The following is a 55,532-nucleotide window of genomic DNA, read 5'->3' as shown; positions in this document are numbered from 1 at the left end:
TTTCAGCATCGACCGTGTTGTCACTGTAAAAGCGCGTCTTTAGGTGACGCTTAGCATTGGCTTAGCTGCGTCTTAGCAGCTGCCGCGAAGCTCAGGCGGCTTCGATGCGCGCGACGAGGCCGCTGCGGTCCGTGCGGTTGCGCAGCACGATGCGCAGGCCGCAGCGCTCGGCGGCCGCGCGCGCGATGGCCAGGCCCAGGCCGCTGCCGCGCACGTCGCTGCCCGGCACGCGGAAGAAGCGGTCGAACACGCGCTCCATCATCTCGGGCGGGATGCCCGGGCCGGTGTCGATCACTTCGATGGCGGGCTTGCCGTCGATGCAGGACACGTGAACGTCGACCACGCCGCCTTCGGGCGTGTAGCGCAGCGCGTTCTCGATCAGGTTGTCGATCACGCTGCGCAGGTCGCCGGGCGAGCAGTGCCACGGCGCGGACGCCGCGCCGCCGCCGGCCACGCCGAGGTCGATGCCGCGCTGGTCGGCCAGCGCGATCAGCGCGCCGATGCTCTCGCGCACCTGCGCGTTCAGGTCCATGTCGCGGCGCGCTTCGGCCGCGTCGGCCTCCTGGCGCGTCATCTTCAGCATCTGGTCCACCAGGCGCGTGGCGCGCTGCACGCCGCCTTCGAGCTGCGCGAAGCTTTGCTGGCACGACTCGGCCGGGATCTCGCGGCGCAGGTTCTCCAGCTGCAGCGACAGGGCTGTGAGCGGCGTGCGCAGCTCGTGCGCGGCGTCCTGCACGAAGCGGCGCTTGGCGTCGAAGGCGTTGCGCAGGCGCGTGAGCAGGCCGTTGAAGGAGATGACCAGCGGCTGGATCTCGTGCGGCACGCGGTCCAGCGGCAGCTCGGTGATGGTGTTGAAGTCCTGCGTCTCGGCCTTGCGGCCGATGTCGGTGACGGCCAGCGATACGGCGCGCGCCACGCCCCACAGCACGAAGATCGCCAGCGGCAGCAGGATCAGCACCGGCGCGAGCGACGCCACCGCCTGTTCCACCGCGAGGTGCTTGCGGAACACGCCGCACTGCAGGACCTGCACGCGCTTGCCGGTGCCGCTGGCCACGGTGGTGTACACGCGCCAGTCCTTGCCGTCGGCCATGACGTTGCTGAAGCCGGAGCCGGCCTGCAGCGGCGCCTGCAGCTGCGGCCAGGTGGACTTGGCCAGCGTGCCGTCCTTGTCCCAGACCTGCACGATGTACATGCCCCACTTCTCGATGCGCTCGGCCGACAGCGGCGGCGGCATCAGGTCGCCTTCGTGGCCCGAGAGCGACTGGCCCAGCTGCTCCATCTGCGTGTCCATGAACTCGTTGACCATGCGCCCATGGCTGAAGTACGAGAACGCGGCCGAGGCGAAGCCGACCACCAGGAACAGCGGCACCAGCCACAGCAGCAGCGCGCGGCGCAGCGAACACATGCGACCGTGGGGGAACACGCGCGCGTGCCAGGCCGTGTGGCCATGGCCATGCGCATGGGAAGGGGGATGCGGGTGCGCGATCGCCCCGCCATGCATCTTCATCATGGCTGGGCCTGCGGGCTGGCGGTTGCGGGAGCGGTGATGCGCCAGCCGAGGCCGCGCACGTTGCGGATGGTGTCCTGCCCGAGCTTGCGGCGCATGCCGTGGATCAGGACGTCGACCGCGTTGCTGCTCACTTCCTCGCCCCAGCCGTAGATGCGGTTTTCCAGCTGTTCGCGCGAGAGGATGGCGCCGGGCCGCTCCAGCAGCGCGTGCAACAGGGCGAACTCGCGCTGCGACAGCTGCGAGCGCTCGCCTTGCACGATGACTTCGCGCGTCGTCAGGTCCAGCTGCAGCTCCGGCGAGCCGATCAGCGAGTGCGCGGCGCCGTCGCGGCGGCGGATCACCGCGCGCATGCGGGCCAGCAGCTCGCGCAGTTCATAAGGCTTGACCAGGTAGTCGTCGGCGCCGACGTCCAGCCCGGTCACGCGCTGGTCGACGCCGTCGCGCGCCGTGAGCACCAGGATGGGGGTGTGGTCGCCCGTGCTGCGCGCGTGGCGCAGCACTTCGATGCCGTCCTTCTTGGGCAGGCCCAGGTCGAGCAGCACGCAGGCGTAGTCGCCGTCGGAAAGCGCGCTTTGCGCCAGTGAGCCGTCCTTGACCCAGTCGACCGACCAGCCTGCGGCCACCAGAGCCGGTTTCAGGCTCTGGCCGATCATCTCGTCGTCTTCGACCAGCAGGACACGCATGGCTGGATTGTCAGCGCAATCGGTAGCCCGCGTCCCAGCGGGCTTCGCGCAGCTGGTTGTGCAGCAGGACCACGCCGCCCAGGAGGACGGCGAAGAGGGCGAGGGCGCCGACGGCAACCGGCGGCGTGAGGGTCATGCCGAGCACGGCGAGGCCGGCCATGAGGGCGGCGGCAAGGCTGGCCAGCGCGAGCAGGGCCAGGGCCAGGCGGTGGTAGCGGGGCGAGTGCATCGTTTCTTCTCCTCGGCGGCGTTTCGCGGGAGTCTAGGGATGCAGACTTAGGCCCACATTAGTTTGACTTTAGAAGCGTTCGTGGGCGGCCAGGTACCGCCATTGCCCCAGGGGCAGCTGCCCCAGGAGCACCCCGCCGATGCGGATGCGCTTGAGCCCGACAACTTTCAGGCCGACCAGCTCGCACATGCGGCGGATCTGGCGCTTCTTGCCCTCGGTCAGCACGAAGCGCAGCTGCTCCGGGTTCTGCCACTCCACCTGCGCGGGCTTCAGCGGCTTGCCATCCAGGGCCAGGCCGTGGCGCAGGCGCGCCAGCTGCGCCGGCGGGAACGCCGCCTGCACGTTCGCCGCGACGTTGTCGAAGGTCACGCGCACCAGGTATTCCTTCTCGACCTCGCTGAACTCGCCGATGAGGTGGCGCGCGATGCGGCCGTCCTGCGTGAGCACCAGCAGGCCGGTCGAATCGATGTCCAGGCGCCCGGCGGGCGCGAGCCCGCGCGAGTGCGCCGGCGCGTAGCGCAATTTGCTGGGGTCGCCCAGCCAGTGCGTGCGCGCCTGCACCAGCGTCGCGGCCGGCTGGTAACCGTCCTCGGCCTGGCCGCTGACGTAGCCGATCGGCTTGTGGAGCAGCACGGTCACCTGTTGTTGCTGCTCGCCGCGGGCGCGCGGGTCGACCTCGATGCGGGCATCCGGCGCGACCTGCAGCCCCATGACCGCGGGCTTGCCGTCCACGCGCACCCAGCCGCGCGCGATCCAGTCGTCGGCCTCGCGGCGCGAGCACAGGCCCAGTTCGGCCATGCGCTTGTTCAATCGGGTGGTGTCTTCGGGCAAGATGCGGCCGGGAAAGAGGAGACGCGCATTGTGACGCGACTGACGCTCGTGCTGACCGAGTGGCCGCCCGCCGTGGGCGGCATGCAGACGCATGCGCGCCACCTGGCGCAGCACCTCGCGCACCGCGCCGATGCGGTCGAGGTGCTGACCTACCGCGTCACCGACCGCGACCTCGCGCAGCAGGCCGAGCAGTTCGACGCCGAGTGCGGCGTCACGGTGCGCCGCGTGCTCTCGCGCCTGGGCTACTGGCACAACCTCGCGACTGTCGCGCAGCACGCGCGCGATTTCCGTGCCGATGCCGTGTATGCGTCCACCGTGTTCTACGGCTTGCTGCGCGCCCGCATGCCGGTGCCGGTCGTGTGCCGCTCGGTCGGCAACGACGTGCTGCGGCCCTGGCTGGGCTACCCGTACCCGTGGTGCAGCGGGCTCGCGGCCTCACCCGCCTTGCAGCGTGCGATGCGCTGGTGGCTGGAACACGGCCAGCACCCGAACTGGGTCGACCGCGTGCTGCGCGAGGCGCGCGAGCGCGTCATGCGCGCCGCGGCCGCGGGCAACCACGCGATCCTCGCCAACAGCGACTACACGGCCGGCCTGCTGCGCACGATCGGGGTCGCGCCGGAGCGCGTGGACGTTGTCGCGGGCGGTGTCGACGCGCGGCGCTTCGACGCGGATGAGGGAAGGCGCCGGCTCGCGCGTGACGAGCTGGGCTTCGAGGCGGAGGACCGGGTGGTCCTCACGGTCTGCCGGCTCGTGGAGAAGAAGGGCGTCGAGGTGCTGCTCGATGCGGTCGCAGCGCTGCGCGCCGCCACGCCGCGCGTGCGCCTGGTGGTCGTGGGCGACGGCCGCAAGCGCGCCGCCTACGAAGCGCGCGCCGCGGCGCTGGGCCTGCGCGACGCGGTGCGTTTCGCCGGCCGCGTGCCGCACGAGGACATCCCGCGCTACTACTGGGCCAGCGACGTGTTCGCGCTGGCGAGCTACGAGAGCCGCCACGCGGGCGGGCGCGTGCGCGACGTGGAGACGATGGGGCGCGTGCTGTGCGAGGCCAACGCCGCGGGCCTGCCGCTGGTGGCCAGCGCCAGCGGCGGCATCCCGAGCGTGGTGCGCGACGGCGACAACGGACTGCTCGTCGCGCCTGGCGACGCGGGGGCCTTCGCCCACGCGATCGCGCGCGTGCTGCGGGAACCCGCGCTGGCCGCGCGGCTGTCGCGGCGCGGGCGCGAGCGCGCGCAGCACGAATTCGACTGGTCGGCGGTGCTGGGCCGCCACGAGCGCGCGATCGACGAAGCGATCCGCGCGGCCTAGGCCGCGACGGTGGCCCGCAGCGACTGCAGGTCGAGCACGCGCAGCCCGCCGTACTCCACGCGGATCGAGCCTTGCTGCTCCAGCGTCGCCAGCGCCTCGTTCACGCGCTGGCGCGACAGGCCGACGAGGTAGGCCAGCTCCTGCTGCGTGATGCGCAGGACGTCGCCCACACCGGGGAACAGCACGGGATTGAACAGCGCCGCCAGGCTGCGCGCCACGCGCAGGTCGGGGTTGTTCATGCGGTCGATCTCGCGCGCCGAGATGAACTGCGCCAGCCGCTCGTTCAGCTGGTTCATGATGAAGCGGTTGAAGCCGATCGAATGGTCGAGCAGCCAGTGGAAGGTGTCCGCCGGGATGCCCGCGACGATGCTCTTGCGCAGCGCCTGGATGTTGTACCGGTAGACCTCGCGCTTGAGCACCGTGCCCTCGCCGAACCAGCCACCGGGCGGCAGGCCGCTGAAGGTGACCGTGTGGCCGTCGTCGGTGTCGGCGCTCATCTTCAGCAGCCCCTCGATCACGCCGAACCAGTAGGTGACGGGGCGGCCGACTCGGCACACGTAGTCGCCCGGCTGCGCGTCGCTGACGCGGATGGCGGCGGCGGCGGTGCGGTATTCGTCGGGCTTGAGCACCTTCAGCCACGGCACGCCCGCGAGCTCCTCGGCCGTCGCTTCCCGGCGGCGCTGGTGCAGCGTGAGATCGGTGGCCATCGAAGGTTGGAGCGGGTAGGGCCTACTAGGACCTTCCCTAGGATTGTCGTTGCAAAGACAACTTGGCGTCAAAGTCGGTCCTACATTCGCGCCAACCCCGAGCGAAGCCCATGGAGACAACCTTTCCCCGCCTGCTCCTCGCGCATGCCGCGCAGCGCCCGAACGACGCCGCGATGCGCGAGAAGGAGTACGGCATCTGGCAGGCCTATTCGTGGTCCCGCATGGCGAAGCTGGTGGAGCACGTGGCCTGCGGCCTGCACGAGGCGGGCCTCGCGCGCGGCGAGCACATGGTGGTGATCGGCGCCAACCGCCCGCGCCTGTACGCCACCATGCTCGCGGCGCAGTCGCTCGGCGCCATCCCCATCCCGCTGTACCAGGACGCGGTGGGCGGCGAGTGCGTCTTCCCCATCAACAACGCCGACGTGCGCTTCGCCCTGGCCGAAGACCAGGAGCAGGTCGACAAGCTGCTCGAGATTCGCGCGCAATGCCCGCAGCTGGCGCACATCTACTACGACGACCCGCGCGGCCTGCGCAACTACGCCGAGCCGGGCCTCACGTCGCTCGAAGCCCTGATGGCCGCGGGCGAAGCCTACGCGGCGCGGCAGCCGGAATTCTTCCGGGCCGAAGTCGACAAGGCCGTGCCCGACGACGTGGCGGCGATGTTCTTCACGTCGGGTACCACCGGCAATCCGAAGGGCGTCGTGCATTCGCACCGCACGCTGCTCGACCGCGCGCACGCCGGTGCCCTGTTCGACAAGCTCACGCACGCAGAGGAAGTGCTCGCGTACCTGCCGCCGGCGTGGATCGGCCAGAACATCTTTTCGTACGCGCAGTGGCTCGCGTGCGGCTACGTGGTGAACTGCCCCGAATCGGCGGGCACCGTGGCGATCGACTTGAAAGAGATCGGCCCCACGTATTACTTCGCGCCGCCCCGAATCTTCGAAGGCCTGCTCACCACGGTGATGATCCGCATGGAAGACGCGGGCTGGACGAAGCGCACGATGTTCCACAAGTTCATGGACCTCGCGAAGCGCGTGGGCCCGGCGCTGCGGGACAGGAAGCCCGTCGCTTTCATGGACCGCTTGCTGTACGCGATCGGCGACGTGATGGTGTACGGGCCGCTGCGCAACAACCTCGGCTTCTCGCGCGTGCGCGTGGCGTACACGGCGGGCGAGGCGATCGGGCCGGACCTGTTCACGTTCTACCGCTCCATCGGCATCAACCTCAAGCAGCTGTATGGGTCGACGGAGACGGCCGTGTTCGTCTGCCTGCAGCCGGACGACCAGGCGAAGTCCGACACGGTCGGCGTGCCGATCAGTGGCGTCGAGCTGAAGGTGACGGACAGCGGCGAGGTGCTGGTGCGCTCGCCGGGGCTGCTCAAGGGCTACTACAAGAACCCGCAGGCGACGGCCGAAGTGCTCACGGCCGACGGTTGGTACCACACGAACGACGCAGGCTTCCTCGATGCGCAGGGGCACTTGAAGATCATCGACCGCGTGAAGGACGTGGGCCGCATCAAGGGCGGCGCGTACGACGGGGCGATGTTCGCGCCCAAGTACGTCGAGAACAAGCTGAAGTTCTTCCCGTACATCAAGGAAGTCGTGGCCTACGGCGACGGCCGCGAACTGGTGTGCGTGATGATCAACATCGACTTCGAAGCCGTGGGCAACTGGGCCGAGAAGCGCGGCCTGCCGTATGCGGGCTACACCGACCTGGCGCAGAAGCCCGAGGTCTACGCACTGATCAAGGAATGCGTCGAGAAGGTCAACGCCGACCTGTCGGCCGACGAGCGCCTCGCGGGCTCGCAGGTGAGCCGCTTCCTCATCCTGCACAAGGAGTTGGACGCCGACGACGGCGAGCTCACGCGCACCAACAAGGTCCGCCGCGGCTTCATCGCCGACAAGTACCTGGTGCTGGTCGATGCCTTGTACGGCGGCAAGAAGGAACAGTACGTCGAGACGCAGGTGAAGTTCGAGGATGGCCGCACCGGCAAGGTGGCGGCCACGTTGAAGATCGAGGACACGAAAGTGTTCCAGCCCGTGAAGGCGGCCGCATGAACATGGTGACCGAAGCAGAGATCGCCGCCGCGAAAGAGCAGGCCCTGGCCGTCTCTCCCACGACCGGCCGAAAGATCGGCGACGTGATCCTGCACGTCGACAACATCTCGCTGGCGTTCGGCGGCGTGAAGGCGCTCACCGACATCTCGTTCGACGTGCGCGAGCACGAGGTGCGCGCGATCATCGGCCCCAACGGCGCGGGCAAGAGCTCCATGCTCAACTGCATCAACGGCGTGTACCAGCCGCAGCAGGGCTCGATCACCTTCCGTGGCAAGACGTTCAAGCACATGAACCCGCGCGAAGTGGCCGAGATGGGCATCGCGCGCACGTTCCAGAACCTGGCGCTCTTCAAGGGGATGAGCGTGCTGGACAACATCATGACCGGCCGCAACCTGCGCATCAAGAGCAACCTGCTGCTGCAGGCGATCCGCATCGGCCCGGCCGAGCGCGAGGAAATCCGCCACCGCGAATTCGTCGAACACATCATCGACTTCCTGGAAATCCAGGCGTATCGCAAGACGCCCGTGGGCCAGCTGCCCTACGGCCTGCAAAAGCGCGTGGACCTGGGCCGCGCGCTGGCGATGGAGCCCAAGCTGTTGCTGCTCGACGAACCCATGGCCGGCATGAACGTCGAGGAAAAGCAGGACATGTGCCGCTTCGTGCTGGACGTGAACGACGAGTTCGGCACGACCGTGGTGCTGATCGAGCACGACATGGGCGTGGTGATGGACATCAGCGACCGCGTGGTGGTGCTGGACTACGGCAAGAAGATCGGCGACGGCGCCCCCAACGACGTGCGCGCCAACCCGGACGTCATCAAGGCCTACCTCGGAACTTCACACTGACATGGGCTTCTTCCTCGAAACACTGATGGGCGGCCTGATGACGGGCATGCTGTATTCGCTCGTGGCGCTGGGCTTCGTGCTGATCTTCAAGGCCTCGGGCGTCTTCAACTTCGCGCAGGGCGCGATGGTGCTGTTCGCGGCGCTGGCGATGGCTCGATTCGCGGAATGGCTGCCGAAGTGGCTGGGCTTCCAGAACCCGATCCTTGCCAACGTGCTGGCGTTCATCGCGGCGGGCCTGGTCATGTTCGCCGTCGCCTGGCTGATCGAGAAGCTGGTGCTGCGCCACCTCGTCAACCAGGAAGGCGCGACGCTGCTGATGGCGACGCTGGGCATCACCTACTTCCTCGACGGCGTGGGCCAGTCGATCTTCGGCAACGACATCTACAAGATCGACGTGGGCATGCCCAAGGACCCGACCATCGTGCTGGAGTCCACCTTCCAGGGCGGCGTGCTGCTGTCCAAGGAAGACATGATCGCGGCCGTCATCGCCGCAGCGCTGGTGGGCCTGCTCACGCTGTTCTTCCAGAAGACCAGCACGGGCCGCGCGCTGCGCGCGGTGGCCGACGACCACCAGGCCGCGCAGTCCATCGGCATCCCGCTCAACCGCATCTGGGTGATCGTGTGGTGCGTGGCGGGTGTCGTCGCGCTCGTCGCCGGGATCATCTGGGGATCGAAGCTCGGCGTGCAGTTCTCGCTGGCGACCGTTGCGCTGCGTGCGTTGCCTGTCGTGATTCTCGGCGGCCTCACGTCGGTGCCCGGCGCCATCATCGGCGGGCTGATCATCGGCGTGGGCGAGAAGCTCTCGGAGGTCTACATCGGCCCGATGGTCGGTGGCGGCATCGAGATCTGGTTCGCATACATGCTGGCGCTGCTCGTGCTCCTCGTCAGGCCGCAAGGCCTGTTCGGGGAGAAGATCATCGACCGCGTCTGAGGCACCGACCATGATCTACCGCGAAAACGGCCAGTTCAAGACCAGCTACCGCGCCGACCAGCAGATCTTCCCGATCCTGCAGGACCGGTGGGTGATCGCCGCCTTCATCCTCGCGTCGTTCATCCTCGTGCCGATGCTCGCGTCGGACTACATGTTCCGCGCCATCCTGATCCCCTTCGTGATCATGTCGCTCGCCGCGCTGGGGGTGAACATCCTCGTCGGCTATTGCGGGCAGATTTCGCTGGGCTCCGGCGCCTTCATGGCGGTGGGCGCCTACGGCGCCTACAACATCATCATGCGCATCGACGGCATGCCGCTGGTGCCGGCCATCCTGCTGGGCGGCCTGTGCGCGACGGTGTTCGGGATGATCTTCGGCCTGCCCAGCCTGCGCGTGAAAGGCCTGTACCTGGCGGTCGCGACGCTGGCGGCGCAGTTCTTCGCCGACTGGATGTTCCTGCGCATCAAGTGGTTCACGCTCAACACGCCCTCGGGCTCGGTGGCCATCTCCAACCTGCAGGTCTTCGGCTTCCCGATCGAGAGCGCCCACGCGAAGTACGTCTTCTGCCTGGCGTTCCTGGTGGTGATGGCGCTGCTGGCGAAGAACCTGGTGCGCAGCGCGATCGGCCGCGAGTGGATGGCCATCCGCGACATGGACGTCGCGGCGGCCGTGATCGGCATCCGCCCCATGTACGCCAAGCTCACGGCCTTCGCGGTCAGCTCCTTCATCGTCGGCGTGTCGGGCGCGCTGTGGGCCTTCGTCTACCTCGGCGCGTGGGAGCCGGCGGCCTTCTCGGTCGACATGTCCTTCCGCCTGCTGTTCATGGTGATCATCGGCGGCATGGGCTCCATCGTGGGCAGCTTCTACGGCGCGGCCTTCATCACGGTGCTGCCCATCTTCCTGAGCCAGGCGCTGCCCGCCGTGGGTGCGGCTTTCGGCGTGACGATCTCCACCGCCGGCATCACGCATGCCGAGTTCATGATCTTCGGCGCGCTCATCGTCTGGTTCCTGATCGTCGAGCCGCACGGTCTCGCGAAGCTGTGGTCCATCGGCAAGCAGAAGCTGCGCCTGTGGCCCTTCCCGCATTGATTTCACTGGTGTCGTTTCAACCTATACAAAGGAGACAGGTATGAAGTTGCTCAAGGTGGTTGTTGCCGCGGCCCTCGCGGCGTCCATAGGCTCCGTGTGGGCGCAGGCCAAGGAGCAGTTCATCCCGGTGCTGTCGTACCGCACCGGCGCGTACGCGCCCAACGGCACGCCCTGGGCCAACGGCTTCGTCGACTACCTGAAGCTGGTCAACGCGCGCGGCGGGCTCAACGGCGTGAAGCTCTCCTTCGAGGAATGCGAGACCGGCTACGACACCGCGCGCAGCGTGGAGTGCTACGAGCGCCTGAAGGGCAAGAACGGCGGCGCGTCCTTCGTGCAGCCGCTGTCCACCGGCGCGACCTTCGCCATCACCGAGAAGGCGCCCGGCGACAAGATCCCGCTGCTGAGCATCGGCTACGGCCGCAGCGAAAGCGCCGACGGCACCGTGTTCAAGTGGAACTTCCCGATCGCGGGCACCTACTGGGTCGCGGCCGACGCCATCATGCAGGCCATCGCCAAGAAGGAAGGCGGCTGGGACAAGCTCAGGGGCAAGAAGGTCACGCTCGTCTACCACGACAGCCCGTATGGCAAGGAGCCGATCCCGCTGCTGCAGGAGCGCGCCGGCATGCACGGCTTCCAGCTCTCGCTGCTGCCGGTGGCGCCCCCCGGCGTCGAGCAGAAGGCCACCTGGCTGCAGATCCGCCAGAACCGTCCCGACTACGTGCTGCTGTGGGGCTGGGGCGTGATGAACTCCACCGCCCTGAAGGAGGCCGTGGCCACCGGCTTCCCGCGCGACAAGATGTACGGCGTGTGGTGGTCGGGCGCGGAGCCGGACGTGAAGGACGTGGGCGACGGCGCCAAGGGCTACAACGCGGTGACGATGCAGCACGGCGCCGAGCCGCAGTCCAAGGTCGTGAAGGAGATCCTGGAGAAGGTGCACGGCAAGGGCCAGGGCACGGGACCGAAGGACGAGGTCGGCCAGGTGCTGTACATGCGCGGCGCGATGAGCGCGATGCTGGGCGTGGAAGGCATCCGCTCGGCGCAGGAGCGCTACGGCAAGGGCAAGGTCATGACCGGCGAACAGGTGCGCTGGGGCATGGAAAACCTGAACCTCACGCAGGCCAAGCTGGATGCGCTGGGCTTCGGCGGCGTGATGCGCCCGATCAGCACCTCGTGCGTGGACCACATGGGCGCCGCCTGGGCCCGCATCCACACCTGGGACGGCGGCAAGTGGCAGTTCACCAGCGACTGGCTGCAGGCCGACGAGCAGGTGATCAAGCCGCTGATCCGCACCACGGCCGCCAAGTACGCACAGGAAAAGAAACTCACTGCGCGTACGCCCGCGGACTGCCAGAGCTGATCCCATGAGCGGTTCGAACATCGTTCTCAACGTCAATGGCATCGAGGTCATCTACAACCATGTGATCCTCGTCCTGAAAGGCGTCTCGCTGCAGGTGGCCGACGGGCAGATCGTCGCGCTGCTGGGCGGCAACGGCGCCGGCAAGACGACGACGTTGCGGGCGGTGTCGAACCTGCTCAAGGGCGAGCGCGGCGAGGTGACCAAGGGCTCGATCGAGCTGCGCGGCGAGCGCATCGAGAACCTGACGCCCGCCGACCTGGTCCAGCGCGGCGTGGTGCAGGTGATGGAAGGCCGCCACTGCTTCGCGCACCTGACCATCGAGGAAAACCTGCTCACGGGCGCGTACACGCGCACCGACAAGGCCGAAGTGGCCCGCAACCTCGAGAAGGTCTACACCTACTTCCCGCGCCTGAAGGTGCGCCGCACCTCGCAGGCGGCGTACACCTCGGGCGGCGAGCAGCAGATGTGCGCCATCGGCCGCGCGCTGATGGCCAGCCCCTCCCTCGTGCTGCTGGACGAGCCGTCGATGGGCCTCGCGCCGCAGATCGTGGAGGAAGTGTTCGAGATCGTGAAGGACCTCAACGCGAAGGAGCGCGTGACGGTGCTGCTCGCGGAGCAGAACACCAACATGGCGCTGAAGTACGCCGACTACGGCTACATCATGGAAAGCGGCCGCGTGGTGATGGACGGGCCGGCCGCGGAGCTCGCGAACAACGAAGACGTCAAGGAGTTCTACCTGGGCGTGGGCGGCAGCGAGCGCAAGTCCTTCCGCGACGTCAAGAGCTACAAGAGGCGCAAGCGCTGGCTGGCCTAGGGGGAAGGAACATGGCCGAGTTTTTCGACGCACTCGAGACGCGCCCGCACGAGCAGCGCGAACGCGAGCTGCTCGCCGCGCTGCCGAAGCAGGTGGCGCACGCGCAGGCGAACACGTCCGCGCTGGCGGAGATCCTGAAAGGCGTGGACGCCGCGGGCGTCACCTCGCGCGCGGCACTGGCGAAGCTGCCGGTCACGCGCAAGCCCGACCTGCACGAGCGCCAGAAGGCGGGCCGGCCGCAGCACACGTTCGGCGGGTTCTCGGCGATCGGCAAGGGCCGGCGCATGCGCCGCATCTACGCATCGCCCGGGCCGATCTACGAGCCGGAAGGCGTAGCCGCTGACTACTGGCGCGCCGCGCGTGCGTTCTATGCGGCGGGTTTCCGCGAAGGGGACTTCGTCCACAACGCCTTCAGCTACCACATGACGCCGGGCGCGTTCATCATGGAGTCGGCCCTGTTCGCGGTGGGTTGCACCGTCTTCCCCGCGGGGACGGGCCAGACCGAGCAGCAACTGCAGGCGATCGCGGACCTGCGGCCCACCGGCTATGCCGGCACGCCGAGCTTCCTGCGCATCCTGGTCGAGAAGGCGAAGGAGGCGGGCTCCGACATCTCGAGCCTGCGCAAGGCAATGACCGGCGGCGAGGCGCTGCCGCCGTCGCTGCGCGACTGGTTCGCGGGGCACGGCATCGACGTGTTCCAGAGCTACGCCACGGCCGACCTGGGCCTGATCGCGTACGAGACCGCGGCGCGCGAAGGCATGGTGGTGGACGAAGGCGTGATCGTCGAGATCGTCCGCCCGGGCACCGGCGACCCGGTGGCGCAAGGTGAGGTGGGCGAGGTCGTCGTCACCACGCTCAACCCCGATTACCCGCTCATCCGCTTCGGCACCGGCGACCTCTCCGCGGTCTTGCCGGGCACCTGCCCGACCGGCCGCACCAACCAGCGCATCAAGGGCTGGCTGGGCCGCGCCGACCAGACTACCAAGATCCGCGGCATGTTCGTGCACCCGGGGCAGGTCGCGGACATCGCGCGGCGTTTCCCCGAGGTGGTCAAGGCGAGGCTGGTGGTCAGCGGCGAGATGGCCAACGACGTGATGACGCTCCAGGTCGAGGCCCGGGGCGCGCCCCAGGGCCTGCCCGAGCGCATCGGCGAAGCCATCCGTGACGTCACCAAGCTGCGAGGCGACGTGGTGCTGGTCGAGCCGGGGACGCTGCCCAACGACGGCAAGGTGATCGAGGACGCGCGCTCCTACAAGTGACGGCTGAGCGGGGAAACCCCGGGTTCCCCGCTACGTAATTCCCGCGATTTCCCCCCACGCTCCGCGCCGGACAATCCCGGCACACCCCCGTTCAAGGAGCGAACATGAAGAACATCCTCAAGCCCCTCGCCGTGCTGGCCGCCGCCTGCGCGGTGACGCTGGGCGCGCAGGCGCAGGGCTATCCCGCCAAGGACAAGCCCATCACCATCATCGTGCCCTTCGCGGCCGGCGGCCCGACCGACCGCGTCGCGCGCGACCTCGCCGAAGCCATGCGCAAGCCGCTGGGCGGCGTGAGCATCGTGGTGGACAACGCCGCCGGCGCCGGCGGCTCCATCGGCGCGAACAAGGTGGCCAAGGCCGCCGCCGACGGCTACACGCTGCTGGTGCACCACATCGGCATGGCCACGATGCCCACGCTCGTGCGCAACATCCCCTTCAAGGTCGAGACCGACTTCGAGTACCTCGGCGCGATCAACGACGTGCCGATGACGCTGATCGGCCGCCCGTCGCTCGAGGCCGGCAACTACGCGGCGCTGACGAAGTGGATCAACGCCAACAAGGGCAAGATCAACCTGGGCAACGCGGGCGTGGGCTCGGCCTCGCACCTGTGCGGCCTGCTGTTCCAGTCGGCCGTGAAGGTCGACATGACGCCCGTCCCGTACAAGGGCACCGGCCCGGCCATGACCGACCTGATCGGCGGCCAGATCGACCTGATGTGCGACCAGACCACCAACACCACGAGCCAGATCGAGGCCAAGAAGGTCAAGGCCTTCGCCGTCACGACGCCCAAGCGCCTGACCACGCCGGCGCTGAAGGACCTGCCCACGCTGAACGAAGAAGGCCTCAAGGGCTTCAACGTGACCATCTGGCACGGCCTGTACGCGCCCAAGGGCACGCCGGCGGACATCCAGAAGAAGCTCAACGACGCGCTCAAGGTCGCGCTGAAGGATCCCGACTTCGTCAAGAAGCAGGAAGGCCTGGGCGCCGTCGTCGTCGCCGACAAGCGCATGGAACCGGCCGAGCACAAGAAGTTCGTTGCCGCCGAGATCGCCAAGTGGAGCCCTATCATCAAGGCCGCTGGCGTCTACGCAGACTGACAACTCCAGACCCCCGGGTTTGCAGCCGCCTGGCGACAGGCGGCTTTTTTGCTTTTAAGGAGACGAACGTGGCCAAGAACACCCATATTTCCCGCCGCTCGGCGCTCGGTGCCATCGCGGCAGCCGCAGTCGGGGGGCCGGCATTCGCGCAAAGCGCGTGGCCGAACAAGCCGGTGCGCATCGTCGTGCCGTTCGCGGCTGCGGGCACGACCGACATCCTGGCGCGCGCCATCGCGCCGGAGCTCACGAAGGCGTTCGGGCAATCGTTCTTCGTCGAGAACCGTGCGGGCGCGGGCGGCAACGTCGGCACCGAAGTCGTGGCGCACGCGGCGCCCGACGGCTACACGCTGCTGATGGGCACCGTCGGCACGCACGCCATCAACAGCTCGCTGTACCAGAAGCTGCCGTACGACCCGGTCAAGGATTTCGTTCCCGTCACCATGGTGGCCGGCGTGCCGAACGTGATGGAGATGCCGACCGAGAAGGCGCGGCAGCTGGGCATCAACAACGTCAAGGACTTCATCGCCTATGCGAAGGCGCACCCCGGCAAGCTGAACATGGCGTCGAGCGGCAACGGCACCTCGATCCACCTCGCCGGCGAGCTGTTCAAGAGCATGACGGGCACCTACCTCGTGCACTTCCCCTACCGCGGCTCGGGCCCCGCGCTGCTCGACATGATCGCGGGCACGATGGACGTGATGTTCGACAACCTGCCCGCGTCGCTGCCGCACATCAAGGCCGGCAAGCTGAAGGCCCTGGCCGTGACGAGCCGCCAGCGCTCCGCGGCGCTGCCGGACGTGCCGACGATCGAGGAGGCCGGGGGGCTGAAGGGTTTCGATGCGACCTCGTGGTTCGGCCTGCTGGCCCCCGCGGGAACGCCGGCAGACATCGTCAACCGCGTCCAGCAGGAAGTCGCCAAGGCCCTCAACTCGCCCGCCGTGAAGGAAAAGCTCCTCGCGCAGGGCGCGATCCCCAGCGGCAACACACCGGCGGAGTTCGCGCGGCACATCGCCGCCGAGACGAAGAAGTGGGCGAAGGTGGTGAAGGATTCGGGGGCGAAAGTCGACTAGACGCCCCAGACGACCTCGGCCTTTTCCTTCTCCGCGCGCCGCAGCATGTCGATGAACGGCACGGCGCGCTGGCGCAGCGACACGGCATCGAACTTGGGGGGCACTTCGCCCTTGGCCTTCGCTTCGTCGACCGCCGCCTTCTGCTCGGCCTCTTCCTGGGCGATCGCCCTTTCAAGGGCGCCGATGGCGCCCGCCATCTCGCCGGGCTGGATGATCCCCTGCGCGCCGGCGTCCTTGCCGATGGCCTGGAGCACGCGCCGCCCGTTGGGCTCCAGCATGATCAGGTCGCCGGTGGCTTTCGATTTGAACTTGTAGAGCATCAGCCTTCGTCCCGGTAGATGTAGTCGCGGTTGAATGGGTAGCTCGATTGTGCGCCGCGGATGGTTCCCGTTTCGAGCCGGCCGTCGGGGCGCGTCGCGAGCACCTGGTGCAGCCCGAGCCAGCCGCGCTCGAAGCACATCGCGCTGCCGGCGAGGTACAGGCGGTAGGCGCGCAGCACCTTGCCCGCGTCGCGGCCTTCGCCGGTCGTCTCCAGCACGCGCTGCGCCTCGCCAAGTTTCGCCTCGAGCCCGTCCGACCACGACCAGAGGGTGCGCGCGTAGTGCGGACGCAGGTTCTCCACGTCGACCATCTCCAGGCCGCCGACGGCCAGGTCGCGCAGCACCATGCTCACGTGCAGCAGCTCGCCGCCGGGGAAGATGTACTTCTCGATGAAGTCGCCCATGCCCGCGCCCAATTGGCCCGCCGTGAGGTTGCCCGTGGTGATGCCGTGGTTCATCACCAGGCCGCCGGGCTTGAGCAGCGAGCGGATCTTCGCGAAGTACGCGGGCATGTTCGCCTGCCCGACGTGCTCGAACATGCCGACCGAGGCGATCTTGTCGTACTCGCCGTAGCCTTCCAGCTCGCGGTAGTCGCGCAGCTCCATGCGCACGCGGCCCTGCAGGCGCTTCTGCTCGACCAGGTGCGTGACGTAGGCATGCTGGTTGCGCGACAGCGTGATGCCGGTGGCGTCCACGCCGTAGTGCTCCGCCGCCCACAGCAGCAGGCCGCCCCAGCCCGCACCGATGTCGAGGAAGCGGTCGCCGGGCTTGAGCATGAGCTTGCGGCAGATGAGGTCGAGCTTGGCCTCCTGCGCCTGCGCCAGCGAAAGGTCCGGCCGTTCGAAGTAGGCGCACGAATAGACGCGCAGCGGGTCCAGCCACAGCGCGTAGAAGTCGTCGGAGACGTCGTAGTGGAACTGGACCTGCTGCGCGTCCTTCTGCGGCGTGTGCAGCGCCAGCGATTTCGCGCGGCGCAGCACCTGCGTCCACCAGGCGGTGTCGCTGCCCACCGGCGAGCCCGGCAGCAGCTGCGCGGCGACCTGCATCGCGTCGCGCATGTGGCCTTGCAGGCGCACGCGGCCTTCGACGATGTCCTCCGCGAGCTTGCCGATCTGCCCGGCGGCGAGCGTGGCCATGCTGGACCAGTCGAAGAAGTGCAGCGCCACCGGGGCGTTGGGCGCGCCGACCCGCTGGCCGCCCGGCAGCACGAGCGCCAGCGGCTGCGCCAGCCCGGCCAGCCGCGACTCGATCCTGCGCACCAAAGGTTGCATCCGCGATGTCCCTTCAACGCCGAAACCCGTCCCATGCAAGCGTAGCAAATGGGGGCCGATCCGTGTTGACACCGATTCGTTGAGGCTTAAACTATTTAGGTTCCCAGAATCTGGAAAGGACCCGGCCCATGGACATGGAAGCGCGCGCCCACAGCGAGCATCCCGAGGCGTTGCGCCTGTGGCTGAGGTTGCTCACCTGCACGCAGCTGGTGGAAAAGCAGGTGCGCAGCCAGCTGCGCGGGCGCTTCGACACGACCTTGCCGCGCTTCGACCTGATGGCGCAGCTGGAGCGCGCCCCGGATGGGCTGAAGATGAACGAGTTGTCGCGCCGCATGATGGTCACCGGCGGCAACGTCACCGGCATCACCGACCAGCTCGCGGCCGAAGGGCTTGTGGATCGCGTCGACGTCGAGGGCGACCGCCGCGCCTACCGCGTGCGCCTCACGTCCAAGGGCCGCAAGCTCTTCCATGACATGGCGCACCAGCACGAACGCTGGATCCTCGAAGCGTTCGCCGCACTGTCGGACAAGGAGATCGCCACCTTGCACAAGCTGCTGGGCAAGGTGAAGGACCACGCGCGCAGCCTGGCGGAGGCGGAATGAACGCCCGCGACAACGCGCGCTCGGCGCAGATCGACCGTTTCGTGCACGAGCGCCTGCCCGCGGCCGCGCAGTGGCCCCAGCTGGTGTACGACCGCCCCGAGCTGAAGCTGCCCGCGCGGGCCAACCTCGTGGAGGAGCTGCTCGACAAGGCTGCCGACAAGGGCTGGGCCGGCCGGCCGCTGCTGCGCTCCTCGAAGATCGTGCTGACCTACGGCGACGTGCGCGAGCGGGTCGACCGCATCTGCCGCGTGCTGGTGGAAGACCTGAAGCTCGTGCCCGGCAACCGCGTGCTGCTACGCGGCGGCAACTCGGTCGGCCTCGCGCTGGCGTGGCTCGCGGTGGTGAAGGCCGGCCTCGTCGCCGTGGCCACCATGCCGCTGCTGCGCGCGCGCGAGCTGGGCGACATCATCGACAAGGCGCAGCCCACGGTGGCGCTGTGCGACGCCAAGCTGCTCGAAGAACTGGAGCTCGCACGCCAGGACAGGCCCGTGCTCGCGACCGTCGTCGCCTTCAACGCGGCGAACGAGCCGGGCTCCCTCGCGGTGCGCGCCGCGCAGAAGGACGGCAACTTCGCCGCCTGCCCCACGGCCGCCGGCGACATCGCGCTGATGGCTTTCACCTCGGGCACCACCGGCAAGCCCAAGGCCGCCGTGCACACGCACCGCGACGTGCTCGCTGCCTGCGAGGCGTGGCCGCGCTACGTGCTGCGCGCGACGCCGGACGACATCGTGGTGGGCTCGCCGCCGCTGGCGTTCACCTTCGGTTTGGGCGGGTTGCTGATGTTCCCGATGTGGGCCGGCGCCAGCGTGTACTTCCCCGATGCGCCGTACACGCCGGAGTCGATGGTCCAGACCTTCCATGAAGTGGGCGCGACCATCTGCTACACGGCGCCTACCTTCTACCGCGCGATGGCGCCTTTCGCGAAGCAGCGCGGCGTGGCGAAGCTGCGCCTGAGCGTGAGCGCCGGCGAGGGCCTGCCCGACGCCACGCGCCAGCTGTGGAAGGAAGCCTCCGGCATCGAGATGATCGACGGCATCGGCGCCACGGAGATGTTCCACATCTTCATCTCCTCGCCGCCCGAAGAGGTGAAGCGCGGCGCCATCGGCAAGGTGGTGCCCGGCTACACCGCGAAGGTGGTCGACGACGAGGGCAGGGAAGTGCCGCGGGGCACCATCGGCAAGCTCGTGGTGATCGGCCCCACGGGCTGCAAGTACCTCGACGACGCGCGGCAGGCGAATTACGTGAAGGACGGCTGGAACTACCCGGGCGACGCCTTCGTGCAGGACGACGACGGCTACTTCTTCTACCAGGCGCGCGCCGACGACATGATCATCACGGCCGGCTACAACGTCGGCGGGCCCGAGGTCGAGGATGCGCTGCTGCGCCATCCGGCCGTGGCGGAGTGCGGCGTGATCGGCAAGCCCGACGAGGAGCGCGGCATGATCGTGAAGGCCTTCGTCGTGCTCAAGCCGGGCAACGCGCCCGGTGACGCAATGGCGAAGACGCTGCAGGACCACGTCAAGGCCTCGATCGCGCCCTTCAAGTACCCGCGCGAGATCGAGTTCGTCGCCACGCTGCCGCGCACCGAGACCGGCAAGCTGCAGCGCTTCAAATTGCGCCAAGCCTGAAGCGGCGGGGGGACATAATCCCCGCCATGCCGGCGTACAGCTTCGAAGCGCTCGATGCCCAGGGCGAGACCCGCAAGGGCGTCATGGAGGCCGACACCGCGAAAGCGGTGCGCACGCTGCTGCGCGCGCAGCAGCTCGTGCCGCTGCAAGTGCAGCCCGTGGCTGGCGCCGCCAACGATGCGCAGGCCGCGTTCGGCGGGCGCCTGTTCAACCGCACGGTCTTCAGCGCCACGGGCCTGGCGATCTGGACGCGCCAGCTCGCCGGCCTCGTCGGTTCGGGCCTGCCGCTGGAGCGCGCGCTCACGGCGCTGACCGACGAAGCCGAGAACGACCGCGAGCGCAACCTCGTGGCCGCGCTGCGCGCCGAGGTCAACGCGGGCTCCACCTTCGGCAAGGCGCTCGCGCGCTTCCCGCGCGAGTTCCCCGAGATCTACGTCGCCGTGGTCGGCGCGGGCGAGCAAAGCGGCAGCCTCGGCTTGGTGCTGGAGCGCCTGGCCGACGACCTGGAGGAGCGGCAGGCCCTCAATGCGCGGCTGATCGGCGCGGCCTTGTACCCGGCGATCGTGACCGTGGTCGCGATGGTCATCGTGCTGTTCCTGGTGTCGTACGTCGTGCCGCAGGTGGCGAACGTCTTCGCGGGCACCAAGCGCGCCTTGCCCTTCCTCACCGTCGCGATGCTGGCGATCGGCAACTTCGTGCGCAGCTGGGGCTGGGCGCTGCTGGCCGTGTTCGTCGCCGGCTTCGTGGTGCTGCGCCTGGCGTTGCGCAACCCCGCCACGCGCGAGTCCTTCGACGCCGGGTGGCTCAAGCTGCCGGTGATCGGCCGGCTTTCGCGCGGCTACAACGCGGCGCGCTTCGCCAGCACGCTGGCCATGCTCGCCGGCGCCGGCGTGCCGATCCTGCGCGCCCTGCAGGCCGCCGCCGAGACACTGAACAACCGCGCCATGCGCGCCGACGCGATGGACGCGCTGGTGCTGGTGCGCGAGGGCGCGCCGCTCGCCTCCGCCATGGCGCAAAAGAAGCGCTTCCCGGGCCTGCTGCCCATGTTCGCGCGCATGGGCGAACAAACCGGCCAGCTGCCGCAGATGCTGCAGCGCGCCGCCAACCAGCTGGGCGCCGAGGTCCAGCGCCGTGCCATGCAGCTGGCCACCATCCTGGAGCCGCTGCTCATCGTCGGCATGGGTTTCGTGGTCATGCTGATCGTGCTGGCGGTGCTGCTGCCGATCATCCAGCTCAACCAATTCGCGCGCTGAGGCGTTGAACCGACCATGGCCGTGACGCTCGACGACAAGCTGGTGGTGGCGATCTCCTCGCGGGCGCTGTTCGACTTCGAGGAAGAGAACGCGCTCTTCGAGTCGGGCGACCCGGCCGCGTACATGAAACTGCAGCTGGAGCGCCTGGACGTGCCCGCCAGGCCGGGCATCGCGTACTCCCTCATCAAAAAGCTGCTGGCGTTCAACGACGACAAGATGCAGCGCGTGGAGGTGGTGATCCTCTCGCGCAACGACCCGGTGTCGGGCATGCGCGTGTTCCGCTCGGGCGTGGCCAACGAGATCAAGCTGGTGCGCGGCGTGTTCACGCAAGGGCGGTCGCCGTTCAAGTACCTGCGGCCGCTGGGCGCCAAGCTCTTCCTCTCGGCCAACGCCGACGACGTGCGCGAGGCGCTGGCCGCGGGCTTCCCGGCCGCTCGCGTGCTCACCGAGTCGATGCTCGCCGGCACCAACTACCCGCACGAGGTGCGCATCGCCTTCGACGGCGACGCGGTGCTGTTTTCCGACGAGGCCGAACAGGTGTTCCAGGCACGCGGGCTCGATGCCTTCCAGCAGCACGAGCTGTCCAAGGCGCTGCAGCCGCTGCGCGAAGGTCCGTTCAAGCCCTTCCTGGCGGCCTTGCACCTGCTGCAGCAGGCCGGCTCGACCACGCCCATGCGCGTTCGCACGGCGCTCGTTACCGCGCGCAGCGCCCCGGCGCACGAGCGCGCCATCCGCACGCTGATGTCGTGGAACATCCGTGTCGACGAGGCCATGTTCCTCGGCGGCCTCGCCAAGGGCGAGTTCCTGCGCGAGTTCGAGCCCGACTTCTTCTTCGACGACCAGACCGGCCATGTCGACCATGCGGCGCGCCACGTGCCGTCGGGCCACGTCGCCGCCGGCATCACCAACACCAAGCACTGAGCGCGGCTAGCATTGGCCGCTTCGACGGGAGCCGCCATGTCCAAGCTCGCTACCTTCACGACCGCCGCGCGCCGCACCTGGGCGCTGGCCGTGCCGTACTTCCGCTCCGAGGACCGCTGGAAGGCGCGCGCGATGCTCGCCGCGATCGTCGTGCTCAACCTCGCGGCCGTCTTCATGGCCGTGCAGATCAACGAGTGGAACCGCACCTTCTACGACGCGCTGCAGAACAAGGACCAGGTGGTGTTCTGGCAGCAATTGGGGTGGTTCACCCTCCTGGCCTTCAGCGCGATCGTGATCGCCGTCTACAAGTTCTACCTGACACAGCTGCTGGAGCTGCGCTGGCGCGCCTGGCTCACCAACCACTACCTCGGGCGCTGGCTCGCGATGCAGGCGTTCTATCGCCTCGAACTCGCGCGCTATGCGAAGGAGGGCGCCACGCCCGACAACCCCGACCAGCGCATCCAGGAAGACCTCAACCTCTTCACCGGCTACAGCGTGTCCCTGTCGATGGGGCTGCTCAACGCGGTGGTCACGCTCGTGAGTTTCGTCGGCATCCTGTGGGGCCTGTCGGGCGACTTCGATTTCCGCATCGGCGGCGAGACCTACTACATCGCCGGGTACATGGTCTGGGCCGCGGTGGGCTACTGCCTGCTGGGCAGCGTCATCACGCACTTCATCGGCCGGCCGCTGATCGGCCTGAACTTCCAGCAGCAAAGGCTGGAGGCGGACTTCCGCCACCACATGGTGCGCGTGCGCGAGTACAGCGAGGCCATCGCATTGGACCGCGGCGAGGGCGTGGAGAAACTGCACCTGGACCTGCGGTTCTCGCACGTGCTCGCCAACTATCTCGCGCTGATCCGGCGCCAGAAGAACCTGATCTGGTTCAACACCTTCTTCGCGCAGGCCGCCATCATCTTTCCCTTCATCGTGGCGTCGCCGCGCTACTTCGCCGGCGTGATCCAGCTGGGCGAGCTGATGCAGATCTCCAGCGCGTTCGGCCAGGTGCAGGACTCGCTGGCCTGGTTCATCGACAACTACACGACTTTCGCGTCGTGGCGCGCCACCACCAACCGCCTGACCTCGTTCGAGGACAGCCTGAAGGCCACGGCGGCGGCGCCGCAGGCGCAGCGTGCCGAAGGCGACCAGCTGGCCGCGCACGGCCTCACGCTCGCCTTGCCTGACGGCCGCACGCTGCTCGAGGACGTCGACGTGCACCTGCGCGCCGGCGAGAACGTGCTGCTGCAGGGCCCGTCGGGCAGCGGCAAGTCCACGCTGCTGCGTGCGTTCGCCGGCATCTGGCCGTTCGCGCGCGGGCGCGTCGAAGTGCCCCGCGACGCGATGGCGGTGCCGCAGAACCCGTACTTCCCCGACGGCAGCCTGCGTGCGGCGCTGGCCTATCCCGATGCGGCCTCGGCGTATTCCGACGAGCAATTGAAGGCCGCGCTGGAGCAGGCGCTGCTGCCGCACCTCGCCTCGCGGCTGGACGACGAGGATGCGTGGACCCAGAAGCTTTCCGGCGGCGAGCGCCAGCGGCTGGCCCTGGCGCGCGTGTTCCTCAAGCAGCCGGCCTGGGTCTTCGCCGACGAAGCCACCAGCGCACTCGACGCGCCGGCCGAGCGCACGTTGTACGAACGCCTGGCGGCACTCGTGCGCGGCAAGGGCGGCGGGTTGGTGACGATCGCGCACGGCCACGAATTGGACGATTTCCACGCGCGGCGCTGGCAGCTCGTTCCCGCCGGCGAATGCCATCGCGTGCAGGCAAGCTAGGGCAAGCCTGCTTGCGCGGGCACGGCCCCGTGGTTTAAATCGCCGGGTGGTTGTGCTCGACAGGCTTTTCGCTGCCGTTGCCGCCGCGGCCCTCGCCGCTGCGCTGGCTTCGTGCGGCGGTGGGGGCGGCGGGGGCGCACCGCCGCCTTCGCCGGAGCCCGTGCCGCCGCCTGCGGTGGGCGACACACCGCTCAACGACCCCACCACCTATTCGGTCACTGCCAACGCTGCCTTGCCGGCGGGCACCGGCGAAGCGCACGCGGTCACGCATCGCACGATCACGCTGCCCACCGGCACGATCGCCTACACGGCGCAAGCCGGCCACCTGGTCGCGCGCGATCCCGCCGGCGTGCCGCAGGCCGCGTTCTTCCACGTCAGCTACACGGCGGACGGGTGGAACCCGGCGCTGCGCCCGGTGACCTTCTTCTACAACGGCGGGCCGGGGTCGGCCACCGTGTGGCTGCACCTGGGCTCCTTCGGCCCCAAGCGCCTCGCCACGGGATTGCCATCGACCACCGCGCCCAAGCCGTTCCCGCTCGTGGACAACATGGAGACGCTGCTGGACACGACGGACCTCGTGTTCGTCGACGCGGTGGGCACCGGCTACTCGCAGGCGATCGCCCCCAACAGAAACCAGACCTTCTGGGGCGTCGACAAGGACGCTGCGGTGTTCCGCGACTTCGTCGTGCGCTGGCTCGCGGCCAACGGGCGCGACGCCAGCCCCAAGTACCTGTTCGGCGAGTCGTACGGCACCACGCGCGCACCCGTGATGGCGCGCATGCTCGAGACGGCAGGCGTGCGGCTGGACGGCATCATCCTGCTGTCGTCGGTGCTGAATTACGCGACGAACTGCTCGGGCGCGTCGCTGTCCATCAGCTGCGCGGGCTTCGTGCCGTCGTACGCGCAGGCCGGCTCGTACCACCAGGTCGCCGCCGGCGCGCCCGCCGACAGCACGGCCAACGCGCAGCTGATGCGCGGGTTCGTTTCCGCCACCTACGATCCCGCGGTGGTCGTGTGGTTCTCGCAGCACACACCGCCGGCGCCCGCGCTCGCGACGCAACTGGAGGGCCTGACGGGGCTGCGTGCGCAGACGTGGGCCGCCAACCTCAACGTCGATCCCGACACCTACCGGACCGGCGTGATCCCCGGCACGCTGATCGGCCGCTACGACGCGCGCGTGTCGGCGCCGGTGGGCAGCACGCTTGCCAGCGACGGCGACCCGTCGAGCACGCTGATCGGCTCGCAGTTCGCGCAGGCCATCGGCCCTTACCTGAACCAGACGCTGCGTTACTCGAGCCCGTCGGCCTACGCGACCGGCAGCGCGGCCATCAACAGCTGGGACTTCCGGCACGACGGGCAGCCCGTGCCCGACGTGATCCCCGACCTCGCGACGGTGCTCGCGCTTCGGCCTACCCTGAAGGTGCTGGCGCTCAACGGCTACCAGGACCTCGCCACGCCGTTCCTGCAGACCGAGCGCGACCTCGCGCGCCTGGGCAGCGTGCCCAACCTCACGCTGCGCTACTACGACAGCGGCCACATGATTTACCTGGACGACGCGGCGCGCGTGCGGCAGAAGCAGGACCTGCGGCTGTTCTACACGGGAGGCTCGCCGTGAAGCGCGTCGTCATCGCCGGCTTGGCCTGCGTCGCCGCGCTGGCGCGTGCCGGCGACGGGCCGGTCGTCGCGCCGCGCGACCCGTGGGTGCCGCCGGCCGTGCGCGCGCAGCCGCACTCGGGGCACGAGACGCGCGGCGAGGCGCTGCGCGGGCAGGTCGAGCGCAAGCTGCGAGAGAGCTTCGAGGCTGCCGACACCGAGGGCCGCGGCACCATCACGCGCGAGCAGGCGCGTGCGGCGGGCCTCGGCGTCGTCGCCGACAACTTCGACGCCATCGACCATGCGCGCAGCGGCCGCGTGGGCTTCGACGACCTCAAGCGCTTCCTGCGCGCCCGCGGCGCGCGCACGCTCTAGCCGAGTCACCCACGCGCCAGCACGGGTTTCGCGGCGCCCCTATAGTTCAAGCGTCTTCAGGGCGGGGTGCAATTCCCCACCGGCGGTAGGCGGCGCAAGCCGCAAGCCCGCGAGCGCTCTTCCGCGAGGAAGAGGTCAGCAGATCCGGTGCGATTCCGGGGCCGACGGTCACAGTCCGGATGAAAGAAGGCACGTTGCGGCGTCCAGTTCGCCGCGCGTTCAGTCCTTGCTGCCTTGAGGCGCTTTGTTCAACCAACAGGAGCGTTTCATGTCGACAGAAACCGTCAGCGCCGACCCCGTGTCGGCCATCCCCCTTTCCCCGATGCCCGAGGTCATCGCCGCCGTCGCGGCGGGCGAACCGGTGCTGGTGCTCGACGATGCCGAGCGCGAGAACGAGGCCGACATCGTCGTCGCGGCCGAGCGCATCACGCCGGCCACGATGGCGATGATGATCCGCGAGGGCAGCGGCATCGTGTGCCTGTGCATCACGCCGCAGAAGGCGAGCGAGCTCAAGCTCAAGCCCATGGTCGAGGTCAACCGCTCGCGCTTCGCCACCGCCTTCACGCAATCGATCGAGGCGGCCTTCGGTGTCACGACCGGCGTATCGGCCGCCGACCGCGTGCAGACCATCCAGTGCGCGCTGCGCTCGACGCTGGAACACAGCGAGGTCGTCAGTCCCGGCCACGTGTTCCCGCTTGTCGCGAAGAAGGGCGGCACGCTGGAGCGCGACGGGCACACCGAAGCGTCGGTGGACCTGCCGATGCTGGCGGGCCTGCAGCGCGCGGGCGCGCTGTGCGAGCTGATGAACCCCGACGGCACGATGGCGCGCGGCGCGCAAGTGCGCGACTTCGCGCAGGCCCATGGCCTGAAGTGCACGACGGTGCAGGCGGTGGCCGAGTGGCGCCGCCGCCATCCGCAGCGGGACTGACCCGGCAGCCGGCGGCGCCTGAATCAGCGACCCTTGAATTCCGCCTTGCGCTTGGAAGCGAAGGCGTCCATGCCTTCCTTCTGGTCCTCGGTGGCGAAGAGCGCATGGAACAGGCGCCGCTCGTACCAGACGCCGTCGGTCAACGAGCTTTCGAAAGCGCGGTTGACCGCCTCCTTCGCGGCGATCGCCGCCAGCGGCGGCATGTCGGCGATGACGATCGCCGCGGCCAGCGCTTCGTCCATCAGCTTGTCCAGCGGCACGACGCGGCTGACGAGGCCCGAGCGCTCGGCTTCCTGGGCATCCATCATGCGTGCGGTCAGCACCATGTCCATCGCCTTGGACTTGCCGAGTGCGCGCGGCAGGCGCTGCGTCCCGCCGGAGCCGGGGATGATCCCCAGCTTGATCTCGGGCTGGCCGAACTTCGCGTTGTCGGCGGCGATGACGATGTCGCACATCATCGCCACCTCGCAGCCTCCGCCCAGCGCGAAGCCCGCCACCGCGGCGATCACCGGCTTGCGCACGCTGCGGATGGTTTCCCAGTTGCGCGAGATGTACTCGCCCTTGTAGACGTCGGCGAAACCGTAGGTCTTCATCGCGCCGATGTCGGCGCCGGCCGCGAAGGCCTTCTCGCTGCCGGTGACGACGATGCAGCCGATCGCGTCGTCGGCGTCGAAGGCTTTCAGCGCCGCGCCGAGTTCGTCCATCAGCTGGTCGCTCAGCGCATTGAGCGCCTTGGGGCGGTTCAAGGTGATCACACCGACCTTGCCCGCCTCGGTGCGGGTGAGGATGGTTTCGTAGGCCATGGGGTTCTCCTTCGGCGCGATTATCCCCAAGGGAAATCAATTACCCGACCAATCGGTCGGGTAATGGTAAAGTGCCCCTTCCACAGGAGACGACGATGACCGAGAAGACGGTGCTGTACGAGGCACGCGGCGCGGTGGCGCTGGTGACGCTCAACCGGCCGCAGGCGCTCAACAGCTTCACGCGCGAGATGCACGAGCAGCTGTGGGACGCGTTCGCGAAGATCGAGCACGACAAATCGATCCGCGCCATGGTGCTCACGGGCGCGGGCCGCGGTTTCTGCGCCGGCGCCGACCTCGCGGAATTCGACTTCACGCCGGGCCCCGACCTGGTGAAGCGCGCCGACCCCGGCCCCATCATCGACCAGGCCTTCAATCCCACGGTGCGCAAGCTGCAGGCGCTGCGCGTGCCGACGGTCGCCGCGATCAACGGCAGCGCCGCGGGGGCGGGCGTGTCCATCGCCATGGGCTGCGACCTCGCGCTGGCCGCATCGAACGCGTCGTTCACGCTCGCGTTCAGCAAGATCGGCCTGGTGCCCGATGCGGGCGGCACGTGGTTTTTGATCAAGAAGCTGGGCCTGGCGCGCGCCATGGGCGCCGCGATGCTGTCCGACAAGATGCCCGCGAACGACGCCAAGGAATGGGGAATGATCTGGGACGTCGTGCCGGAAGGCCAGAACTGCGTCGAGGCGGCGATGAAGCTCGCGCAGCGCCTGGCCACGATGCCGACGAAGGCCCTGGTGGAGACGCGGCGCCTGCTGCGCGCCGCCGCCAGCCACGACCTGGACCACCAGCTGGATCTCGAGCGCGACACGCAATCGGCGCTGGGCCGCACGCACGACTACTTCGAAGGCGTGGGCGCCTTCCGCGAGAAGCGCGCGCCCAACTTCAAGGGCGAATGACCATGGATGCACGCCAGCTCGCCGCGAAGGTCGGCGAGGCGATGTTCGCCTCCGACCGCGCCAGCCGCGAGTTCATGCAGATGGAGCTCGTGAGCTGCGAGCCTGGGCGCGCGGTGATGCGCATGACGGTGCGCGAGGAGATGCTCAACGGCCATGCCATCTGCCACGGCGGCCTGATCTTCACGCTGGCCGATTCGACCTTCGCCTTCGCGTGCAACAGCCACAACAAGGTGACGGTGGCCGCCGGCTGCAGCATCGAGTTCCTCAAGCCCGGCAAGGCGGGCGACGTGCTCACCTGCGAAGGCGTCGAGCAGGCGCTGCAGGGGCGCCACGGCATCTACGACATGAAGGTGACGAACCAGCGCGGCGAAGTCGTGGCGATGTTCCGCGGCAAGAGCGCGCACATCCAGGGGACGGTGCTCCCGGAGGGGACGGCGTGATCAACGACAGATTCGACCTCGAGCCGATCGAGAAAGCCTCGGTCGACGAACTGCGCGGCCTGCAGCTCAAGCGGCTGAAGCAGACGCTCGCGCATGCCTATGCGAACTCGCCTGTGTACCGGAAGAAGTTCGACGAGGCGCGCGTGCACCCCGAAGACTGCCGCAGCCTCGAGGACCTGGCGAAATTCCCCTTCACGACCAAGAAGGACCTGCGCGACAACTACCCCTTCGGCATGTTCGCCGTGCCGCGCGAGAAATGCGTGCGCATCCACGCGTCCAGCGGCACCACGGGCAAGCCGACGGTGGTCGGCTACACGAAGAACGACATCGACACCTGGGCGACCGTGATGGCGCGCAGCATCCGCGCGTCGGGCGCGATGCCGGGCGACCTGGTGCACGTGAGCTACGGCTACGGCCTGTTCACCGGCGGCCTCGGCGCGCACTACGGCGCCGAGCGGCTGGGCCTGACTGTCGTGCCCTTCGGTGGCGGACAGACCGAACGCCAGGTGCAATTGATCACCGACTTCCGGCCCGACATCATCATGGTCACGCCCAGCTACATGCTGGCCATCGCCGAGGAGTTCGAGCGCCAGGGCCTGGACCCGCGGCAGACCTCGCTGCGCGTGGGCATCTTCGGCGCCGAGCCGTGGACCAACGACATGCGCATGGCGATCGAGCAGCGCATGAACATGGACGCGGTCGACATCTACGGCCTGTCGGAAGTGATGGGGCCGGGCGTGGCCAACGAGTGCATCGAAACCAAGGACGGCCCGACGGTCTGGGAGGACCACTTCTACCCCGAGATCGTCGACCCCGAGACGGGCCGGCCGGTGAAGGACGGCGAACTCGGCGAACTGGTCTTCACGAGCCTCACCAAGGAGGCGCTGCCCATCATTCGCTACCGCACGCGCGACCTCACGCGGCTGCTGCCCGGCACGGCCCGCACCATGCGGCGCATGGAGAAGATCACCGGCCGCAGCGACGACATGATGATCGTGCGCGGCGTCAACGTGTTCCCCACGCAGATCGAGGAGCTCATCCTCAAGCGACCGGAGCTCGCGCCGCATTACGTGTGCATCCTCACGCGCGACGGCGCCCTGGACGAGCTGACCGTCGCGGTGGAAGTCCGCGCGGATGGTGACCCGGAAAGCGACGCCGCGAAGGGCGCCGCGGCCCAGCTCGCCCACGAGGTGAAGGCCTACATCGGCAGCTCGGCCCGGATCGAGTTGCGCGCGTCGGGCGGCGTCGAGCGCAGCCTCGGCAAGGCCAAGCGCGTCATCGACAAGCGCAAGTTATAGTTTCGCCCGGCCCCGACCGGGGCATCCCCCAACCACCGGGCCACGAGCCCCGACCAACATGAACAAGCTGTCCCTCACCCTCGTCGCGCTGGCCGCGACGCTCTCCCTTGGCGCCGGCGCGCAGCAAGCCTCCGGCAAGCGCACGGGAACCATCGACGAACTGCGCGCGTGCCTGAACACGCAGGACGACATCGAAGCGCGCCAGAAAGGCCTGAAGGAACGCAGCGAGAAGCTCGTCAAGGCGGGCGAGGCGTTCAACGCCCAGGCCAAGGAAATCAACGAGGAGGCCCAGCGCGTGGCCGAAGACATGAACGCCACCGGCTCGGGCCGCCGCGCGCGCTTCGAGCGCAAGGAGCGCGCGTTCAAGCAGGAAGTGGAAGCGCACCGCGTGGCCCAGGAAACCTTCAACGCCGACCGCGCGAAGATCGAGACGGACTTCACCGCGTTCCGCGAGAAGTGCGCCGAGACGGCGTACCTGCAGGACGACATCGAGAAGGTCAAGAAGGAACGCGAAGCCGCGGGCAAGAAGTAGGCGGCCCCAAAAAAAAAAGAAGGCCGGGATCGCTCCCGGCCTTCCCGCTTCGGGGGCCTTCACAGCCGGCTGACGCCGGACACGAAACCCACCAGCTCGCCGTTGACGTACAGCGCACCTTCGGGCGCGCCGGCGTCGCGGTGGTACGCGTGGAATTCCACGGTGTCCGTGCTCGCGGCCAGCAGTTCTTCCGCGGCGGCGAGCGCCTCGGCCTGCGCCGCCTGCGCCACGCGGGCGGCGCGGCCTTCGAGCAGCACGCTCGCCTTGCGCAGCACGGCGGCGAGGATGTTCAGCAGCGTGGCCGCCAGGGGCGGGGCCGATCCGCTCGGACCCCAGGGCATCGTTCTCGTCATGTCTTTTCTCCTGTTGGTTTTCTCTCGAGGAAACTGCGGGGCCAGAAAGCAAAACGGCCCGGGGCTGTCAACCACGGGCCGCGCATCGCGTCGCTGGGTTTCAGCGTGGCGGGGGCGCGGCGCCCGTGGTGGTCAGTGCGCGCATGGCTCGACGTCGGCCTGCAACCGGAAGCGATGCGGCGGCGCGCCGGGAGGCGGCGTTCGCGACTTGCTTCGAGGTCAGGCAGTGGGCGGTCATGCAATGCGTGCGGGGTGGATCGGAGGGCGTCATCGGAAAGGCGCGGCCCGTCCGACTTGCGCAAATGATAAACGATTGATTATCTTGCGCAAGCTGGATTTATCGCCAGGGCCGCTTCGGCGTGGCGCGTGCGCCACAAGGATCAGCGCTTCTTCTTCAGCGGGGCCACGCCTTGCTGCGACTTCTCCCACAGCGTGTGGCTGTCTTCCCCCGATGCGGGCCAGTTGCCTCGGGCGGGTGGCGGCGACGGTGCCGGCGGCGCCGCCGCGGGGACGAGCACCTCGCCGAGCAGGTCGAGCAGGCGCGTGCGGGCGCGCTCGGGATGGCGGCGGTAGTAGGTGAGCACCAGGCCGACGATGAAGCGCTCGTCGTCGTCGCGGGGCAGGTTGGGGTTCTCGTCCGCGGGGGGCGCCGCAACGGGCGCGGGCCTCTGGGTGGGGGCCGGGACGGGTGCGCCGCCGGGGTCGTGGGGCAGGTCCATCCAGCCGAAAGGTTTGTGCGACAGCTGCTCGAACTGGCGCGCCAGCCGTTCGCCGATCTGGCGCGACCGGCTCTTGATCTGGCTCCAGTAACTGGGCTGGATCTGCAGGCGCTCCGCGAATCGGCGCTCCAGCCCCCTCAAGGTCGCGAGGTCGGGGTCCTTGACCGTGTTGCGGACGAATTCGTCGAACAGCGCCAGGGCGTTGTCCAGGCGGATCGACGCGACGTCGCGCGGCTTCGAATGCATGGACGCCTATGATAAACGTCCGTTGCCCCCAAGCTCAACGCTGCTCGATCCGGTCCACCATCAGGTCGGCCCACGCCTCGGTGCCCACGTTGATCTTCACGCGCACCGGCATGTACTGCAGCGAGGGCGCGAACCAGATCTCGGAGGTGATGTTGCCGCGCGGGTTGGCGATGGGGCGGGGCTTGAGGTGGTACGCCTCCAGGGTCCCCAGGTGCGGCGTCGCGAGCAGCTCGCGCCCCACGATGTCGTAGGTCCACAGGTCCAGGCCGCCGGGCCGCGCCAGCCAGAACTGCACGACTCCGCCGGCCACCAGCTTGTCCCTGCCGGTGGCGAAGCGGTGCCCCAGTTCGACGAACTGGCTCGCCGTGTCCTGCACCGCGACGTCCGCGGGCCGCGGGACGTTGCGGCCGTCGTTGAGGACCACGTGGTCGGCGCCGATCTGCACGACGCGCGTGCGGTTGGGCGTCGTCTCCTGGTAGGCGCGCGGCAACAGCGAGTCGCTGCCGACCTCGCCCTGGCTCAGGAACGTCATGCGGAAGACGGCGACGTCCAGGTCGACGCGGGCCTGGTAGCGCTCGCCCTGGCGCTGCCACTGCACGCGCGCATCCCCGATGAGGTCGCCGCGGTAGTAGCCGGTGAGCTTGTACGACACACGCGTGTCGGCTGGCCAGTTGTCGGCGGCCATGGCAGGCCCCATCGGCGCGGACGCAGCCGATGCGGCGGCGACGGCCGCCGGCGCCGACGCCGCGGCCGCGGGCGGCTCCGGGACAGGGGTCGGGGCGCTGGCGACGGTTTCCGGCTCGGGTGTGGGCGGCTGCCGCGCGGATGCCGCCCGTTTCGGGCGCGGGACCACGTTCGATGCGGCGATGGCCGTGCGCTTCTTCGGCGCTACAGGTGCGGCTTCCGGCGTTGGGGGAGGGGCTTCCGGCTGCAGCAGCCGCGTGAACATCGGGTCGGCCATCGCCTGCAGCGGCGGCGGGCCGTCGAGCGCGTCGTCGGCCCAGTTCAGAACCAGTGCGTGCAGTGCGACGACGGCCGCCACCACGCCCGCGAAGCGGAACCCGCGGCGGACCGTCAGTCGTTCGCCGCCAGCCACGATTGCGCCCGTGCCGCGTCGCGCAGCACCAGCCGCCAGGTGGTGGACGCGGCGGGCAGCTGCAGGTCCAGCCGCAGCAGGCGGCGGTCGCGCGCGACGAGCGCCGCCACCTTGCGCTGCGGGCCGGCGTACAGGGGCAGGTCATCCACCTTGGCCAGGCGCCAGCCTTGGCCGCCGGCTTCGATGCCCAGCCACTCGTCGCCCGCGGCCATGCCGGCCTGTTCGGCGGGGCCGCCGCGCAGCACGTTCTTCAGCACGACCGAGCCGCCCGTTTCCTGCGCGCGGATGCCCAGGCGCTGCTGCCACTGCGCGGGTTCTTCCAGCACCTGCACGCCCTGCGAGCGCAGCAGGTCCGCCAGCGGCAGCTCGCGCGTGCCGTGGACCCAGGCCGCGAGTTCCTTCGAGAACGAGCGGCCGCCGAGCTCCTTGAGCACCGCCGCGAAATCCGATTCGGCCATCGGGCCCGCATGGCAGCGCGCCCACAGCGCGCGCATCGCGTCGTCCAGCGTCGCGTGGCCCTCGGCGCGCAGCGTCAGGTCGAAGCACAGGGCGACCAGCGCGCCCTTGGTGTAGTAGCTGATGGTGGCGTTGGGCGTGTTCTCGTCCTGCCGGTAGTACTTCACCCATGCATCGAAGCTCGCCTGCGCCACCGATTGCACCTCGCGGCCCGGCGCCTGCAGCACCTGGTTCACCGTCTTGTTCAGCACCTTGACGTAAGTGGCGTCGTCGATGACGCCCGAGCGGCGCAGGAGCAGGTCGTCGTAGTAGCTGGTGAAGCCCTCGAAGAACCACAGCAGCTGCGTGTAGTTCTCGCGCGTGTAGTCGTAATGCGCGAACTCCGCCGGCCGCAGGCGCTTGACGTTCCAGGTGTGGAAATACTCGTGGCTCACCAGGCCCAGCAAGGTGACGTAGCCGTCGCTCTGGCGCGGCTCGCCCGTGCGGGGCAGGTCGCGGCGCGAGCAGATGAGCGCCGTGGAGTTGCGGTGCTCCAGGCCGCCGTAGCCGTCGTCCACCGCATTGAGCATGAACAGGTAGTACTTGAAGGGCGGGCGCTTGCGCTCGTGCCAGAAGCGGATCGCGGTCTCGCAGATCTTCTGCGCGTCGCGCAGCAGGCGCTCGCCGTCGAACGACGCGGGCGCGCCGGCGATGACGAAGCGGTGCGGCACGCCGCCGGCCTTGAACTCCGCGTCCCAGAACTCGCCCATCTCCACGGGGCAGTCGGCGAGCTCGTCGTAGTCGGTGGCCAGGTACACGCCGAAGCCGCGCTTGTTGATGCGGTAGCCCGCGAGGCCGCTGGCGGCGCGCCACTGCGGGCGTCCCTTGACCGGCGCGAGGTCGAGCGAGTGCACCATGTGCTCCAGGCCGTGCACGCGCAGGCACAGGCTGGTGGCGTTGAAGAAGCCGCGCTGCGAATCGAGCCACGCCGTGCGCACCGAGTTGTCGAAGGCGTAGACCTCGTAGGTGACCACCAGCGGGCTGCTGGCCACCGAGTCGAACTGCCAAGTGCACTTGTCCAGCTGCTGCACGGGCACGTTGCGCCCGTCCTGCCTCGCCGAGAGCCGCTGCAGGTTCTTGGAGAACTCGCGCACCAGGTAGCTGCCGGGGATCCACACCGGCAGCGACACCTGCTGGTGCGCCGCGGGCTCGGCCACCTGCAGCGTGACGCGGAACAGGTGCGCGTGCAGGTCCGCGGCTTCGACGCGGTAATGCACGCTCGCGATGCGAGCCGCGGTCATTGCTTGGCCAGCAGTTTCTCGATTTCGGCGGTGGGCATCGCCCCGGCCACGCGCGAACCGTCGGCCATGATCAGCGTGGGCGTGCCCGAGATCTTGTACTTGCGCCCGAACTCCACGTTGCGTGTCACGGGGGTGACGTCGCAGCTGGCAGCGGCGCCCGGCGCCGCCTTGTTGCGCAGCATCCAGTCCAGCCACGCGGCCGGCTTGTCGCGGGCGCACCAGAGGTTGCGCGACTTCTCGGTGGAGTCGGCGCCGAGGATGGGGTACAGGAACATGTACACCGTGACGTTGTCGATCTTCTGCAGGTCGCGCTCGAAATGCTTGCAGTAGGGGCAGTTCGGGTCCTCGAAGACGGCGAGCTTGCGCTTGCCGTCGCCGCGCACGAGGGTGAAGGCGTCCTTCAGCGGCAGCTGGTCGAACGGGATGGCCAGGAGCTTCTCTTGCCGTTCCTCGGTGAGGTTCTTCTGGTTCTTCGCGTCGATCAGGTGGCCGTTGAGCAGGAAGTTGCCGCCGGCGTCGGTGTAGAACAGGTCCATGCCCACGCGCACCTCGAAGAGGCCGGGCATCGGGGTCTTGTTCACCTCGTCGATCTTGCCCAGCAGGGGCAGGCGTTCGGCGAGGTTCTTGCGGATCCTGTCCACGTCCTGCGCGGCCGCGGCCGCGGCCAGCACGGCCAGCCCCAGCGCCAGCAGCGCCTTGCGGATCGGTTTCATCGTTCGTTCCATTCCTTCGTTCGTCCCAACGCTTGTTTCATCCCATGGCCCGGCGCGCCAGCCAGTCCTTCACGGGGCCGGTGCGGTCCACGCCCGTCATGCCCCAGTTGCGCAGCGAGCTCCACGGCTCGCTGCCCCGTGCGAACAGCTGCTGCAGCCCGTCGGTCACCGCGCCCATCGCCAGCACGTCGGCCTTGCGCGAGCGCTCGTAGCGGCGCAGCAGGCGCAGGTCGCCCACGCTGCGCCAGTATTCGCGCTCCTGCAGCACCTGTGCGAGCTCGCGCGCATCGCCCAGGCCCAGGTTCAATCCCTGTCCCGCGAGCGGGTGCACCGTGTGCGCCGCATCGCCCGCCAGCACCCAGCCCGGCCCGCACCAGCGCTGAGCCCGTGCCAGCTGCAAGGGCCACGCGGCGCGTTCGCTCGCCAGTGTCATCTTGCCGAGCGCACCGTGGCAGGCGGCCTCGACCGCCTGCGTGAACGCCGCGGCATCGAGCGAGAGTAGCCCGCCGCTGCGCGCATCCGCCACCGACCAGACGAGCGCGACGCTGCGCCCGCCGAGCGGCAGCAGCGCCAGGATCTCGCCCTGCGAGAACCACTGCCGCGCGACGCCGTCGTGCGGCTTTTCGCATTCGAGGCGGGCCGCGATCGCATGCTGCGGATAAGGCGTGACTTCGAACGGCACGTGCAGCTCGTCCCGCGTGCTGCTGGCGCGCCCTTCGGTCACGACCGTTAGCGCGGCCGGCTGGGGCGCATCCACCCATTGCACCTGCGGCGCGTAGCGCAGCGCGTCTTCCAGGCGCGCGAGCAGCGCGCCGACGTCGACGATCCACGCCAGCGCCGGCACGGCCTGGTCCTCGGCGCGGAAGAAGAGTTCGCCGCCCGCGTCGCCGTGCACTTCCATGCGGCACACGGGCGTGGCGTGCGCGTCGTCGGGCCAGGCCCGCACGCGCTCCAGCAATTCCTTCGAAGCGGCATTGAGCGCATACGCGCGCACGTCGCTGTTGGCCCCGGCGGCCTGCTGCGGGCTGCGCACCAGCGCCACGCGCAGGCGGGCCTGCGCGAGCAGGAGCGCGAGCGTGCGGCCGACGATGCCGGCGCCACGGATGCAGACGTCCACGGGCATGGGGTCATTGTAGGAGCGGGGCAGAATCCACACTTATGAGCAGCAACGCAGAACCCGACGTCCGCACCCGCATCGCGCGCCTCTTCGTCTACCCCGTGAAGTCCTGTGCCGGCGTGGCGGTCACCGAGGCCCCGCTGACCGAGACCGGGCTCGACCTGGACCGCGCCTGGATGGTGGTGGACGAGGCCGGCGAGTTCGTCAGCCAGCGCGAATTGCCGCGCATGGCGCTCATCCGCCCGCAGCTGAAGCACAGCGAGGTCGTGCTGCGCGCGCCCGGCATGCTGGCCTTGCACCTGGCGGCCGACCAGGTGGCGGCGCCGGCGCGCGTGCGCGTGTGGGACGACGAGGTCGAGGCCTGGGACATGGGCGACGTCGCCGCGCAGTGGTTCACCGACTTCCTCGGCACGAAGCTGCGCGTGGCGCGCTTCGACCCCGAGGTGAAGCGCGCCTCGAACACCAAGTGGACCGGCGGCGTCGAAGCGCTCAACCAGTTCAGCGACGGCTACCCGCTGCTGGTGGCCAGCGAAGGCTCGCTCGCCGAACTGAACCGGCGGCTGGCGGCGGCGGGCCATGCGGCCGTGGGCATGGAGCGCTTCCGCCCGAACATCGTGCTGGCGGGGCTGGAAGCGCAGGACGAGGACCGCCTCGATGTCCTGCGCATCGCCGCCGACCGCGAGGTGCTCCTGAAGCCCGTGAAGCCCTGTCCCCGCTGCCCGATCCCGGACATCGACCCGGCGACGGCCGAATCGACGCCTTACGTGAGCGAGGCACTGCGCCAGTACCGCAGCAACCCGATCGTCGACGGCGCCATCACCTTCGGCATGAACGCGATCGTGCTGGAAGGCATCGACGCGACCCTGCGCGTCGGCCAGGACGTCACTGCGAACTGGGTTTTCGCGTAAGCGGCACGACCGAGCCGCCCACCGGCGGCGTCGAGGGCAGCACGCTGTCGCCGCCCAGCAGGCCCGAGTCGGTGGCCAGCGCCTGCGGCTGCGTGTCCTCGGGTTCGAGGAAGCGGATCGGCCGGCGCGTGCGGGGCGACATGCTGGCGAGCAGTTCGTCCAGCGCCGACACGAGCTCCTCGGGCTCGCCCATGCGCTCTTCGAGCAGCACCGCGCCGATGTGGAACTGCAGCGTCACCTCGGGCTTCAGGCCCTTCAGCGGCATCAGGCCCGCGGCGATCAGGCGCGCGGCGCGGTCGGTGACCGCGATGCGCGAGGTGACGCCTTCGAGGATGAGGCCGAAGCGCGCCTCGCCGATGCGGCTGACGGTGTCCACGTCGCGCAGCAGGCGGCGCAGCTTGATCACGCTGCGCAAGAGGCTCTGCTCGGCCACCGCCGAGCCGAACTGCGCCTTGATCTGCGGGTAGTTCACCAGGTCGATGAAGACGATCGCGGCGTTGTCGGGGTCGCGCTTGAAGCGCGCGACCACCTGGCGCAGGCGGTCGTGGAACAGGTGCGCGGCGAGCAGGCCGGTCAGCGCGTCCTGCGAGGACAGGGCCAGCTCGCGGATCTGCGCGCCGTGGCGCTCGCGCGAGCGGATGTTCAGCGCGACCAGCAGCAGCGGCACCTCGATGGCCATCGCGACGACGATCGCGTACTGCGTACCGAAAGACACCGGCAGCCAGCCGGCCATGCGCCCCACGGCCAGCAGGACGGCCAGCGTGAGCGGCCCATAGGCGACCAGCACCCACGCGCCGACGGTATCGCCGCGGCGCCAGGCCTCGAAGGCGATCCACATGTTCACGAGCGTGGCGCCGGCCACATACGCGCCGACCAGCGCGAGGCCCGGCCCCTTGGCGATCACCGGCAGCAGCGCGGCCAGCGCGATGCCCGCCAGGCCCGTGGCCAGCACGCACTTGTCGATGACGTGGTGGCGGCCCGAGATGCCGATCAGGTTGCGGATGAAGAGGATGGCGGCCGAGCCCGCCAGCAGGGCCAGCATGCCCTGGGGCGCGTCGCCCAGCGCGCCGAAGCCGGGCCAGAGCAGGTGCGCGGCCACGCCGGTGTACGCCGCCACGCCCAGCGTGGTGACCACCGCGTAGCCCGCGTACCAGCCGTAGATGGCGTCGCGGTACACGAAGCTTTGCGTGATGCACGCCGTGATCAGCAGCAGCAGGGCGCCGAAGGCCAGGCCCAGCCCGAGGTACTCGACCTGGATGCGTTCGTCGAAGGCGGACTCCGGCATCAGTTGCACCGGGAAGTTGGCCGGCGTGAGGTGCCTGATGCGCGCGTAAACGTCGCGCGTCTGGCCCGCCGGCAGCTCCAGCCGGAAGTGCGGGTAGCGGCCGGGCTCGGCCCACGACGCGACCGGGATCGTGTCGCCCGCCGACAGCGTGGTCCAGTACCCGCGCTCGTTCTGCTGGTGCAGCGTCACGTTGTCCAGGGCAGGCATCGGAAAGACGATCAGCCACCCGTTCTCGGCGTTGCGCGCCCGCGTGAAGCGCCAGCGCAGCCACAGCTGGCCGTCGCCCAGCGAGTGGATCTGCTCCGGGCGCGCGGGCTGGAAGCTCGCGCCCGCCGTGCCCTGCAGCACCTGCTCCAGCGTGGCGGTGCCGCGCGGGTCGTACCAGACCGTGGCGGACTCCAGCGCGTCCAGCGTCCCCTGGTCGGACAGCACCTGGGCGCGAGCCGGCGGCGGCGCCGCGGCGAAGGCGGCGGCGCATGCGGCCAGCGCCAGCAGGGCGGCGACCGCGCATCGCATAAACTTGCCGGCTTCGAATCGCGGGTATGTCATGAGCTTGAAGTGCGGGATCGTGGGTTTGCCGAACGTGGGGAAATCCACGCTGTTCAACGCGCTGACCAAGGCCGGCATCGCTGCGGAGAACTATCCCTTCTGCACGATCGAGCCCAACGTGGGCATCGTGGAACTCCCTGACCCCCGGCTCCAACAGCTCGCGGCCATCGTCAAGCCCGAACGCATCGTGCCAGCCATTGTCGAGTTTGTCGATATTGCCGGGTTGGTGGCGGGCGCCAGCAAGGGGGAAGGCCTGGGCAACCAGTTCCTCGCGCACATCCGCGAAACGGATGCGGTCGTGAACGTGGTGCGCTGCTTCGACGACCCCAACGTGATCCACGTGGCAGGCCGCGTGGACCCGGTCGCCGACATCGAGGTGATCCAGACCGAGCTGTGCCTGGCCGACCTGGGCACGGTGGAGAAGAGCCTCCAGCGTTACACCAAGGCGGCGAAATCGGGCAACGACAAGGAAGCCGCCAAGCTCGTGCAGGTGCTCACCAAGGCGCAGGCGCACCTGGACCAGGGCCAGCCCGTGCGCACGCTCGCGCTCAACGACGAGGAGAAGGCGCTCATCCGCCAGCTGTTCCTCATCACCGCCAAGCCCGCGATGTTCGTCGGCAACGTCGACGAGAACGGCTTCGAGAACAACCCCTACCTCGACCGCCTGCGCGAGTACGCCGCGAAGCAGGACGCGCCGGTGGTCGCCATCTGCGCCAAGCTCGAAGCCGAGATGGCCGACATGGGCGAGCAGGACAAGAAGATGTTCCTTGCCGAGATCGGGCAGGACGAGCCGGGCCTGAACCGCCTGATTCGCGCCGCGTTCACGCTGCTGGGCCTGCAGACCTATTTCACCGCCGGCGAGAAGGAAGTGCGCGCCTGGACCATCCACATCGGCGACACCGCGCCGCAGGCGGCCGGCGTCATCCACACAGACTTCGAGCGCGGCTTCATCCGCGCGCAGACCATCGCCTTCGCCGACTACATCGCCTTCAAGGGCGAGCAGGGCGCGAAGGACGCGGGGAAGATGCGCAGCGAAGGCAAGGAGTACGTCGTCAAGGATGGGGATGTGCTCAATTTCCTTTTCAACGTCTAATCAAGCAACACTTCCAGAAGGGTTCCCATGTCGTTCATCGCTTCGCGCGCTTCGTTCGTGCGCCCGTTCCTGATCGCCTGCGCCGCGGCGGCGGCGCTGCTGCTCTCGGGCTGCGCCACGTCGTACCTCGACGGCGCGGTGAAGGACGTGCCGGACTCGCAGTTCGCGAAGCCGGCGCAGCTGCAGCCGGTGCAGGTCGTGGTCGAGTTCCAGACCAACGGCAAGCCGAACGCCCGGGCGACCGATTTCGTGAAGCCGATGGTGATGGAGCGCATCAAGGCCAGCGGCCTGTTCTCCGACGTGCAGGACAAGCCCAATGGCGGGGCGCTGCTGAGCGTCCAGATCAACAACGTGGCGCTCATCGACGATGCCTACAAGAAGGGCTTCCTGACGGGCCTGACCTTCGGCATCAAGGGATCGACGGTCACCGATGGTTATGTCTGCACGGTGAGCTATTCCCGCGGCCAGTCCGCAGCCATCGTCAAGACCAGCAAGCATGCGATCCACACCTCGATGGGGTCGGGCGGGGACGTGCCGGGTGGCGTCAAGGCCGCCAGCACCGCCGAGGCCGTGACCATCATGGTCCGCCAGATCGTTGGCGTGGCGTTGAAGGACCTTTCCGACGATCCGGCCTTCAAGTGAGGCAGGCGCGTTTCCTCGCGGCCCTGCTGGCGCTGGCCGCCCTGGGCGGCTGCGCGCAATACCGCCTGGGCCCGCCGGTGGCGAGCATCGACAACATCCGCGCGGCGCGTTCGCTGCCGTTGGCGCCCGTCGCGCTCGGCGAATTCAGGCTGGCTCCCGGGCGACCCGCGGGCATCGACCGCTCGATCGGCATGCGGACCAACACGATCAGCTCGCCCTACGGCGAGTCGTTCGCGCAGTACTTGAAGGAGTCGCTGGCAGCCGATCTCGGCGCGGCCGGGCTGCTGGACCCCGCGTCTTCCATAGTCGTGAGCGCGGAGCTGAACGACACGGCGATGGACATCCCACCCGGTGCGGGCTCCGCGCGCTTGGCGGCGCGTGTGAAGGTCACCCGCTCGGGCCGCATCGCCTTCGACAAGGAGCTCATCGTCGAATCGACCTGGCCGTCCTCCTTCGTCGGCGTGAACGCCATCGTCACCGCGGTGAACGAGTACGGCCTGCTGTACCGCAAGCTCGTGAGACAGCTGCTGGCCGACCCGGAGTTCGTCGCCGCGGCTCGCCAATCCTGAGCTGGCGGGTGATAAAGTCCGCGCGTCCGAAATCAGGGGGAAACCATGTCGGGTAACTGGGCGGTGGCACCGCTTCATCGTGTCTTGCTGCGCTTGGGCGCGGCCGCCGCAGTCGCAGCCCTGGCCGCTTGCGCCGCCCCGCTCGACATGCGCCCGAGCCGCCTCGTGCCGCTCGCCGCGACCGGCGCGCAGCCGCGCGTCATCGAACTCATTGCCCCCGCCGCCGTGCAGCCTGCCGGCGGGCGCCGCCGCCCGATCGAGGTCGGCTCGACCTGGCAATCCGTCGGCCGCATCGACCAGGGCGAGGTCTACAAGCGCCTCGGCGGTGTCTTCATCGTCCAGGCCCGCGACGTGCACGAGGCCTGCCTGGTCGTCTCCGACGGCAAGGTCGTGGGTGTCTACCTGCCCGTCGAACAGACCTTTTCACCTGTCGTACCCCCTGTCCAACTGACCCTGAGAGGAACCCCATGAGAAGAAACTTCCTGCGCTTCGCGGCCGCCGCTGCCGTCGTCGCGCTCGCCGGCTGCGCCGCCACCGGCGCCAAGTACGAAACGATGGCTTCGGGCCTGCCCGCGATGAAGGCCGGCGAGGGCCGCATCTTCATCCTGCGCGACTCCGGCATGGTCGGCGCGGCGCTGCAGCCCGAGATCAAGCTCAATGGCGTGGTCGTGGGCAAGTCCCAGCCCGGCGGCTTCTTCTACGTGGACCGTCCGGCCGGCAACTACACGGCCACCGCGGCCACCGAGACCGAGAAGGCAGCGACATTCACGCTCGCCGCCGGCGAAACGAAGTACGTCCGCTCGTACATGACCATGGGCATCATGGTCGGCCGCGTCAACCTCGAGCTGCTCGACCCGGCGCGCGCCAGTGCGATGCTCCAGGGCCTGAGCTACACGGGCGCCGGCAAGTAAGCCGCCGCAGCGCCAACAAGGGGCCGCAACGCGCGGCCCTTTTTCATTTCAGGGTGCCCACCAGTTGCCCGACACCGTGAGCAGCACCTGCATGCGGATGGTGTCGCCGTAGTAGTCGACGGTGGGCCCGTAGTCGCCGCCGGTGATCGAGGTCCACAGGCTGTTCAGCCACTCCTGCGACGACGGGCCGCCCAGCATCGCATTGACCGCCATCGGCGCGGTGAACGCCAGGTCGTCCCAGTCGGCGAAGGCCTTGCCGTTGGTCCCGTTGCGCACGTAGTAGCCGGCGCGGATGTTCCTCGGCACGCCTTTCGCGGATGCCGCGATCCACGTTGCGGTCTGGCGCTGCGACGCGAGCAGGTCCGTGCGGCCGTCGACGATGTGCGACATGGCCAGGCGCCACGGCGTGCGGCAGGCGTTGTAGCTGAAATCGCCGTCGTGCAGGGACTCGAGGTAGGTGCCGGGCACGGGCACGAAAGCCGCGCCCGACTGCACCATGAAGTCCGGCACCAGGCCGGTCGCCGCGCTGCCGTTGGCGTACTGGTGGTTCACGATGGCCGACACCGTGTCGTACACGGCCGTCCACTTCGCCGCGTTCACCGTGTCGGCGCGCGCGAAAGCCAGCAGGTGGCTCGTCATGAAGTCCGAGGGGCGCGTGTGCACGCGGTCGCTGCCCTGCGCCCAGTCACCCGGCATCAGGTTGCCTGCCGTCGCGTTCACCTCGTGCGCGAGGATCTCGCGCGTCACCTGCAGCGCTTCGGCCTTGTAGTCGTAAGCGCCGGCCGATCCCCACTGCGCGTGCGCGAGCAGCAGCGCGTACGCGACGTCCATGCTGCCGTCGGTGGCGGAGTCGACGCCTTCGACGCTCTTCATCACGCCCCCCGACAGCGTCTGCTTCCACGCCATCAGGTGCGGCGCGTTCGCGCTGGGGTGCGCTTGCGCGTAGCGCAGCATGTCGTCGAAGAGCGCCCTGTCGCCCATGTACGCAGCGATCACCATGCCCCAGCCATGCGCTTCGGACACGGTGGAGTTGGTGGCGTCGTACTTCACCCAGGACCCCTGGCCGCCGGTGGTGCGGATGTAGGCGCCCTTCCAGGCGGCGTAGTGCGCCTGCACGGCCTGGTCCATCGCGGCCTGCGTGACGTGCGATGGCTTGATGACGCCGGCGGTGTAGCTGGCGTGGGCCGGGAAGGCGCGGGCCGGCGCATCGGGAGATGGGGCAGGCGCGGGTGCGGGCGCCGGCGCAGGCCCTGCAGGCACTGGAGCCGGGGCCGGAGCTGGCACTGGCGCAGGTGCCGGTGCCGGCGCGGGCTGTGGCGCGGGCGGGGGTGGTGCGGGTAGCGGCGCAGGCGCAGCGGCAACCGGTTCGCTGGCGCCCCCGCCGCCCCCGCCACCGCATGCGGCAGCCATCGCCGCGGCCAGCAGCGCATTCAACAGCTTCAGCTTGTGGGGTGCCATCCGTCCTCCGGCGTTTGCACGGATTCTGGGAAGCGAGCATGTCGGGAAACTGACTTGCGCGGGACTTACTGCATCGGCCAGATGTACACCAGCGCGTACGTGTAGATCACGTAGCGGATGAACTTGCCGATCGCCATGTAGAACGTGCAACGCCAGAACGGCATGCGCAGCCAGCCGGCGACGGCGCACAGCGGGTCGCCGATGACCGGCAGCCAGGCGAGCAGGCACGCCTTGGGCCCGGCGCGCTCCAGCCAGCCGAGCGCCTTCGCGTGCCACTTCGACTGCGAGTACTTGTCAACGATGTGGTGCGCTTCCCAGCCCATCCACCAGTCGACCATGCCGCCGAGCGTGTTGCCCGCGGTGGCGACGAAGATGGCGCTCCAGAACAGCTCGGGATTCAGCCGCAGCAAACCGTAGAGTGCGGGTTCACTTGCAACGGGCAGCAGCGTGGCCGAGACGAACGACGCGATGAAGAGAGTCAGCAGCCCGAACCGCGGCAATGCGAGCAGATCGAGCAGCGGGTCCAGCCACGACATGCCGTGAAGCATACCGGTGCGCAAGCTCGGCAAACACTCAGCCGGATACGCAGTTTTTTATTTCAGCCGGCGGAATGGCGCGGGCATACAATCGTGCCTCATTTTTCAGCAGCCCCTTCCTCGCATCCATGAACATCGGCCCGCACGCCACGGCGAACAACCTGTTCGCCGCCCCGATGGCGGGCGTCACCGACAGGCCGTTTCGCATGCTGTGCCGCGCGCTCGGCGCGGGCTACGCGGTGAGCGAGATGGTGACGTCGCGCAAGGATTTGTGGGCGAGCCTCAAGACCTCGCGCCGCGCCAACCACGACGGCGAGCCGGGCCCCATCGCCGTGCAGATCGCCGGCACCGACGCTCCGATGATGGCCGAGGCCGCCGCCTACAACATCGAGCGCGGCGCGCAGATCATCGACATCAACATGGGCTGCCCGGCCAAGAAGGTGTGCAACAAGTGGGCGGGTTCGGCGCTGATGCAGGACGAGCCGCTGGCCGTTGCCATCGCCAGCGCCGTGGTCGAAGCCTGCGCGCCGCACGGCGTGCCCGTCACGCTGAAGATGCGCACCGGCTGGTCGCACGAACACCGCAACGCCGTGCGCCTGGCGCGGGCCTTCGAAGCCGCCGGCGTGCAGATGCTGACGGTGCACGGCCGCACGCGCGAGCAGGGCTACAAGGGTTTCGCGGAGTACGACACCATCGCCGCCGTCAAGGACGCGGTGCGCATCCCGGTCGTGGCCAATGGCGACATCGACTCGCCCGAGAAGGCGCGCGACGTGCTGGCGTACACGAAGGCCGACGCGGTCATGGTTGGCCGCGCGGCGCAGGGGCGGCCGTGGATCTTCCGCGAGATCGCGCACTTCCTGGCCACCGGCACGCACCTGGCGCCGCCGCTGGTCGTGGAGGTGAAGCGCCTGCTGCTCGACCACCTGAAGGACCACTACGGCCTGTACGGCGAATTCACGGGCGTGCGCAGCGCGCGCAAGCACATCGGCTGGTACGTGAGGGGCCTGCCGGGCGCGGAAGGTTTCCGCGCGCAGATGAACCGGATCGAGGACTGCGCGGCGCAGCTCGCGGCGGTGGCGGGGTATTTCGACGCGCTGGCCGCGTCGGGGGACCGCATGCCGCAGCCGCAGGGCGCCGCCGGGGACAACGAAGAAGAGGCAGTGGAGACAATCGAATGAGCAAGAAGCACATCGAGGAGTGCGTGCGCGCCAGCCTGGAGGGCTACTTCAAGGACTTGCGCGGCACGGAGCCGGACGGGATGTACGAGATGCTGGTCAAGGTGGTGGAGAAGCCGCTGCTGGAAGTGGTGATGGCCAAGGCGGACCACAACCAGTCGCGGGCGGCCGAGTGGCTGGGCCTGAATCGCAACACGCTGCGCAAGAAGCTGGTCGAGCACCGGCTCATCAAATAACAAACACATGAACGCACTGCTATCCGTCTCGGACAAGACCGGGATCGTCGAACTCGCGCGCGCGCTGGATGCGCTGGGCGTGAAGCTCATTTCCACCGGCGGCACCGCCAAGCTGCTCGCCGGCGAGGGCCTGCCCGTCACCGAGGTGCAGGACGTGACGGGCTTCCCGGAGATGCTCGACGGCCGCGTGAAGACGCTGCACCCCAAGGTGCACGGCGGCCTGCTGGCGCGGCGCGACGTGCCGGAGCACATGCAGGCGCTGCGCGCCCACGGCATCGACACCATCGACATCCTGGTGGTCAACCTCTATCCCTTCGAGGCGACGGTCGCCAAGCCGGGATGCACGCTGGAGGACGCGATCGAGAACATCGACATCGGCGGGCCGGCCATGGTGCGATCGGCGGCGAAGAACTGGAAGGACGTCGCGGTGCTGACCGACGCGTCGCAGTACCCGCAGGTGCTCGAAGAGCTCAAGGCGAAGGGGAAGGTGTCGGACACGACGCGCTTCGCGCTGTCGGTCGCCGCGTTCAACCGCATCAGCAACTACGACGGCGCGATCAGCGACTACCTCTCGTCGCTGCAGGAGGATGGGACGCGTTCGGTGTTCCCGGCCCAGGCCAACGGCCGCTTCGTCAAGCTGCAGGACCTGCGCTACGGCGAGAACGCGCACCAGCAGGCGGCCCTGTACCGCGACCTGCATCCCGCGCCCGGCTCGCTGGTCACGGCCCAGCAGCTGCAAGGCAAGGAGCTCTCGTACAACAACATCGCCGACGCCGACGCCGGCTGGGAATGCGTCAAGAGCTTCGACGCGCCGGCCTGCGTGATCATCAAGCACGCCAACCCCTGCGGCGTGGCCATCGGCCGGGACGCGCTCGACGCCTACTCGAAGGCGTTCAAGACCGACCCGACCTCGGCCTTCGGCGGCATCATCGCCTTCAATCGCCCGGTGGACGGCGCGGCGGCCCAGGCCGTCAGCAAGCAGTTCGTCGAGGTGCTGATGGCGCCGCAGTTCTCCGAGGAAGCGCTGGCGATCTTCAAGGCCAAGGCCAACGTGCGCGTCCTGCAGATCGCCTTGCCGCCGGGCGGCAAGACCGACTGGGACAACGGCCGCAACCTCATGGACGTCAAGCGCGTGGGCTCGGGCCTCTTGATGCAGACGGCCGACAACCACGTGCTGCAGCTCGCGGACCTGAAGGTGGTGACGAAGAAGCAGCCGACCGCGGAGGAACTGAAGGACCTGCTGTTCGCCTGGACGGTCGCCAAGTACGTCAAGTCCAACGCCATCGTCTTCTGCAAGGGCGGCATGACCATGGGCGTGGGCGCCGGGCAAATGAGCCGGCTGGACTCGGCCCGCATCGCCAGCATCAAGGCCGAACACGCGGGGCTGTCGCTCAAGGGCACGGTGGTCGCCAGCGACGCCTTCTTCCCCTTCCGCGACGGCCTGGACGTGGTGGTCGACGCCGGCGCCACCTGCGTCATCCAGCCGGGTGGCTCGATGCGCGACGCCGAAGTGATCGCCGCCGCCGACGAGCGCGGCGTGGCGATGGTGTTTTCAGGCGTGCGCCACTTCCGGCATTAGGCCAGCGACCGGAACACCGCTTGGGCCGCCGAAATGGTTTCGGCGATGTCCGCGTCGGCGTGCGCCGAACTGACAAATCCGGCCTCGTAAAGCGCCGGTGCGATGTACACCCCGCGGTCCAGCAGGCCGTGGAACAGGCGGTTGAAACGCTGGCCGTCGCTCTTCATCACCTGCCCGTAGTTACCGGGAAGTTCCGGAAGCAGGAAGAAACCGAACATCCCGCCTTCGCAGTCGGCGCTGAAAGGCACGCCGGCTGCGCGGGCGGCGGCCTTGAGGCCGTCAACGAGCGTTGCCGTTTTGGCTGCAAGCTCGTCAAAAAATCCTGAACGAGCGATTTGTTGCAATGTGGCCAGCCCGCAGGCCGTGGCCACCGGATTCCCCGACAAGGTGCCGGCCTGGTACACCGGGCCGAGCGGCGCCAGTTGCTCCATGATGGCCCGGGGGCCGCCGAACGCCGCCAGCGGCATGCCGCCGCCGATCACCTTGCCCAGCACCGTGAGGTCGGGGCGGAAGGCGGGGATCGCCTTCGCGTACACCGCCTGCGCGCCGCCCAGCGCCACGCGGAAACCCGTCATCACCTCGTCGAAGACCAGCAGCGCGCCATGCTGCGTGCACAGCTCGCGGGTGCGGCGCATGAAGTCGACACCGGCGCGCACGAAATTCATGTTGCCCGCGATGGGCTCGATGATCACGCAGGCGAGGTCGCGCCCGTGCAGCGCGAACGCTTCCTCCAGCTGCTGCAGGTTGTTGTACTCGAGCACGAGCGTGTGCTGCACCACCTCGGCGGGCACGCCGGCGCTGGTGGGATTGCCGAAGGTGGCGAGGCCGGAGCCGGCCTTCACCAGCAGGGCATCCGCATGCCCGTGGTAGCAGCCTTCGAACTTGATGATCTTGCTGCGCCCCGTGGCCCCGCGCGCCAGGCGGATGGCGCTCATGCCCGCCTCGGTGCCGGAGCTCACCAGGCGCACCATCTCGAGCGAAGGCACGTGGCGGATGATTTCCTCGGCCAGTTCGAGCTCGCGCTCGGTCGGCGCGCCGAAGGAGAAGCCGTCGCGCGCGGCCTTCTGCACCGCCTCCACGACCACCGGGTGGCCGTGCCCCAGGATCATCGGCCCCCAGGAGCCGATGTAGTCGATGTAGCGCGTGCCGTTCGCGTCCCAGAAGTGGGCGCCCTGCGCACGGGTGACGAAGCGCGGCGTGCCGCCCACCGCGCGGAAGGCGCGCACGGGCGAGTTCACGCCGCCGGGAATGAGCTGCTTCGCGCGGGCGAACAGCTCCTCGTTGCGGTCAATGTTTCGTGTCATGGGCGGGCATGTCGATCACCTGCAGCGCCTGCGCTTCTTCCTTGGTCAGCTCGCCGGGCTCGTCGCCCTCGGGCTGCGCCCAGAACAGGCGGTCGGGCACGACGTGGCCCATGCCGGGGCGGAAGCCCGCGTCCAGGCACTGGTCCAGGTAGGCCAGCGCTTCGCCTGCGGCGCCATTGAGGTCCTGGCCCGTCGCCACCAGGGCGGCGAGGGCGGCCGACAGCGTGTCGCCGGCCCCGGCGAAGGTGGCTTCGAAGCGCTCGAATTTCTCGCTCGCCAGCACCGCCTGCGGCGTGGCGAGCACGTTGTCGATGTACTGGTCGGGCAGCACGATGCCGGTGACCAGCGTGTAGGGCACGCCCATCTCGCCGGCGGCGCGCGCGATGTCGCGTGCCGTCGGTGCGCGCTCACCGTTCCACTCGGGCAGCAGCCAGCGCCAGAGCGTGCTGTGGTTTCCCACCAACACGGTCGTCTGGGGCAGCATCAACTCGCGAAAAGCATCGAGGTACAGGTCGATCTGCCCTTCGTCCCACCACGCGAGGTTCGGCATGTAGGCGATCACCGGTACTTCTGCATAGTCGGCGGCAATTTCTGCAATCGCGCTCACCGCCTCCGGCGTGCCCACGAAGCCCACCTTGAACACCTGCACGCTCGCGTCCTCGAGGATCGCGCGCGCCTGCTCGGCGATGGCGTCCTCGTCGAGCGCGAAGTGATCGAAGGTCTCGGCCGTGTCGCGCGCATAGGCCCCGGTGACCACCGGCAGCGCGTGCGCGCCCACCGAGGCGATCGCCGCGATGTCGGCCGCGAGCCCGCCCGCGCCGCTCGGGTCGCTCGCGTTGAAAACGATCACGCATGCGGGATCGGCGTCCTGCGAGGCGGCATCGTTGTCGCTGGGGGGATTGGGGTTTGTCATAGGGCGGAGATTCTTCCAGTCGTCGGCCCTGAGAGTCCGCTGGGCGGGGCGCTGGGAAGGCCCTCGATACAATCGTTGCATTCTATTCGAAGGCCCTTTAAGCTGTGACGACAGAGACGAGTACCAAAACCTGGATGTGCCTCATTTGCGGGTGGATCTACGACGAAGCCGCAGGCGCACCTGACCACGGCATCGCCCCCGGAACCGCCTGGTCCCACGTTCCCATGAACTGGACCTGCCCCGAATGCGGCGCCCGCAAGGAAGATTTCGAGATGGTGCAGATCTAGGCGGCCCACAGCGCCTTTGTTACACGTTGGGCGAGATTGGGTTGATGCCGCCACCGAAGCAGTTACAAATATGAGGAGCAGCGTCAAGTGAGCACAGGGCTGAAGGTGCTGGTGATCGACGACAGCAACACGATCCGCCGCAGCGCCGAGATCTTCCTGAAGCAGGGGGGGCACGACGTGCTCCTGGCCGAAGACGGCTTCGACGCGCTCGCGAAGGTCAACGACTACCAGCCGAACCTGATCTTCTGCGACATCCTCATGCCCCGGCTCGACGGGTACCAGACGTGCGCGATCATCAAGCGCAACGCCCGGTTCTCCAACACCCCGGTGGTGATGCTGTCGTCGAAGGACGGCGTGTTCGACAAGGCGCGCGGCCGCATGGTGGGGTCGCAGGACTACCTGACCAAGCCTTTTACCAAGGACCAGTTGCTGCAGACGGTGCAGCAGTTCGGCGCGCAAGAAGCCGCGCAATGACAGGAGTGAGTGACATGGCGATCCAGAAAGTGCTGGTCGTGGACGATTCGAAGACGGAATTGATGTTCATGACCGATTTGCTGCAGAAGAACGGCTTCGCGGTCAAGACGGCGGAGAACGCGGACGACGCGTTCAAGCGCCTGGCCGAGGAGAAGCCCGACCTGATCCTGATGGACGTGGTGATGCCCGGCCAGAACGGCTTCCAGCTGACGCGCGCGATCACGCGCGACCCGCTGTATGCCGACGTGCCGATCATCATGTGCACCAGCAAGAACCAGGAAACGGACCGCGTCTGGGGCATGCGCCAGGGCGCGCGCGACTACATCACCAAGCCCGTCGACGCCGACGAGCTCATGGCCAAGATCAAGGCCCTGAGCTAACCGGCCGGACCCCAAGCAGTACACGGACATGGCCAACCGCGAAGCGCTGCGAGAACTTCAGGCACGCCTCGCCAGCCGCCTGCAAGCCGCCCGGACCGAAGGCGTCCAGGCGTCGTGGCTGGCCGTCGAATCCGGCGGCCACAAGTTCCTCTTCCCGCTCGCCCAGTCGGGCGAGATCTTCCCTTTTGCGAGCACGCTGCCCGTGCCGTACACGCAGTCGTGGTTCCTCGGCGTGGCCAACCTGCGCGGCGGCCTCTACGGCGTGGTCGACCTGGCCAGCTACGTCCGGGGCGAGGCGCCGGCGCAGCGCTCGGACGCCGGCCGCGCGGAGTCGCGCCTGGTCGCCTTCAATTCCGCGCTCGAGGTCAATTGCGCGCTCCTGATCGACCGCCTGGCCGGCCTGCGCAACATGGACGCGTTTGCCTCCTCCACCCCGCCCCCCGAGGGCGCGCCGGACTATTTCGGCACCGGATTCACCGATTCGAACGGCGCCTACTGGCAGGAATTGAACCTGCAGGCGCTCTCCCAGCAACCCCAGTTCCTGAGCATCGGCGCGTAGCGCCGTTTTTGATCGTCCCGGAAGGCACGCACCATGTCCGTCGTTGAGAAACTCTCCAAGCTGTTCTCGAAGAAGTCCGATGAACCCCAGGCGGAAACCACGGGCGACCTGAGCCTGAACGCCCCCGACGCCTCGGCCGACCCGCTCGCCACCGGCGCGATGGAAGCGCAGGTCACCGAGCAGACGCTGCAGGAAGCGGTGGAGCCCGACAGCATCGACGATTCCATCGCGCCTGCCGATGCGGCGGAGGAAGCCGACCTGATCTCGGTGCCGCTGCTGGGGCGCCGCTCGGTCGTCATCCACCAGCGCGTGCTGTTCACCTTGCTGACCCTGTCCCTGGTCGTGCTGGGTGCCGTGGCGTTCTTCGCGGTGAACCAGGCGGACCGCGTCGCGCAGCAGGTGGCCGGTACCGGTAACTCGCTGATGCAGTCGCAGCGCCTCGCCAAGTCGGTGTCGCAGGCCCTGGTGGGTTCGCCCCAGGCCTTCCCCGACGTGAAGGAAGCTTCCGAAGTGCTGGCCAAGACGGTGCGCGGCCTGAAGGCCGGCGACGATTCGCTGCGCCTGCAGCCGGTGAACGAGGTGCTGCAGGAAGACGTCGAGAAGATCAACCCGCTGATGGAAAAGGCCGAAAAGAACGCCACCACCGTCATGGGCCAGCAGAAGATCCTGACGCAGGTGGGTTCGGCGCTTCGCACCATCAACCGCCAGTCGTCGGACCTGCTGGAAATCGCCGAGACGGTGTCGTCGCTCAAGCTGCAGCAGAACGCGCCCCCGGCCGAAATCTCCGCCGCGGGCCAGCTGGTGATGTTGACGCAGCGTATCGGCAAGTCCGCCAACGAATTCCTGACGATGGAAGGCGTGTCCCCCGAGGCCGTGTTCCTGCTGGGCAAGGACTTGAACTCGTTCAAGGAAATCGCTCAGGGCCTGCTGGACGGCTCGCCCGAGCTGCGCCTGCAAGGCACCAAGGACGGCCAGACCCGCGAGCGCCTCGAGGCGCTGATGAAGCTGTACGAACAGACGCGCACGCAAGCCGGCGCCATCCTGGGCAACCTGCAGGGCCTGGTGTCCGCGCGCGAAGCGCAGGCGGCGATCATCCAGGACTCGGAACCGCTGCGGAAGGCGCTGGAAGAACTGCAGGCCAAGCTGCAGGCCAACACGGGCCTGGGCGCCGGCGCGCTCACGACCCTGATCGTCTCGGCCATCTTCGCCATCCTGTGCGCCGTCGGCCTGGCGTACGTGCAGCTACAGGACTCGCGCAAGCGCCAGCTCGTTGCCGAACAGCAGCGGCTGGAAGCCGAGCGCCAGGAGCAGGAGGCCAAGCGCGTCAACGACGCCAACCAGGCGGCCATTTTGCGATTGATGAACGAACTGCAGTCGGTCGCTGAAGGTGACCTGACGCAGGAAGCAACCGTGACCGAGGACATCACCGGCGCCATCGCGGACTCGGTGAACTACACGGTGGAAGAACTGCGGCAGCTGGTGGGCAACGTGCAGGCCACGGCCACGAAGGTGGCGGCCACGACGGCGCAGGTGGAATCGACGTCCACCGAGTTGCTGGCGGCCTCCACCGAGCAGCTGCGCGAAATTCGCGAAACCGGCCAGTCGGTGCTCGACATGGCGGCCCGAATCAACCAGGTGTCCGGTCAGGCCCAGGAATCCGCCCAGGTTGCGCGCCAGTCGCTGCAAGCGGCCGAGTCGGGCCTCGCGGCCGTGCAGAACGCCATCGGCGGCATGAACTCGATCCGCGACCAGATCCAGGAAACCTCCAAGCGGATCAAGCGGCTCGGCGAATCGTCGCAGGAGATCGGTGAAATCACGGAACTGATTTCCGACATTACCGAACAGACGAACGTGCTGGCCCTGAACGCAGCCATTCAAGCGGCGTCCGCCGGTGAAGCCGGGCGAGGCTTCTCGGTGGTTGCGGAAGAAGTGCAGCGACTCGCCGAACGCTCCGCCGACGCCACACGCCAGATCGCGGCGCTGGTGAAGGCGATTCAGACCGACACGCAGGACGCGGTGGCCGCCATGGAACGCTCCACGCAGGGTGTGGTGGAAGGGGCCAAGCTGTCCGACAACGCGGGTACCGCGCTGACCGAGATCGACCAGGTGTCGCGGCGGCTCGCCGAGCTGATCGAGCAGATCTCGAGTTCCGCGTCCAAGGAAGCCGAGTCCGCCAACGTGGTGGCCGGCAACATCCAGCACATCTTCGCGGTGACGGAACAAACCGGTGAAGGCACGCGCTCCACGGCGCAGCAGGTGCGCGAGCTGACACGAATGGCCGAGGAACTTCGCCAGTCGGTGTCCCGATTCAAGATCGCGTAACCAGCAAAGGGTGACGCGAGCGTCATCGGGAACGGACATGGAAGCAGGACAAGACCTGGACCTGGCCACCAACGACCTCGGGCCGCTGGCCTGGGTGCTCGACGAGCTGCGCAAGTCGCTCGAGGCGGCCTCCGCGGCGTTGCGCCGCTTCGTGCGCGACACGGCCGCGGCGCGCGGCACCGACATGGCCGGTGTCGACAACGCGCAGCTGCGCCTGGCGCGCCAGCAATTGCACCAGGCCGTCGGTGCCCTCGAGATGGTCGGCCTGGGTGCGCCCGCGCTCATGCTGCACTCGATGGAAGCGACGGTGCAGCGCTTCATCGACAAGCCCGAGCTGTGCACCGACGCGGCCGCCGCCAAGGTCGAGCGCGCCGGCTTCGCGCTGGCCGAATACCTGGAGGCCGTGCTGCTCGGCAAGCCCGCCTCGTCGATCGCGCTGTTCCCGCAATACCGCGACGTGCAGGAGCTCGCCGGCGCCGACCGCGTGCACCCGGCCGACCTGTGGAGCCACGAGTGGCGCTGGGTCGAGCCCAATACGCCGGCCGCGCGCAAGGCCGTCGTGTACGACCCGGCGGTGCGCCAGAAACTCGACACCGCGGTGCTCAAGGTGATGAAGACCGGCGATGCCGCGGCCGCGAAGGAACTCGCGGACCTGAGCCTGTCGCTCGCCGCCACGCAGGCGGCCAAGCAGCCCAAGATCTTCTGGAAGGTGTGCGCCGCCTACTTCGAGGCCATGGGCCTGGGCCTGCTGCCGCTGGACATCTACGTCAAGCGCGCGGGCTCGCGCATCCTGCTGCAGTACGCGTCGCTCGCCAAGGGCGAGCAGGGCGTATCCGACCGCCTCGCGCAGGACCTCGTGTTCTTCTGCGCGCAGGCCGTGCCGCCGAAGGGCGCGGACGCCGCGGCACTCGTGGCCGTGCGCCAGGCCTGGGGCCTGGGCAAGCACAGGTCGGTGGACTACCAGACGCCGCAGTACGGCCGCTACGACCCCGCGCTGCTCGCGCAGGCGCGCAAGCGCGTCGCCTCGACGAAGGAGCAGTGGTCGGCGCTGTCCGGCGGCGACGCCGGCAAGCTCAAGGGCCTGACGGACCTGTTCAACAACCTCGGCGACACGCTGCAGAAGCTGTATCCGCAAAGCACCGCGCTCGCGCCGGCGTTGGCCAACGTCGTCGATGCGGTGTTCCGCAGCGGCCGCCCGCCCAGCCCCGAGATCGCGATGGAAGTTGCCACCGCGGTGCTGTACCTCGAGGCGGCGCTGGCCGACCTCGACCCCAACGAAGCGCAGCTGGCCGAGCGCATGGCCAAGCTCGGCGCGCGCCTGCAGGGCGTGCTGCAGGGCGGCCAGCCCGAGCCGCTCGAGGCGTGGATGGAGGAGCTCTACCGCCGCGTGAGCGACCGCCAGACCATGGGCAGCGTCGTGAGCGAGCTGCGCGGCACGCTGTCGGAGCTCGAGAAGCTGCTGGACCAGTTCTTCCGCAACCTCGCCGACAAGGCGCCGCTGCGCGACGCGCCGAACCACCTCGCGCAGATGCGCGGCGTGCTGTCGGTGCTGGGCCTGGACCAGGCCGCCGCCGCCGTGCAGCGCATGCGCGACTCGGTCGAGGAGATCATCGTCACCGAGATCGACGAGGAGCACGCGCGCGGCGCGGGCACCTTCGACAAGCTGGGGAACAACCTCGGCGCGCTGGGCTTTCTCATCGACATGCTCAATTACCAGCCGGCGCTGGCCAAGAAGCTGTTCCTCTACGACGAAGCCACCGGCGAGCTGCGCCCCCTGATGGGACGCGTGCAGCATCCGCAGGAGGCCGAGGAGCAGGCCGATTCCAGCTTCGCCGCGCTGACCGAGGAAGTCGAGGAAGTGGCCAGCGGCTTCGCGCCGATGGAAACGTCGCAGCAGCTGAAGGACAAGCTCGACTCGATCGCCGCGCATGCGGTGCTCGCCGAGCAGCCCGGCATCGCGCAA

Annotated in this window: 56 protein-coding genes and 1 riboswitch (1 of these 57 running past the window's edge); of the genes, 37 read left to right on the top strand and 19 right to left on the bottom strand. The window is 68.7% G+C overall.

From position 1 onward, the window contains the following. Positions 1 to 91: 91 nt before the first annotated feature. From WG903_RS01365 to WG903_RS01350, 4 genes are all read right to left on the bottom strand, one after another. Positions 92 to 1,510, bottom strand: a complete 1,419-nt coding sequence (locus WG903_RS01365; protein WP_340072389.1) for a sensor histidine kinase — start codon at positions 1,508 to 1,510, stop codon at positions 92 to 94. Next, on the bottom strand, positions 1,507 to 2,193 hold the full coding sequence (locus tag WG903_RS01360; protein ID WP_340072388.1) for a response regulator: 687 nt from the start codon (positions 2,191 to 2,193) through the stop codon (positions 1,507 to 1,509). The genes WG903_RS01365 and WG903_RS01360 overlap by 4 nt, the downstream gene beginning before the upstream one ends. A 10-nt stretch (positions 2,194 to 2,203) precedes the next feature. Continuing rightward, the gene (locus tag WG903_RS01355) at positions 2,204 to 2,422 is read right to left on the bottom strand and encodes a hypothetical protein (protein WP_340072387.1); all 219 of its coding nucleotides are present in this window, start codon (positions 2,420 to 2,422) and stop codon (positions 2,204 to 2,206) included. A 69-nt stretch (positions 2,423 to 2,491) separates the two neighbouring features. Then, a complete protein-coding gene (locus WG903_RS01350) occupies positions 2,492 to 3,220 on the bottom strand; it encodes a pseudouridine synthase (RefSeq protein ID WP_340078180.1) in 729 nt (242 codons plus the stop codon). Between the two features lie 63 nt (positions 3,221 to 3,283). Between WG903_RS01350 and WG903_RS01345 the strand changes: the two genes are divergently transcribed. Continuing rightward, complete coding sequence (locus tag WG903_RS01345; RefSeq protein ID WP_340072386.1) at positions 3,284 to 4,555, top strand: glycosyltransferase family 4 protein; 1,272 nt, start codon at positions 3,284 to 3,286, stop codon at positions 4,553 to 4,555. Here the strand turns inward: WG903_RS01345 and WG903_RS01340 are convergent. After that, entirely contained in the window at positions 4,552 to 5,262 is a 711-nt protein-coding gene (locus tag WG903_RS01340; RefSeq protein ID WP_340072385.1) for a Crp/Fnr family transcriptional regulator, read from the bottom strand. The genes WG903_RS01345 and WG903_RS01340 overlap by 4 nt on opposite strands. Before the next feature lie 110 nt (positions 5,263 to 5,372). On the opposite strand from WG903_RS01340, the gene WG903_RS01335 reads away from it, so the two are divergent. The 9 genes from WG903_RS01335 (at position 5,373) to WG903_RS01295 (ending at position 15,779) form a co-directional block, all read left to right on the top strand. Then, positions 5,373 to 7,319, top strand: coding sequence for an AMP-dependent synthetase/ligase (locus WG903_RS01335; protein ID WP_340072384.1), 1,947 nt, complete (start codon positions 5,373 to 5,375; stop codon positions 7,317 to 7,319). Positions 7,320 to 7,321: 2 nt separating this feature from the next. Beyond that, complete coding sequence (locus WG903_RS01330) at positions 7,322 to 8,164, top strand: ABC transporter ATP-binding protein (RefSeq protein ID WP_445263620.1); 843 nt, start codon at positions 7,322 to 7,324, stop codon at positions 8,162 to 8,164. A 1-nt stretch (position 8,165) separates the two neighbouring features. Then, entirely contained in the window at positions 8,166 to 9,095 is a 930-nt protein-coding gene (locus WG903_RS01325) for a branched-chain amino acid ABC transporter permease (protein ID WP_340072382.1), read from the top strand. A 10-nt stretch (positions 9,096 to 9,105) separates the two neighbouring features. Continuing rightward, positions 9,106 to 10,182: a branched-chain amino acid ABC transporter permease gene (locus WG903_RS01320; protein ID WP_340072381.1), complete on the top strand. Its 1,077-nt coding sequence runs from the start codon at positions 9,106 to 9,108 to the stop codon at positions 10,180 to 10,182. Positions 10,183 to 10,222: 40 nt separating this feature from the next. Beyond that, positions 10,223 to 11,539, top strand: a complete 1,317-nt coding sequence (locus tag WG903_RS01315) for an ABC transporter substrate-binding protein (RefSeq protein ID WP_340072380.1) — start codon at positions 10,223 to 10,225, stop codon at positions 11,537 to 11,539. A 4-nt stretch (positions 11,540 to 11,543) separates the two neighbouring features. Further along, positions 11,544 to 12,353 carry an ABC transporter ATP-binding protein gene (locus WG903_RS01310; protein ID WP_340072379.1) on the top strand — a complete coding sequence of 270 codons (810 nt, stop codon included), beginning with the start codon at positions 11,544 to 11,546 and terminating at the stop codon, positions 12,351 to 12,353. Positions 12,354 to 12,364: 11 nt separating this feature from the next. Next, positions 12,365 to 13,612, top strand: a complete 1,248-nt coding sequence (locus WG903_RS01305) for a phenylacetate--CoA ligase family protein (protein WP_340072378.1) — start codon at positions 12,365 to 12,367, stop codon at positions 13,610 to 13,612. A gap of 104 nt (positions 13,613 to 13,716) precedes the next feature. Next, on the top strand, positions 13,717 to 14,709 hold the full coding sequence (locus WG903_RS01300) for a tripartite tricarboxylate transporter substrate-binding protein (protein WP_340072377.1): 993 nt from the start codon (positions 13,717 to 13,719) through the stop codon (positions 14,707 to 14,709). Positions 14,710 to 14,777: 68 nt separating this feature from the next. Beyond that, positions 14,778 to 15,779 (top strand): tripartite tricarboxylate transporter substrate binding protein, encoded by a 1,002-nt coding sequence (locus WG903_RS01295; RefSeq protein ID WP_340072376.1) that lies wholly within the window; start codon positions 14,778 to 14,780, stop codon positions 15,777 to 15,779. On the opposite strand, the gene WG903_RS01290 is transcribed toward WG903_RS01295, so the two are convergent. Together WG903_RS01290 and WG903_RS01285 are read right to left on the bottom strand one after the other, a co-directional pair. Next, complete coding sequence (locus tag WG903_RS01290; protein ID WP_340072375.1) at positions 15,776 to 16,099, bottom strand: DUF1840 domain-containing protein; 324 nt, start codon at positions 16,097 to 16,099, stop codon at positions 15,776 to 15,778. The two genes, WG903_RS01295 and WG903_RS01290, sit on opposite strands and share 4 nt — an antisense overlap. Beyond that, positions 16,099 to 17,370 (bottom strand): class I SAM-dependent methyltransferase, encoded by a 1,272-nt coding sequence (locus WG903_RS01285; protein ID WP_340072374.1) that lies wholly within the window; start codon positions 17,368 to 17,370, stop codon positions 16,099 to 16,101. Before WG903_RS01285 ends, WG903_RS01290 begins: the two co-directional genes overlap by 1 nt. Positions 17,371 to 17,498: 128 nt before the next feature. On the opposite strand from WG903_RS01285, the gene WG903_RS01280 reads away from it, so the two are divergent. The 8 genes from WG903_RS01280 (at position 17,499) to ribB (ending at position 26,437) form a co-directional block, all read left to right on the top strand. Further along, a complete protein-coding gene (locus tag WG903_RS01280) occupies positions 17,499 to 17,972 on the top strand; it encodes a MarR family winged helix-turn-helix transcriptional regulator (protein ID WP_340072373.1) in 474 nt (157 codons plus the stop codon). Then, positions 17,969 to 19,600, top strand: coding sequence for an AMP-binding protein (locus WG903_RS01275; RefSeq protein ID WP_340072372.1), 1,632 nt, complete (start codon positions 17,969 to 17,971; stop codon positions 19,598 to 19,600). The genes WG903_RS01280 and WG903_RS01275 overlap by 4 nt, the downstream gene beginning before the upstream one ends. Positions 19,601 to 19,626: 26 nt before the next feature. Beyond that, positions 19,627 to 20,853 carry a type II secretion system inner membrane protein GspF gene (gene gspF / locus WG903_RS01270; protein WP_340072370.1) on the top strand — a complete coding sequence of 409 codons (1,227 nt, stop codon included), beginning with the start codon at positions 19,627 to 19,629 and terminating at the stop codon, positions 20,851 to 20,853. Positions 20,854 to 20,868: 15 nt separating this feature from the next. Further along, positions 20,869 to 21,774 carry a 5'-nucleotidase gene (locus WG903_RS01265; protein ID WP_340072369.1) on the top strand — a complete coding sequence of 302 codons (906 nt, stop codon included), beginning with the start codon at positions 20,869 to 20,871 and terminating at the stop codon, positions 21,772 to 21,774. 36 nt (positions 21,775 to 21,810) lie between these two features. Beyond that, on the top strand, positions 21,811 to 23,541 hold the full coding sequence (locus tag WG903_RS01260; protein WP_340072368.1) for an ABC transporter ATP-binding protein/permease: 1,731 nt from the start codon (positions 21,811 to 21,813) through the stop codon (positions 23,539 to 23,541). A gap of 52 nt (positions 23,542 to 23,593) precedes the next feature. Beyond that, the gene (locus tag WG903_RS01255; RefSeq protein WP_340072367.1) at positions 23,594 to 25,156 is read left to right on the top strand and encodes a S10 family peptidase; all 1,563 of its coding nucleotides are present in this window, start codon (positions 23,594 to 23,596) and stop codon (positions 25,154 to 25,156) included. After that, positions 25,153 to 25,509 (top strand): EF-hand domain-containing protein, encoded by a 357-nt coding sequence (locus WG903_RS01250; protein ID WP_340072366.1) that lies wholly within the window; start codon positions 25,153 to 25,155, stop codon positions 25,507 to 25,509. Before WG903_RS01255 ends, WG903_RS01250 begins: the two co-directional genes overlap by 4 nt. 48 nt (positions 25,510 to 25,557) lie before the next feature. Continuing rightward, a riboswitch (FMN riboswitch) is annotated at positions 25,558 to 25,704 on the top strand. Positions 25,705 to 25,777: 73 nt separating this feature from the next. Further along, positions 25,778 to 26,437 (top strand): 3,4-dihydroxy-2-butanone-4-phosphate synthase, encoded by a 660-nt coding sequence (gene ribB, locus WG903_RS01245; RefSeq protein ID WP_445263565.1) that lies wholly within the window; start codon positions 25,778 to 25,780, stop codon positions 26,435 to 26,437. Between the two features lie 23 nt (positions 26,438 to 26,460). Here ribB and WG903_RS01240 read toward each other — a convergent pair whose 3' ends face one another. Beyond that, entirely contained in the window at positions 26,461 to 27,240 is a 780-nt protein-coding gene (locus WG903_RS01240) for an enoyl-CoA hydratase (protein WP_340072365.1), read from the bottom strand. Positions 27,241 to 27,335: 95 nt separating this feature from the next. Here WG903_RS01240 and WG903_RS01235 point away from each other — a divergent pair, with 95 nt between their 5' ends. Genes WG903_RS01235 through WG903_RS01220 form a run of 4 tightly spaced genes read left to right on the top strand, consistent with a single transcriptional unit; the run spans position 27,336 to position 30,409 of the window. Then, complete coding sequence (locus WG903_RS01235) at positions 27,336 to 28,139, top strand: enoyl-CoA hydratase-related protein (RefSeq protein WP_340072364.1); 804 nt, start codon at positions 27,336 to 27,338, stop codon at positions 28,137 to 28,139. Further along, on the top strand, positions 28,136 to 28,579 hold the full coding sequence (paaI, locus tag WG903_RS01230; RefSeq protein WP_340072363.1) for a hydroxyphenylacetyl-CoA thioesterase PaaI: 444 nt from the start codon (positions 28,136 to 28,138) through the stop codon (positions 28,577 to 28,579). Before WG903_RS01235 ends, paaI begins: the two co-directional genes overlap by 4 nt. After that, positions 28,579 to 29,877, top strand: a complete 1,299-nt coding sequence (gene paaK / locus WG903_RS01225; RefSeq protein ID WP_340078178.1) for a phenylacetate--CoA ligase PaaK — start codon at positions 28,579 to 28,581, stop codon at positions 29,875 to 29,877. The genes paaI and paaK overlap by 1 nt, the downstream gene beginning before the upstream one ends. A gap of 58 nt (positions 29,878 to 29,935) precedes the next feature. Further along, positions 29,936 to 30,409, top strand: a complete 474-nt coding sequence (locus tag WG903_RS01220; RefSeq protein WP_340072362.1) for a hypothetical protein — start codon at positions 29,936 to 29,938, stop codon at positions 30,407 to 30,409. A 59-nt stretch (positions 30,410 to 30,468) separates the two neighbouring features. On the opposite strand, the gene WG903_RS01215 is transcribed toward WG903_RS01220, so the two are convergent. The 6 genes from WG903_RS01215 to WG903_RS01190 form a co-directional block, all read right to left on the bottom strand. Next, positions 30,469 to 30,762, bottom strand: coding sequence for a hypothetical protein (locus WG903_RS01215; RefSeq protein WP_340072361.1), 294 nt, complete (start codon positions 30,760 to 30,762; stop codon positions 30,469 to 30,471). A gap of 380 nt (positions 30,763 to 31,142) precedes the next feature. Further along, entirely contained in the window at positions 31,143 to 31,727 is a 585-nt protein-coding gene (locus tag WG903_RS01210) for a hypothetical protein (protein ID WP_340072360.1), read from the bottom strand. A gap of 34 nt (positions 31,728 to 31,761) precedes the next feature. After that, positions 31,762 to 32,823, bottom strand: coding sequence for a DUF3108 domain-containing protein (locus WG903_RS01205; RefSeq protein ID WP_340072359.1), 1,062 nt, complete (start codon positions 32,821 to 32,823; stop codon positions 31,762 to 31,764). Then, complete coding sequence (locus tag WG903_RS01200; RefSeq protein ID WP_340072358.1) at positions 32,802 to 34,559, bottom strand: M61 family metallopeptidase; 1,758 nt, start codon at positions 34,557 to 34,559, stop codon at positions 32,802 to 32,804. The genes WG903_RS01205 and WG903_RS01200 overlap by 22 nt, the downstream gene beginning before the upstream one ends. Continuing rightward, positions 34,556 to 35,272 carry a DsbC family protein gene (locus tag WG903_RS01195; protein ID WP_340072357.1) on the bottom strand — a complete coding sequence of 239 codons (717 nt, stop codon included), beginning with the start codon at positions 35,270 to 35,272 and terminating at the stop codon, positions 34,556 to 34,558. Before WG903_RS01195 ends, WG903_RS01200 begins: the two co-directional genes overlap by 4 nt. A gap of 37 nt (positions 35,273 to 35,309) precedes the next feature. Further along, entirely contained in the window at positions 35,310 to 36,395 is a 1,086-nt protein-coding gene (locus WG903_RS01190; RefSeq protein ID WP_340072356.1) for an FAD-dependent monooxygenase, read from the bottom strand. A 35-nt stretch (positions 36,396 to 36,430) separates the two neighbouring features. On the opposite strand from WG903_RS01190, the gene WG903_RS01185 reads away from it, so the two are divergent. Continuing rightward, positions 36,431 to 37,297 carry an MOSC domain-containing protein gene (locus WG903_RS01185; protein WP_340072355.1) on the top strand — a complete coding sequence of 289 codons (867 nt, stop codon included), beginning with the start codon at positions 36,431 to 36,433 and terminating at the stop codon, positions 37,295 to 37,297. On the opposite strand, the gene WG903_RS01180 is transcribed toward WG903_RS01185, so the two are convergent. Further along, positions 37,272 to 39,131, bottom strand: a complete 1,860-nt coding sequence (locus WG903_RS01180) for a sensor domain-containing diguanylate cyclase (protein ID WP_340072354.1) — start codon at positions 39,129 to 39,131, stop codon at positions 37,272 to 37,274. The genes WG903_RS01185 and WG903_RS01180 overlap by 26 nt on opposite strands. Here WG903_RS01180 and ychF point away from each other — a divergent pair. The 5 genes from ychF (at position 39,130) to WG903_RS01155 (ending at position 42,346) form a co-directional block, all read left to right on the top strand. Then, positions 39,130 to 40,224 (top strand): redox-regulated ATPase YchF, encoded by a 1,095-nt coding sequence (ychF, locus tag WG903_RS01175; protein WP_340072353.1) that lies wholly within the window; start codon positions 39,130 to 39,132, stop codon positions 40,222 to 40,224. The genes WG903_RS01180 and ychF overlap by 2 nt on opposite strands. A gap of 27 nt (positions 40,225 to 40,251) precedes the next feature. Continuing rightward, positions 40,252 to 40,866 (top strand): hypothetical protein, encoded by a 615-nt coding sequence (locus WG903_RS01170; RefSeq protein ID WP_340072352.1) that lies wholly within the window; start codon positions 40,252 to 40,254, stop codon positions 40,864 to 40,866. Further along, a complete protein-coding gene (locus WG903_RS01165; protein WP_340072351.1) occupies positions 40,863 to 41,435 on the top strand; it encodes a hypothetical protein in 573 nt (190 codons plus the stop codon). The genes WG903_RS01170 and WG903_RS01165 overlap by 4 nt, the downstream gene beginning before the upstream one ends. 84 nt (positions 41,436 to 41,519) lie before the next feature. After that, complete coding sequence (locus tag WG903_RS01160; protein ID WP_340072350.1) at positions 41,520 to 41,906, top strand: hypothetical protein; 387 nt, start codon at positions 41,520 to 41,522, stop codon at positions 41,904 to 41,906. Continuing rightward, complete coding sequence (locus WG903_RS01155) at positions 41,903 to 42,346, top strand: DUF2846 domain-containing protein (RefSeq protein ID WP_340072349.1); 444 nt, start codon at positions 41,903 to 41,905, stop codon at positions 42,344 to 42,346. Before WG903_RS01160 ends, WG903_RS01155 begins: the two co-directional genes overlap by 4 nt. A gap of 48 nt (positions 42,347 to 42,394) precedes the next feature. Here the strand turns inward: WG903_RS01155 and WG903_RS01150 are convergent, their stop codons facing one another. Both WG903_RS01150 and WG903_RS01145 read right to left on the bottom strand, forming a co-directional pair. Next, entirely contained in the window at positions 42,395 to 43,606 is a 1,212-nt protein-coding gene (locus tag WG903_RS01150; protein WP_340072348.1) for a glycosyl hydrolase family 8, read from the bottom strand. 263 nt (positions 43,607 to 43,869) lie between these two features. Then, entirely contained in the window at positions 43,870 to 44,340 is a 471-nt protein-coding gene (locus WG903_RS01145; RefSeq protein WP_340072347.1) for a YqaA family protein, read from the bottom strand. A gap of 128 nt (positions 44,341 to 44,468) precedes the next feature. On the opposite strand from WG903_RS01145, the gene dusB reads away from it, so the two are divergent. Genes dusB through purH form a run of 3 tightly spaced genes read left to right on the top strand, consistent with a single transcriptional unit; the run spans position 44,469 to position 47,330 of the window. Further along, a complete protein-coding gene (dusB, locus tag WG903_RS01140; protein ID WP_340072346.1) occupies positions 44,469 to 45,518 on the top strand; it encodes a tRNA dihydrouridine synthase DusB in 1,050 nt (349 codons plus the stop codon). Beyond that, complete coding sequence (locus WG903_RS01135) at positions 45,515 to 45,751, top strand: Fis family transcriptional regulator (protein ID WP_340072345.1); 237 nt, start codon at positions 45,515 to 45,517, stop codon at positions 45,749 to 45,751. The genes dusB and WG903_RS01135 overlap by 4 nt, the downstream gene beginning before the upstream one ends. Before the next feature lie 7 nt (positions 45,752 to 45,758). Further along, positions 45,759 to 47,330: a bifunctional phosphoribosylaminoimidazolecarboxamide formyltransferase/IMP cyclohydrolase gene (gene purH, locus WG903_RS01130; RefSeq protein ID WP_340072344.1), complete on the top strand. Its 1,572-nt coding sequence runs from the start codon at positions 45,759 to 45,761 to the stop codon at positions 47,328 to 47,330. Here purH and hemL read toward each other — a convergent pair. Together hemL and thiD are read right to left on the bottom strand one after the other, a co-directional pair. After that, the gene (hemL, locus tag WG903_RS01125) at positions 47,327 to 48,634 is read right to left on the bottom strand and encodes a glutamate-1-semialdehyde 2,1-aminomutase (RefSeq protein WP_340072343.1); all 1,308 of its coding nucleotides are present in this window, start codon (positions 48,632 to 48,634) and stop codon (positions 47,327 to 47,329) included. The two genes, purH and hemL, sit on opposite strands and share 4 nt — an antisense overlap. Next, a complete protein-coding gene (gene thiD, locus WG903_RS01120) occupies positions 48,618 to 49,547 on the bottom strand; it encodes a bifunctional hydroxymethylpyrimidine kinase/phosphomethylpyrimidine kinase (RefSeq protein WP_340072342.1) in 930 nt (309 codons plus the stop codon). Before thiD ends, hemL begins: the two co-directional genes overlap by 17 nt. 134 nt (positions 49,548 to 49,681) lie before the next feature. Here thiD and WG903_RS01115 point away from each other — a divergent pair, with 134 nt between their 5' ends. The 6 genes from WG903_RS01115 to WG903_RS01090 all read left to right on the top strand — a co-directional run. Next, complete coding sequence (locus WG903_RS01115) at positions 49,682 to 49,834, top strand: rubredoxin (RefSeq protein WP_340072341.1); 153 nt, start codon at positions 49,682 to 49,684, stop codon at positions 49,832 to 49,834. 87 nt (positions 49,835 to 49,921) lie between these two features. Beyond that, the gene (locus WG903_RS01110) at positions 49,922 to 50,308 is read left to right on the top strand and encodes a response regulator (protein WP_340072340.1); all 387 of its coding nucleotides are present in this window, start codon (positions 49,922 to 49,924) and stop codon (positions 50,306 to 50,308) included. A 14-nt stretch (positions 50,309 to 50,322) separates the two neighbouring features. After that, a complete protein-coding gene (locus tag WG903_RS01105) occupies positions 50,323 to 50,688 on the top strand; it encodes a response regulator transcription factor (protein WP_340072339.1) in 366 nt (121 codons plus the stop codon). 28 nt (positions 50,689 to 50,716) lie between these two features. Further along, positions 50,717 to 51,247: a chemotaxis protein CheW gene (locus tag WG903_RS01100; protein ID WP_340072338.1), complete on the top strand. Its 531-nt coding sequence runs from the start codon at positions 50,717 to 50,719 to the stop codon at positions 51,245 to 51,247. A 33-nt stretch (positions 51,248 to 51,280) separates the two neighbouring features. Next, entirely contained in the window at positions 51,281 to 53,569 is a 2,289-nt protein-coding gene (locus WG903_RS01095) for a methyl-accepting chemotaxis protein (protein ID WP_340072337.1), read from the top strand. 37 nt (positions 53,570 to 53,606) lie between these two features. Continuing rightward, positions 53,607 to 55,532, top strand: partial view of a hybrid sensor histidine kinase/response regulator gene (locus WG903_RS01090; RefSeq protein ID WP_340072336.1) — the 5' end (the start) only. 4,089 nt of this gene lie beyond the right edge of the window; 1,926 of the gene's 6,015 nt are visible here — the first part of the coding sequence; it begins with the start codon at positions 53,607 to 53,609; the stop codon falls past the right edge of the window.

The sequence above is a fragment of the Ramlibacter sp. PS4R-6 genome, assembly GCF_037572775.1.
Lineage (GTDB): Bacteria > Pseudomonadota > Gammaproteobacteria > Burkholderiales > Burkholderiaceae_C > Ramlibacter.
Note: the sequence above shows the minus strand (reverse complement) of the source record. Positions and strands in the feature narration are given on the sequence as shown.

Coding starts and splice junctions, on each gene's coding strand:
- WG903_RS01235 (WP_340072364.1), top strand. CDS start 27,336: ATGACCGAGAAGACGGTGCTGTACGAGGCACGCGGCGCGGTGGCGCTG.
- WG903_RS01105 (WP_340072339.1), top strand. CDS start 50,323: ATGGCGATCCAGAAAGTGCTGGTCGTGGACGATTCGAAGACGGAATTG.
- WG903_RS01320 (WP_340072381.1), top strand. CDS start 9,106: ATGATCTACCGCGAAAACGGCCAGTTCAAGACCAGCTACCGCGCCGAC.
- ychF (WP_340072353.1), top strand. CDS start 39,130: ATGAGCTTGAAGTGCGGGATCGTGGGTTTGCCGAACGTGGGGAAATCC.
- WG903_RS01330 (WP_445263620.1), top strand. CDS start 7,322: ATGGTGACCGAAGCAGAGATCGCCGCCGCGAAAGAGCAGGCCCTGGCC.
- WG903_RS01200 (WP_340072358.1), bottom strand. CDS start 34,559: ATGACCGCGGCTCGCATCGCGAGCGTGCATTACCGCGTCGAAGCCGCG.
- WG903_RS01285 (WP_340072374.1), bottom strand. CDS start 17,370: ATGCAACCTTTGGTGCGCAGGATCGAGTCGCGGCTGGCCGGGCTGGCG.
- paaI (WP_340072363.1), top strand. CDS start 28,136: ATGACCATGGATGCACGCCAGCTCGCCGCGAAGGTCGGCGAGGCGATG.
- hemL (WP_340072343.1), bottom strand. CDS start 48,634: ATGACACGAAACATTGACCGCAACGAGGAGCTGTTCGCCCGCGCGAAG.
- WG903_RS01215 (WP_340072361.1), bottom strand. CDS start 30,762: ATGACGAGAACGATGCCCTGGGGTCCGAGCGGATCGGCCCCGCCCCTG.
- WG903_RS01135 (WP_340072345.1), top strand. CDS start 45,515: ATGAGCAAGAAGCACATCGAGGAGTGCGTGCGCGCCAGCCTGGAGGGC.
- WG903_RS01315 (WP_340072380.1), top strand. CDS start 10,223: ATGAAGTTGCTCAAGGTGGTTGTTGCCGCGGCCCTCGCGGCGTCCATA.
- WG903_RS01145 (WP_340072347.1), bottom strand. CDS start 44,340: ATGTCGTGGCTGGACCCGCTGCTCGATCTGCTCGCATTGCCGCGGTTC.
- WG903_RS01355 (WP_340072387.1), bottom strand. CDS start 2,422: ATGCACTCGCCCCGCTACCACCGCCTGGCCCTGGCCCTGCTCGCGCTG.
- WG903_RS01095 (WP_340072337.1), top strand. CDS start 51,281: ATGTCCGTCGTTGAGAAACTCTCCAAGCTGTTCTCGAAGAAGTCCGAT.
- purH (WP_340072344.1), top strand. CDS start 45,759: ATGAACGCACTGCTATCCGTCTCGGACAAGACCGGGATCGTCGAACTC.
- WG903_RS01170 (WP_340072352.1), top strand. CDS start 40,252: ATGTCGTTCATCGCTTCGCGCGCTTCGTTCGTGCGCCCGTTCCTGATC.
- WG903_RS01290 (WP_340072375.1), bottom strand. CDS start 16,099: ATGCTCTACAAGTTCAAATCGAAAGCCACCGGCGACCTGATCATGCTG.
- WG903_RS01260 (WP_340072368.1), top strand. CDS start 21,811: ATGTCCAAGCTCGCTACCTTCACGACCGCCGCGCGCCGCACCTGGGCG.
- WG903_RS01240 (WP_340072365.1), bottom strand. CDS start 27,240: ATGGCCTACGAAACCATCCTCACCCGCACCGAGGCGGGCAAGGTCGGT.
- WG903_RS01155 (WP_340072349.1), top strand. CDS start 41,903: ATGAGAAGAAACTTCCTGCGCTTCGCGGCCGCCGCTGCCGTCGTCGCG.
- WG903_RS01310 (WP_340072379.1), top strand. CDS start 11,544: ATGAGCGGTTCGAACATCGTTCTCAACGTCAATGGCATCGAGGTCATC.
- dusB (WP_340072346.1), top strand. CDS start 44,469: ATGAACATCGGCCCGCACGCCACGGCGAACAACCTGTTCGCCGCCCCG.
- gspF (WP_340072370.1), top strand. CDS start 19,627: ATGCCGGCGTACAGCTTCGAAGCGCTCGATGCCCAGGGCGAGACCCGC.
- WG903_RS01360 (WP_340072388.1), bottom strand. CDS start 2,193: ATGCGTGTCCTGCTGGTCGAAGACGACGAGATGATCGGCCAGAGCCTG.
- WG903_RS01115 (WP_340072341.1), top strand. CDS start 49,682: ATGTGCCTCATTTGCGGGTGGATCTACGACGAAGCCGCAGGCGCACCT.
- WG903_RS01335 (WP_340072384.1), top strand. CDS start 5,373: ATGGAGACAACCTTTCCCCGCCTGCTCCTCGCGCATGCCGCGCAGCGC.
- WG903_RS01265 (WP_340072369.1), top strand. CDS start 20,869: ATGGCCGTGACGCTCGACGACAAGCTGGTGGTGGCGATCTCCTCGCGG.
- WG903_RS01210 (WP_340072360.1), bottom strand. CDS start 31,727: ATGCATTCGAAGCCGCGCGACGTCGCGTCGATCCGCCTGGACAACGCC.
- thiD (WP_340072342.1), bottom strand. CDS start 49,547: ATGACAAACCCCAATCCCCCCAGCGACAACGATGCCGCCTCGCAGGAC.
- WG903_RS01300 (WP_340072377.1), top strand. CDS start 13,717: ATGAAGAACATCCTCAAGCCCCTCGCCGTGCTGGCCGCCGCCTGCGCG.
- WG903_RS01190 (WP_340072356.1), bottom strand. CDS start 36,395: ATGCCCGTGGACGTCTGCATCCGTGGCGCCGGCATCGTCGGCCGCACG.
- WG903_RS01180 (WP_340072354.1), bottom strand. CDS start 39,131: ATGACATACCCGCGATTCGAAGCCGGCAAGTTTATGCGATGCGCGGTC.
- WG903_RS01185 (WP_340072355.1), top strand. CDS start 36,431: ATGAGCAGCAACGCAGAACCCGACGTCCGCACCCGCATCGCGCGCCTC.
- WG903_RS01275 (WP_340072372.1), top strand. CDS start 17,969: ATGAACGCCCGCGACAACGCGCGCTCGGCGCAGATCGACCGTTTCGTG.
- WG903_RS01100 (WP_340072338.1), top strand. CDS start 50,717: ATGGCCAACCGCGAAGCGCTGCGAGAACTTCAGGCACGCCTCGCCAGC.
- WG903_RS01220 (WP_340072362.1), top strand. CDS start 29,936: ATGAACAAGCTGTCCCTCACCCTCGTCGCGCTGGCCGCGACGCTCTCC.
- WG903_RS01365 (WP_340072389.1), bottom strand. CDS start 1,510: ATGATGAAGATGCATGGCGGGGCGATCGCGCACCCGCATCCCCCTTCC.
- WG903_RS01325 (WP_340072382.1), top strand. CDS start 8,166: ATGGGCTTCTTCCTCGAAACACTGATGGGCGGCCTGATGACGGGCATG.
- WG903_RS01305 (WP_340072378.1), top strand. CDS start 12,365: ATGGCCGAGTTTTTCGACGCACTCGAGACGCGCCCGCACGAGCAGCGC.
- WG903_RS01340 (WP_340072385.1), bottom strand. CDS start 5,262: ATGGCCACCGATCTCACGCTGCACCAGCGCCGCCGGGAAGCGACGGCC.
- WG903_RS01195 (WP_340072357.1), bottom strand. CDS start 35,272: ATGAAACCGATCCGCAAGGCGCTGCTGGCGCTGGGGCTGGCCGTGCTG.
- WG903_RS01280 (WP_340072373.1), top strand. CDS start 17,499: ATGGACATGGAAGCGCGCGCCCACAGCGAGCATCCCGAGGCGTTGCGC.
- ribB (WP_445263565.1), top strand. CDS start 25,778: ATGTCGACAGAAACCGTCAGCGCCGACCCCGTGTCGGCCATCCCCCTT.
- WG903_RS01350 (WP_340078180.1), bottom strand. CDS start 3,220: ATGGCCGAACTGGGCCTGTGCTCGCGCCGCGAGGCCGACGACTGGATC.